The 57671-nt window shown below is 43.9% G+C and carries 60 protein-coding genes and 1 pseudogene (2 of these 61 only partly in view); 28 read left to right on the top strand and 33 right to left on the bottom strand.

Going from position 1 to position 57671, the window contains the following annotated elements:
• Positions 1-562 carry the beginning of an AMP-dependent synthetase/ligase gene (locus NIES1031_RS01345; protein ID WP_218596632.1) on the bottom strand. The gene continues 1379 nt to the left of window position 1, outside the view, so 562 of the gene's 1941 nt are visible here — the first part of the coding sequence; its start codon is at positions 560-562; its stop codon lies beyond the left edge, outside the window.
• A 512-nt stretch (positions 563-1074) separates the two neighbouring features.
• On the opposite strand from NIES1031_RS01345, the gene NIES1031_RS24120 reads away from it, so the two are divergent.
• Complete coding sequence (locus NIES1031_RS24120; RefSeq protein ID WP_178378018.1) at positions 1075-1239, top strand: hypothetical protein; 165 nt, start codon at positions 1075-1077, stop codon at positions 1237-1239.
• 217 nt (positions 1240-1456) lie between these two features.
• Here the strand turns inward: NIES1031_RS24120 and recQ are convergent, their stop codons facing one another.
• Positions 1457-3265: a DNA helicase RecQ gene (gene recQ / locus NIES1031_RS01340; protein ID WP_073547739.1), complete on the bottom strand. Its 1809-nt coding sequence runs from the start codon at positions 3263-3265 to the stop codon at positions 1457-1459.
• A 145-nt stretch (positions 3266-3410) separates the two neighbouring features.
• On the opposite strand from recQ, the gene NIES1031_RS01335 reads away from it, so the two are divergent.
• The gene (locus NIES1031_RS01335) at positions 3411-3695 is read left to right on the top strand and encodes a DUF427 domain-containing protein (protein ID WP_073547738.1); all 285 of its coding nucleotides are present in this window, start codon (positions 3411-3413) and stop codon (positions 3693-3695) included.
• 166 nt (positions 3696-3861) lie between these two features.
• Here NIES1031_RS01335 and NIES1031_RS01330 read toward each other — a convergent pair whose 3' ends face one another.
• The gene (locus tag NIES1031_RS01330; RefSeq protein WP_073547737.1) at positions 3862-4983 is read right to left on the bottom strand and encodes a Gfo/Idh/MocA family protein; all 1122 of its coding nucleotides are present in this window, start codon (positions 4981-4983) and stop codon (positions 3862-3864) included.
• A 190-nt stretch (positions 4984-5173) separates the two neighbouring features.
• Positions 5174-5953: a response regulator transcription factor gene (locus tag NIES1031_RS01325; RefSeq protein ID WP_073547736.1), complete on the bottom strand. Its 780-nt coding sequence runs from the start codon at positions 5951-5953 to the stop codon at positions 5174-5176.
• Between the two features lie 561 nt (positions 5954-6514).
• Between NIES1031_RS01325 and NIES1031_RS01320 the strand changes: the two genes are divergently transcribed.
• Positions 6515-6763: a DUF6761 family protein gene (locus tag NIES1031_RS01320; RefSeq protein ID WP_015189607.1), complete on the top strand. Its 249-nt coding sequence runs from the start codon at positions 6515-6517 to the stop codon at positions 6761-6763.
• A 101-nt stretch (positions 6764-6864) separates the two neighbouring features.
• Here the strand turns inward: NIES1031_RS01320 and grxD are convergent, their stop codons facing one another.
• The 6 genes from grxD to grxC form a co-directional block, all read right to left on the bottom strand.
• Positions 6865-7188, bottom strand: a complete 324-nt coding sequence (gene grxD / locus NIES1031_RS01315; RefSeq protein WP_073547735.1) for a Grx4 family monothiol glutaredoxin — start codon at positions 7186-7188, stop codon at positions 6865-6867.
• Between the two features lie 67 nt (positions 7189-7255).
• A complete protein-coding gene (locus tag NIES1031_RS01310; RefSeq protein WP_015189605.1) occupies positions 7256-7507 on the bottom strand; it encodes a BolA family protein in 252 nt (83 codons plus the stop codon).
• A 62-nt stretch (positions 7508-7569) separates the two neighbouring features.
• On the bottom strand, positions 7570-8145 hold the full coding sequence (locus NIES1031_RS01305; RefSeq protein WP_218596631.1) for a hypothetical protein: 576 nt from the start codon (positions 8143-8145) through the stop codon (positions 7570-7572).
• Between the two features lie 473 nt (positions 8146-8618).
• Entirely contained in the window at positions 8619-9377 is a 759-nt protein-coding gene (locus NIES1031_RS01300; RefSeq protein ID WP_218596630.1) for a lysophospholipid acyltransferase family protein, read from the bottom strand.
• A gap of 280 nt (positions 9378-9657) precedes the next feature.
• Positions 9658-10185: a tRNA adenosine(34) deaminase TadA gene (gene tadA, locus NIES1031_RS01295; RefSeq protein WP_218596616.1), complete on the bottom strand. Its 528-nt coding sequence runs from the start codon at positions 10183-10185 to the stop codon at positions 9658-9660.
• Between the two features lie 3 nt (positions 10186-10188).
• The gene (gene grxC / locus NIES1031_RS01290; RefSeq protein ID WP_015189601.1) at positions 10189-10503 is read right to left on the bottom strand and encodes a glutaredoxin 3; all 315 of its coding nucleotides are present in this window, start codon (positions 10501-10503) and stop codon (positions 10189-10191) included.
• A gap of 331 nt (positions 10504-10834) precedes the next feature.
• Between grxC and glpX the strand changes: the two genes are divergently transcribed.
• From glpX to NIES1031_RS01275, 3 genes are all read left to right on the top strand, one after another.
• The gene (glpX, locus tag NIES1031_RS01285) at positions 10835-11872 is read left to right on the top strand and encodes a class II fructose-bisphosphatase (RefSeq protein ID WP_073547731.1); all 1038 of its coding nucleotides are present in this window, start codon (positions 10835-10837) and stop codon (positions 11870-11872) included.
• A gap of 273 nt (positions 11873-12145) precedes the next feature.
• On the top strand, positions 12146-13432 hold the full coding sequence (locus NIES1031_RS01280) for a glutamyl-tRNA reductase (protein WP_073547730.1): 1287 nt from the start codon (positions 12146-12148) through the stop codon (positions 13430-13432).
• A gap of 136 nt (positions 13433-13568) precedes the next feature.
• Positions 13569-16532 carry a UPF0182 family protein gene (locus tag NIES1031_RS01275; protein ID WP_073547729.1) on the top strand — a complete coding sequence of 988 codons (2964 nt, stop codon included), beginning with the start codon at positions 13569-13571 and terminating at the stop codon, positions 16530-16532.
• A 44-nt stretch (positions 16533-16576) separates the two neighbouring features.
• Here NIES1031_RS01275 and NIES1031_RS01270 read toward each other — a convergent pair whose 3' ends face one another.
• From NIES1031_RS01270 to NIES1031_RS01260, 3 genes are read right to left on the bottom strand one after another with little or no spacing between them, the layout of a single operon-like run.
• Entirely contained in the window at positions 16577-17311 is a 735-nt protein-coding gene (locus tag NIES1031_RS01270; RefSeq protein ID WP_073547728.1) for a carbonic anhydrase, read from the bottom strand.
• A gap of 6 nt (positions 17312-17317) precedes the next feature.
• Positions 17318-17626 (bottom strand): P-II family nitrogen regulator, encoded by a 309-nt coding sequence (locus NIES1031_RS01265; RefSeq protein ID WP_073547727.1) that lies wholly within the window; start codon positions 17624-17626, stop codon positions 17318-17320.
• 4 nt (positions 17627-17630) lie between these two features.
• Complete coding sequence (locus NIES1031_RS01260) at positions 17631-18599, bottom strand: sodium-dependent bicarbonate transport family permease (protein WP_073547726.1); 969 nt, start codon at positions 18597-18599, stop codon at positions 17631-17633.
• Between the two features lie 412 nt (positions 18600-19011).
• Here NIES1031_RS01260 and NIES1031_RS23115 point away from each other — a divergent pair.
• From NIES1031_RS23115 to NIES1031_RS01235, 4 genes and pseudogenes are all read left to right on the top strand, one after another.
• A pseudogene (locus NIES1031_RS23115) lies at positions 19012-19532 on the top strand (cytochrome P450).
• Positions 19533-19885: 353 nt separating this feature from the next.
• A complete protein-coding gene (locus NIES1031_RS01245) occupies positions 19886-20602 on the top strand; it encodes a biliverdin-producing heme oxygenase (protein ID WP_073547723.1) in 717 nt (238 codons plus the stop codon).
• A 117-nt stretch (positions 20603-20719) separates the two neighbouring features.
• Positions 20720-21769 (top strand): cobalamin biosynthesis protein CobW, encoded by a 1050-nt coding sequence (gene cobW, locus NIES1031_RS01240; RefSeq protein WP_073547722.1) that lies wholly within the window; start codon positions 20720-20722, stop codon positions 21767-21769.
• A 49-nt stretch (positions 21770-21818) separates the two neighbouring features.
• Positions 21819-22415, top strand: a complete 597-nt coding sequence (locus NIES1031_RS01235) for a chromophore lyase CpcT/CpeT (RefSeq protein WP_073547721.1) — start codon at positions 21819-21821, stop codon at positions 22413-22415.
• A 75-nt stretch (positions 22416-22490) separates the two neighbouring features.
• Here the strand turns inward: NIES1031_RS01235 and hemF are convergent, their stop codons facing one another.
• Positions 22491-23525, bottom strand: a complete 1035-nt coding sequence (gene hemF, locus NIES1031_RS01230; protein WP_073547720.1) for an oxygen-dependent coproporphyrinogen oxidase — start codon at positions 23523-23525, stop codon at positions 22491-22493.
• A 502-nt stretch (positions 23526-24027) separates the two neighbouring features.
• Here hemF and NIES1031_RS01225 point away from each other — a divergent pair.
• The 3 genes from NIES1031_RS01225 to rodA all read left to right on the top strand — a co-directional run bounded on the left by NIES1031_RS01225 (position 24028) and on the right by rodA (position 27197).
• Entirely contained in the window at positions 24028-24552 is a 525-nt protein-coding gene (locus NIES1031_RS01225) for a polyketide cyclase / dehydrase and lipid transport (RefSeq protein WP_073547719.1), read from the top strand.
• Between the two features lie 228 nt (positions 24553-24780).
• Positions 24781-25851: an Mrp/NBP35 family ATP-binding protein gene (locus NIES1031_RS01220; protein WP_073547718.1), complete on the top strand. Its 1071-nt coding sequence runs from the start codon at positions 24781-24783 to the stop codon at positions 25849-25851.
• A gap of 92 nt (positions 25852-25943) precedes the next feature.
• A complete protein-coding gene (rodA, locus tag NIES1031_RS01215; RefSeq protein ID WP_073547717.1) occupies positions 25944-27197 on the top strand; it encodes a rod shape-determining protein RodA in 1254 nt (417 codons plus the stop codon).
• A gap of 312 nt (positions 27198-27509) precedes the next feature.
• Here rodA and NIES1031_RS26565 read toward each other — a convergent pair whose 3' ends face one another.
• Positions 27510-27716, bottom strand: coding sequence for a helix-turn-helix domain-containing protein (locus tag NIES1031_RS26565; RefSeq protein ID WP_073547716.1), 207 nt, complete (start codon positions 27714-27716; stop codon positions 27510-27512).
• 492 nt (positions 27717-28208) lie between these two features.
• On the opposite strand from NIES1031_RS26565, the gene NIES1031_RS25355 reads away from it, so the two are divergent.
• The 4 genes from NIES1031_RS25355 to NIES1031_RS25340 all read left to right on the top strand — a co-directional run bounded on the left by NIES1031_RS25355 (position 28209) and on the right by NIES1031_RS25340 (position 29440).
• Positions 28209-28433 (top strand): hypothetical protein, encoded by a 225-nt coding sequence (locus NIES1031_RS25355; protein WP_236738673.1) that lies wholly within the window; start codon positions 28209-28211, stop codon positions 28431-28433.
• Between the two features lie 98 nt (positions 28434-28531).
• A complete protein-coding gene (locus tag NIES1031_RS25350; protein WP_236738672.1) occupies positions 28532-28807 on the top strand; it encodes a hypothetical protein in 276 nt (91 codons plus the stop codon).
• Positions 28804-29025 (top strand): hypothetical protein, encoded by a 222-nt coding sequence (locus NIES1031_RS25345; protein WP_236738671.1) that lies wholly within the window; start codon positions 28804-28806, stop codon positions 29023-29025. Before NIES1031_RS25350 ends, NIES1031_RS25345 begins: the two co-directional genes overlap by 4 nt.
• Before the next feature lie 25 nt (positions 29026-29050).
• A complete protein-coding gene (locus tag NIES1031_RS25340; RefSeq protein ID WP_236738670.1) occupies positions 29051-29440 on the top strand; it encodes a hypothetical protein in 390 nt (129 codons plus the stop codon).
• A 19-nt stretch (positions 29441-29459) separates the two neighbouring features.
• Here NIES1031_RS25340 and NIES1031_RS01200 read toward each other — a convergent pair whose 3' ends face one another.
• From NIES1031_RS01200 to NIES1031_RS01180, 5 genes are all read right to left on the bottom strand, one after another.
• The gene (locus NIES1031_RS01200; protein ID WP_073547831.1) at positions 29460-30800 is read right to left on the bottom strand and encodes a TldD/PmbA family protein; all 1341 of its coding nucleotides are present in this window, start codon (positions 30798-30800) and stop codon (positions 29460-29462) included.
• 7 nt (positions 30801-30807) lie between these two features.
• Positions 30808-32292 (bottom strand): TldD/PmbA family protein, encoded by a 1485-nt coding sequence (locus NIES1031_RS01195; protein WP_407919476.1) that lies wholly within the window; start codon positions 32290-32292, stop codon positions 30808-30810.
• 221 nt (positions 32293-32513) lie between these two features.
• Entirely contained in the window at positions 32514-32966 is a 453-nt protein-coding gene (locus tag NIES1031_RS01190; RefSeq protein ID WP_073547714.1) for an SRPBCC family protein, read from the bottom strand.
• Between the two features lie 43 nt (positions 32967-33009).
• Positions 33010-33342 carry a 2Fe-2S iron-sulfur cluster-binding protein gene (locus tag NIES1031_RS01185; protein ID WP_073547713.1) on the bottom strand — a complete coding sequence of 111 codons (333 nt, stop codon included), beginning with the start codon at positions 33340-33342 and terminating at the stop codon, positions 33010-33012.
• Between the two features lie 57 nt (positions 33343-33399).
• Positions 33400-34404 (bottom strand): metal ABC transporter solute-binding protein, Zn/Mn family, encoded by a 1005-nt coding sequence (locus tag NIES1031_RS01180; protein ID WP_073547712.1) that lies wholly within the window; start codon positions 34402-34404, stop codon positions 33400-33402.
• A 46-nt stretch (positions 34405-34450) separates the two neighbouring features.
• On the opposite strand from NIES1031_RS01180, the gene NIES1031_RS01175 reads away from it, so the two are divergent.
• The 3 genes from NIES1031_RS01175 (at position 34451) to NIES1031_RS01165 (ending at position 36680) form a co-directional block, all read left to right on the top strand.
• The gene (locus NIES1031_RS01175; protein WP_073547711.1) at positions 34451-35182 is read left to right on the top strand and encodes a metal ABC transporter ATP-binding protein; all 732 of its coding nucleotides are present in this window, start codon (positions 34451-34453) and stop codon (positions 35180-35182) included.
• Positions 35183-35213: 31 nt separating this feature from the next.
• Positions 35214-36047, top strand: a complete 834-nt coding sequence (locus tag NIES1031_RS01170) for a metal ABC transporter permease (protein WP_073547710.1) — start codon at positions 35214-35216, stop codon at positions 36045-36047.
• 210 nt (positions 36048-36257) lie between these two features.
• Positions 36258-36680 (top strand): tetratricopeptide repeat protein, encoded by a 423-nt coding sequence (locus NIES1031_RS01165; protein ID WP_178378017.1) that lies wholly within the window; start codon positions 36258-36260, stop codon positions 36678-36680.
• A gap of 221 nt (positions 36681-36901) precedes the next feature.
• Here NIES1031_RS01165 and NIES1031_RS01160 read toward each other — a convergent pair whose 3' ends face one another.
• The gene (locus NIES1031_RS01160; protein WP_073547708.1) at positions 36902-37156 is read right to left on the bottom strand and encodes a hypothetical protein; all 255 of its coding nucleotides are present in this window, start codon (positions 37154-37156) and stop codon (positions 36902-36904) included.
• Between the two features lie 333 nt (positions 37157-37489).
• Between NIES1031_RS01160 and NIES1031_RS01155 the strand changes: the two genes are divergently transcribed.
• Complete coding sequence (locus NIES1031_RS01155) at positions 37490-37708, top strand: hypothetical protein (RefSeq protein WP_015189707.1); 219 nt, start codon at positions 37490-37492, stop codon at positions 37706-37708.
• Positions 37709-37720: 12 nt separating this feature from the next.
• Here the strand turns inward: NIES1031_RS01155 and NIES1031_RS01150 are convergent, their stop codons facing one another.
• From NIES1031_RS01150 to NIES1031_RS01120, 7 genes are all read right to left on the bottom strand, one after another.
• A complete protein-coding gene (locus NIES1031_RS01150) occupies positions 37721-38317 on the bottom strand; it encodes a hypothetical protein (RefSeq protein ID WP_073547707.1) in 597 nt (198 codons plus the stop codon).
• A gap of 21 nt (positions 38318-38338) precedes the next feature.
• On the bottom strand, positions 38339-39487 hold the full coding sequence (gene ribD / locus NIES1031_RS01145) for a bifunctional diaminohydroxyphosphoribosylaminopyrimidine deaminase/5-amino-6-(5-phosphoribosylamino)uracil reductase RibD (RefSeq protein ID WP_073547706.1): 1149 nt from the start codon (positions 39485-39487) through the stop codon (positions 38339-38341).
• 245 nt (positions 39488-39732) lie between these two features.
• A complete protein-coding gene (mreD, locus tag NIES1031_RS01140) occupies positions 39733-40296 on the bottom strand; it encodes a rod shape-determining protein MreD (RefSeq protein WP_178378016.1) in 564 nt (187 codons plus the stop codon).
• A 113-nt stretch (positions 40297-40409) separates the two neighbouring features.
• Positions 40410-41162, bottom strand: a complete 753-nt coding sequence (gene mreC, locus NIES1031_RS01135; protein WP_073547704.1) for a rod shape-determining protein MreC — start codon at positions 41160-41162, stop codon at positions 40410-40412.
• Positions 41163-41410: 248 nt separating this feature from the next.
• Positions 41411-42415 carry a rod shape-determining protein gene (locus NIES1031_RS01130; protein WP_041918661.1) on the bottom strand — a complete coding sequence of 335 codons (1005 nt, stop codon included), beginning with the start codon at positions 42413-42415 and terminating at the stop codon, positions 41411-41413.
• A 254-nt stretch (positions 42416-42669) separates the two neighbouring features.
• On the bottom strand, positions 42670-44559 hold the full coding sequence (locus tag NIES1031_RS01125; protein WP_073547703.1) for an ABC transporter ATP-binding protein: 1890 nt from the start codon (positions 44557-44559) through the stop codon (positions 42670-42672).
• A 71-nt stretch (positions 44560-44630) separates the two neighbouring features.
• The gene (locus NIES1031_RS01120; RefSeq protein WP_073547830.1) at positions 44631-45881 is read right to left on the bottom strand and encodes a bifunctional folylpolyglutamate synthase/dihydrofolate synthase; all 1251 of its coding nucleotides are present in this window, start codon (positions 45879-45881) and stop codon (positions 44631-44633) included.
• Between the two features lie 219 nt (positions 45882-46100).
• Between NIES1031_RS01120 and psaC the strand changes: the two genes are divergently transcribed.
• The 4 genes from psaC (at position 46101) to NIES1031_RS01105 (ending at position 49897) form a co-directional block, all read left to right on the top strand.
• Positions 46101-46349, top strand: a complete 249-nt coding sequence (gene psaC, locus NIES1031_RS01115) for a photosystem I iron-sulfur center protein PsaC (protein WP_015189585.1) — start codon at positions 46101-46103, stop codon at positions 46347-46349.
• Between the two features lie 253 nt (positions 46350-46602).
• Entirely contained in the window at positions 46603-48498 is a 1896-nt protein-coding gene (gene glmS / locus NIES1031_RS01110; RefSeq protein WP_073547702.1) for a glutamine--fructose-6-phosphate transaminase (isomerizing), read from the top strand.
• 78 nt (positions 48499-48576) lie between these two features.
• The gene (locus tag NIES1031_RS25895) at positions 48577-48699 is read left to right on the top strand and encodes a hypothetical protein (protein WP_269085983.1); all 123 of its coding nucleotides are present in this window, start codon (positions 48577-48579) and stop codon (positions 48697-48699) included.
• A gap of 31 nt (positions 48700-48730) precedes the next feature.
• Complete coding sequence (locus NIES1031_RS01105; RefSeq protein ID WP_073547701.1) at positions 48731-49897, top strand: pyridoxal phosphate-dependent aminotransferase; 1167 nt, start codon at positions 48731-48733, stop codon at positions 49895-49897.
• Here the strand turns inward: NIES1031_RS01105 and NIES1031_RS01100 are convergent.
• Complete coding sequence (locus tag NIES1031_RS01100) at positions 49891-50574, bottom strand: SDR family oxidoreductase (RefSeq protein WP_073547700.1); 684 nt, start codon at positions 50572-50574, stop codon at positions 49891-49893. The genes NIES1031_RS01105 and NIES1031_RS01100 overlap by 7 nt on opposite strands.
• A gap of 111 nt (positions 50575-50685) precedes the next feature.
• Here NIES1031_RS01100 and NIES1031_RS01095 point away from each other — a divergent pair, with 111 nt between their 5' ends.
• Positions 50686-52119, top strand: a complete 1434-nt coding sequence (locus NIES1031_RS01095) for a bifunctional orotidine-5'-phosphate decarboxylase/orotate phosphoribosyltransferase (RefSeq protein ID WP_073547699.1) — start codon at positions 50686-50688, stop codon at positions 52117-52119.
• Between the two features lie 70 nt (positions 52120-52189).
• Here NIES1031_RS01095 and NIES1031_RS01090 read toward each other — a convergent pair whose 3' ends face one another.
• The 3 genes from NIES1031_RS01090 to ptsP form a co-directional block, all read right to left on the bottom strand.
• Complete coding sequence (locus tag NIES1031_RS01090; RefSeq protein WP_073547698.1) at positions 52190-52912, bottom strand: Crp/Fnr family transcriptional regulator; 723 nt, start codon at positions 52910-52912, stop codon at positions 52190-52192.
• An 83-nt stretch (positions 52913-52995) separates the two neighbouring features.
• Positions 52996-53130, bottom strand: coding sequence for a hypothetical protein (locus NIES1031_RS25890; RefSeq protein ID WP_269085982.1), 135 nt, complete (start codon positions 53128-53130; stop codon positions 52996-52998).
• Entirely contained in the window at positions 53127-55676 is a 2550-nt protein-coding gene (gene ptsP / locus NIES1031_RS01085) for a phosphoenolpyruvate--protein phosphotransferase (RefSeq protein ID WP_073547829.1), read from the bottom strand. The genes NIES1031_RS25890 and ptsP overlap by 4 nt, the downstream gene beginning before the upstream one ends.
• Before the next feature lie 208 nt (positions 55677-55884).
• Between ptsP and NIES1031_RS01080 the strand changes: the two genes are divergently transcribed.
• Both NIES1031_RS01080 and NIES1031_RS01075 read left to right on the top strand, forming a co-directional pair.
• The gene (locus NIES1031_RS01080) at positions 55885-56457 is read left to right on the top strand and encodes a GNAT family N-acetyltransferase (protein ID WP_073547697.1); all 573 of its coding nucleotides are present in this window, start codon (positions 55885-55887) and stop codon (positions 56455-56457) included.
• Between the two features lie 68 nt (positions 56458-56525).
• Entirely contained in the window at positions 56526-56885 is a 360-nt protein-coding gene (locus NIES1031_RS01075; RefSeq protein WP_015189576.1) for a DUF6464 family protein, read from the top strand.
• Here NIES1031_RS01075 and fmt read toward each other — a convergent pair.
• Positions 56864-57671, bottom strand: partial view of a methionyl-tRNA formyltransferase gene (gene fmt, locus NIES1031_RS01070; RefSeq protein ID WP_073547696.1) — the 3' portion only. 203 nt of this gene lie beyond the right edge of the window; only the last 808 of its 1011 coding nucleotides appear in the window; the start codon falls outside the window, past its right edge; it ends in the stop codon at positions 56864-56866. The two genes, NIES1031_RS01075 and fmt, sit on opposite strands and share 22 nt — an antisense overlap.

Raw genomic sequence — 57671 nt, 5'->3', positions numbered from 1 at the left:
ACGGTTGATTTTCGCCTAATGTCATTAACTGCGAAAAATTCAGCACTTTTAATTTTGATGCATCCGCTTCTGGAATTTCGTCTGAGAGTAAGACCGCAAACGAAATTGGTAATGAATCTAAATCTGCCAGCAGTTTTTGTAGCGTTTGTTGATTCTCGACGACTAAAGCAATACTGCCACTATTTTCTAAAATAAATAATAACTCTTGCCGCTCTGCTTGCGAACTGCGCACGACATTCGCCGCCCCAGCTGCAATAATTCCCTGATCCGCAATTAACCAGCGCGGGCTATTATCCGAGATCAGTGCGATGCGCGGTGGGATATCACCGTTTTTTACTTCTATCTCTAAAGCTTGTAAAGCAGCGGCAAACTGTTGGATTTGTTGATATAACTGCGTATAGTTAATAACGGTTTCTGGCGTAGCGTGGGGATCTCGCAGCGCGATCGTCTTGCCAAATCGCTGATGCGCTAATTGCCAGATTTCCGGCAAAGACTGTACCGATGAGTAATTTATTAACTGCTTGAGATTAAAGCGTTCTTGTTCGGTGAAATTATAAGACATATTAGGCGCAGGGCGGTTTACTAACATATATTAATCGCCAAATCAACCAGCTACTTTTACAAATTACCCTGCAATTGGCACAAATTAGCGAAATTGTAAGACACTATTACATCTGTAATGTAGTAATCCTCAGTTGGCTGTCAGATGCTGTAGAACTTGGTAATCGGTAGTAAGACTGTAGTAGCCGATTGTGATGCGATCGCGCTCATTTTTTAGTGTTCATTTTCCTTCCGTCTAACATAATAAGTTTGATAACAATTTAGTAAAGTAAATTAACAAGCATTTTTTCAATGTTTGCGGGGAAAGCTTCTATACTATCAATTTCGTGCTTTTTTTGTCCCGAAAAGACTTATTAATAAATCTTAAATTCAGATTAGCTTATACAAACTACAAGGAATTCAAAACAGAAAACGGATTGCAGTTTTGAAGTTTTGCTTCAAACTAAATACATAACGAATTGATACGTATGTCTTTGCAATTCCAGATAGTTTTTATAGGAGAGGACAAGAAATATGAACTTTGTAGATTGTGCATTGCTAACATTATTTAATGCTGGAGTCTGTCTGACTCTTCCCAAGTTGTTATCAATAGCCACAACTCCTAAAACACGTACTCAATCGCCTCAGAAATTAGCTGTTCAAGAAGTCGCAGTGAGTGTTCCAGTTTTTCCGAACTAGCACGATTCGTTCATACTAGTCACCCTTCGCCTATACTCACCACTTTGAAATTATCAATAGACCTCCTGCATGAAAAGAATTGCGAATAAATTCGCTACTAGATAAATAAAGTCTAAATTTATAGTGTGCGTAGCCACACTTCGTTTATTAGCCTCGACTTCGGTCGAAAGGCATCTATGATTTATACGAGAGGTTTGATAAGCAACCAAATTTAATATCACACCTCTTCGCAATAAGCTTGAATTTCGGCTAAAAATTGCGCGCCGTAACGTGCGAGTTTGTGACTACCCACACCAGAAAGTCGGGAAAACGCAGCTAAACTTTTAGGTTGCTGTGTTGCCATCAACCGAAGTGTAGAATCGGCAAAGATTACATACGGGGGAACTCCTTGTTCGTCAGCGAGTTGTTTACGCAACTTACGCAACCGTTGAAATAGCAACTCAACTTCAGCAGCAGCGCGAGTGTCTTCGTCAGAAATCCGAGTCGGCGCCGCACTTACAGCAATCAATACCGATCGCTGTCGTCGCATCACTTCCCAGCTTAAAGCATTTAGTTTGAGTACCGAGTAACCATCGGTGGTTTGTGCAAGTAACCCTTGATGAAGAAGCGATCGCCCCAGCATTCGCCAGTCATCAATACTCCGATCTTTACCAATGCCATAAGTCGAAAGATTTTGGTGTCCATTTTGCAAAATTTTCTGATTTTTTGCGCCGCGTAACACATCAATAATGTAAGTCATACCAAATCTTTCTTTGCACCGCGCCACACACGAAAGAAACTTCATCGCTTCCATCGTCCAATCTTGCATTGGTTTAGGGTGACAGCAGTTGTCGCAGTTATCGCACTTTCCTGAAAATCGTTCGCCAAAATAGCTTAATTGAATTGTCCGTCGGCAATCTATTCCTTCAGCGTAGTCAATCACTTGACGCAGCTGTTGTTTGGCAATGCGTTGTTCTTGCGGATCGGGTTTTTGGGCAATCAGGTATTCGATTGTTTTAATATCACCGTAGTTAAGAAACAGCGTACACCTTGCGGGTTCGCCATCACGCCCTGCGCGCCCTGATTCTTGATAGTAGCTTTCTAAATTACGCGGTAAGTCGTAGTGAATGACAAATCGCACATCAGGTTTATTGATTCCCATACCAAACGCGATCGTTGCTACCATAACTTGTACGTCATCGCGAATAAAGCTTGTTTGATTTGCAGTGCGATCGCGATCGCTCAACCCTGCATGATAGGGTAACGCGGCAATACCATCATTTTTTAGTTTAAAAGCAATTTCATCAACGCGGCGACGACTTAAACAATAAATAATTCCTGCACCTGATTGTTGACGAATAAGTTGTAGCAATTGCTGATAGCTTTGTTTCTGCTTCGGCTGAACTTCGTAGAACAGATTTTGACGGTTGAAACTGGCAATATGAATGCTTGGTTCAACTAAACCCAACTGTTGAATAATATCTTGGCGCACGCGTTCAGTCGCGGTTGCTGTCAGTGCGATTGTAGGTACGCCAGAAAAGCGGTGACGCAGTTTTTGGAGTTGTCGATATTCAGGGCGAAAGTCGTGTCCCCACTCAGAAACGCAATGTGCTTCATCAATTGCAAACGCAGAGATACCCATTTGGTGACACACCAAATCGAGAAACGGCAGAAATTTTTCACTTAATAAGCGTTCGGGTGCGATGTATAGAAGTTTGACTTTACCACTAAGAATAGCTTGTTCGCGAGTCCGCACTTGATACGCACTGAGACTACTATTAATAAATGTTGCGCCAATACCATTATCTTGCAGTGCTTCTACTTGATCTTGCATCAACGCAATGAGTGGCGACACAACCACCGTTAAGCCTTTTTTTAAGAGTGCTGGTAGTTGAAAACACAACGATTTACCGCCGCCAGTCGGCATCACAACGAGTAAATCTCGATTTTGCAGCGCTTGTTCTACAATATATCGTTGTCCTGGGCGAAAGCTGTCATAGCCAAAATAATGTTTTAATGCACTTTCTAGGGATGATAATTGTGGCATGGGCGGACGTATCAAGGCTGCGAAGTCAATAGGTAACTGGTGATTGGTAGCAATTAGGCGTTAGCCCCTGTCTAGCTAATTCGATTACCAATTTCATTTTCGCCGCATAATAATGGTTAGATCCATAATTTAATCAAAGAATCATATGCCGAAAGCAATCTGGAATGGAGCTATTTTAGCCGAAAGCGATCGCACCGAAGTTGTCGAAGGCAATCACTACTTTCCGCCTGACAGCATCAATAAAGAGTATTTCAAAGACTCTTCCACGCACACGACTTGTCCTTGGAAAGGTTTAGCAAGTTACTACAACATCGAAGTTGATGGGCAAGTGAATAAAGATGCTGCGTGGTATTATCCTGACGCGAAGGAGAAAGCCAAGAATATTGAAGGTTACATCGCGTTTTGGCGTGGCGTAAAGGTTGAATCGTAAGTTTGATTAATATAGCAAAGGTCAGGGGTTATACACTTCACTTTGAAGTTACTACAAATAGGTAGCTTCAAAAGCGTCAGGTGCAGAGGAGAAATGATTTGTATAGCAGTCTCTTTGGGGTGGTTAAAACATTGAAGGTACGAATAACCATTACCCTAACTCATTTTCAATCCTGATCTCTGACCTCTGCTCTATTTGTCAAATCAGGAACATCTACCCAAACACCACGCTCATTTGATGTATGACTGAGATCCATCAGTAGCTGTGAGTAAACGCCTTCTCTTAGAGATGGTGTCAAAGACTTACCTGCATCGATTCCTTGCACCCAGCGATCCACAACGCGAATAAACGGCGCAATCCTACCATCAGCATAAGTTCGCGGGAAATCTAAACGCTGCGGAATTTCGACTTCGGTTAATGGTTCACCAGCACTTGCAGCCCAGAGACGAAAACCATGCACGTAATCTTTTTGATTGTCACTGCCTAAAACTAAAGTACCGCGATCGCCATAAACTTCGATCCAGTGTCCTCGCCCTTGAAATGTACTTGCACTAATACAGACGTTACACAAAGTCCCATCAGCTAACTCTAAGAGCAACATACACGTATCATCGGCATCAACAGGTTTCATTTCGCCTGTATCAGCGTCTGGACGCATCGCAATTGCAGTATCTAAGCGGGCAAATAACCGCCTTACAGAACCAAATAGCCAATTAATGTAATCAAACGCGTGCGAAGCTAATGCACCTAAAGCACCGCCGCCTTTGGCTTTTTGCGAATACCAATTCCAAGGACGCGCAGCATCCGCACGGCTAGAAACCAGCCAATCAATTTTTATTAAACGTTTTTGCCCGACATAGCCTTCACTGAGAAGTTCCGCAAAACGTTGCCATGCAGGAACAAACCGAAATTCAAAATCAAGCGCGGTGACGACGTTGTTAGCTTGCGCGAGTTGATATAACTCTTGTGCTTCTGTTACACAAAGCGTTGTCGGTTTTTCGAGTAAGAGATGCTTTCTTGCTTGTAAGACTGGTTTTGCCATTTCGTAGTGCAGAAACGGTGGTGTGGCAATACTCACAGCTTGTACTTCTGGTAGCGAAACAACTTCTGCAATTGTTTGACAAGCATGGGGAATGTGATGCGCTTGGGCAATTTCTTGGGCGCGATCGCGATCTCTGTGATAGACAGCAACGACTTGCGTACGATGATGTGCTTGAAATCCAGGTAGATGAACTTTTTGACCGAAACCAGTTCCAACAAGTGCTACACCAATAATTTGTTGAGCCACAGACGTTTATTGAATAATAACGGCATAAATTACATCATAAAATATGACTTACGTCATCTTAGCGTTTTCATCAGAACCAAGACTTGGGGGGCTTCCCCCAAACCCCCTCCAAAAAAAGCGGCTACTCATGCACATCTGTGATTGTTCTGGCTAGCTGTTGCGTAAGTTCTGATAAACTTATTCAGTGTTTTTAAAACTGGCTGCTGAGCGCTGAATGTTGCGAATTCGCGTGTTCTGTAGATTGTCTGCAATGCACGACTTCTGGTGCGTGATTCACATTGCTATTCAACAGTTCCATATTAAATCGATAGCCTACGTTTCGCACCGTTTGAATCAAGCTTGGTTGTCGCGGATCGCGTTCGACTTTCTTGCGCAGTGATAACACGTGAGTATCGATTGTACGTGGATTATCGATCGCTTCAGGCCAAGCACGACGCAGCAATTCTAGCCGACTTAAGGGAATTCCCCCAGCTTGTGCCAAGACATACAGTAAACTAAATTCTTGCGGCGTTAAATCAATGAATTCTCCGTGAAAACAGACGCGTCGCTGCACTAAGTCAATTTGTAATGCGCCGTAATCTAAATACGCGGGTGCTACTGGCGTACGTTTGCGGCGAATTAAAGCTTCAACTCGTGCGAGGAACTCTTGCATCCCAAAAGGTTTTGTTAGGTAGTCGTCTGCACCTGACTTTAAACCAGTGACAATATCTGTTTCTGAGTTGCGGGTCGATAGCATTAAAATTAGGGGCTGTTGCTGTCGTTGCAACCAGCGACAAAATTCCATACTTTCGCCATCTTTCAGTTCAGCATCAAGAATCACTAGCGTTGGTTGTCGTACCAAAAAGACTTCTTGCGCTTGATAAAGACTCGCTGCTTGATGTACTCGATAACCAACTTGTTGCAAATGCCAACTAAGTAGCGATCGCAGATGCGGATTGCCCTCAACAATTTCAATACAAACCGAACCCACTGTGGCAAGTTTCCTTTGCGTTCGTGTGTTTCCAAAACTACCAAAGCCAGCACTCTGGTTTTGTAACTATTGCTACGATGGGCACAATTATAGTTCCCTGGTTGCATTAGCTACTTGATTTACTGGGTCAATAGTTAGATAAGAACACTAAAGTTTCATTTTGTTATTTCTCATTCTAAATCTTTCGGGTACGCCGCGTATTGTTACCTACCTATGGAATCTTCGGCACAAACGGACCCTACGACAAATCTAAGTCATATATTACTTGCGTTAATTTTAAAATTTTAGTAAGCGAAATAACTCAGTAGATACATGACATTGAGGACTTTTCTGCGTAAGCTCAAAATAGATTAAAGTGCGAGCGCACAAACTAACTACTCATCTCACTACGGAGGCTGAAATAATAGCACAAATACTATACACTTAGACAGATTAACGCCCTTCTTATTGAGTTGAGATAGAACGAAAGAAGCATGACCAGAACTAAACTAGATAATAGATAGATTTTTTAATTCTGATAGTTTTACATTTACTTGCTATTTAACTTTTGATACTGCAACCATGCTTCAAGATCCTCTCACAATTCGCTTTTACCAAAAACTCACCGACGCCCTCGTCGAAATGTGGAATCGCGGTTATCGCGCTGATGATTTACGATTGTACCTTGATGGCTACTTAGCAGCTTTACGTCACAGTAGTGCTATTGAACCTTACTTAATTCATCGAATGGAAGAGGAAGCTGTTCGCTTTCTTTACGACCCGTTTAACTTTGAATTATCGCAACCTGAGCCAGAATCAGACTATTATTAGCAACATATTCAATTTATCAAGCTAGTTGCTGTTCAGCTAAAAACAAAAATCCCCTCATCTGCATAACAGTAATCGAGGGGAACACGATTATAAATTAGTGTTTATGAAGCAAGTGCGACCTCGACCATCTGCTGTAATTCGCCTTTTTGGTACATTTCAATCAAGATATCTGAGCCACCAACAAATTCACCATTAATATAAACTTGTGGAATTGTGGGCCAATTTGAGTACTCTTTAATTCCTTGACGAATTTCAGGATCTGCTAATACATCGACAGTTTCAAAAGGGACACCTAAAACATTGAGGATTTGAACTACATTATTAGAAAAACCGCATTGGGGCATCAACTTTGTCCCCTTCATAAACACCATAATTTTATTCTGTTTGATCAGATCGTCAATACGTGCTTGTACTTCTGGAGTCATAATTTTTCCTACTCATGCTAAGGTTTACCATGCTGCTAGGGTTCACAAGTTACCCTACCGATACAACTCAACCAACTGCCTGCCAAGCTTGAGGAGTGTAAGTTTTTAGTGCTAGGGCATGAATAGCTTCTGAGGACATAGCTTGCCGTAAAGCGCCATATACCAATTGATGTTGTTGTACTAGTCCCTTATTCTCAAATTGAGACGAAACCACCGTCACTTGATAGTGATCGCCACCGCCTGTCAAGTCTTGCACCTGAACCTGGGCATCTGGAATTTGCGACCTAATCATTTCCTCAACCTGTTGGGGGCTTATCATTGCAATCTCTATAAAGACTACTCAATCTTTATTTAATTTAACTGTTTCGCTGCGAAAGTAGATTAACGTTGATTGCTTTGTGAAGTATTTGGCGGAGTCGTTGTTGCACCAGTTCTAGGAAAAGGTGTGTCTACAAATCCTAGCTCAAACAACTGTTGATAAGCTTTCTTGCCTAAGTCGCGGGTAGGATTCTGGCTGCGAATAATCTGTACTAACAGCGGTACTGCTAATTCAGAGCGATTTTGCGCGCGATGAACAAGTGCTAGCTGATAAGTCGCATCATCACGCATCTGAGCAGTTTCTAAAGCTTTTTTACGTTGACTATCCGCAACACGGTTGTCAATTCCAGAGAAACTAGCGGCAAGTTCCTGGTAAAAATTAGACATTTGGTTAAAAACTTCGCGTGCCTCCTGCAATTTTTGCGTTGCTAGCGTATAGTTTTGAGATGCTACCGCATTGCTAGCTTCAGTCATTAGGCGCTGCCCTGCTGCCGTACTCAATAATGTATTGTTTTGCGGTGTAGGACGCAGTACATTTGGATTACTTGGGTCGAGTGGCTGTGCTTGATTAGGGGTGTTCGGCAGATTCGGGGTAGGTGTTTGAGCATTTCCTGGTGGTAAAAAGCTAAAAGCTGCCATAACCGGAAGAAAAGTCAGGCAGGTGTGGCGGAAGAAACGAACAGTTATAGCAGAAATCATGGAGTTATTAGTTACGTTTGAGAAAACACAAAAGTAGTTCAAACTTCGGGTATCTTAACTCCGATTGAGTCTTTCACCAAACCAGCGGCAGTTCCCAAAGTTCCTTGGCTTAGACTTAACCTACACCAAATTGGTTCCCTTTAGCTGTCTGGCAAAATCAAGGCTTAGAAAGTAGGTTGGGAGCTTTCTAGCGCAGGGGAGAGCGTACAATGAGAGCTTGTCGTAACTTTTTTAGTTTAAAGAAGACTTGAAAGCTTTTACATAAATGCGATCGCACGTAGCGCCCAAAGAGAGCGCATATCAATTCGCTACTACCTTTATCCCCAAAAACTCAATATCTTGGTATGCTGCCGTGCATACTGTGTTTGGTAGCCCCAAAGCGCATTTTTAATATAAATTAATTCATAATTTTTCTAAAAACTAGCGATCGAATCATCAGAAAGCGAATCGTTGCTTTTGACTTCTGATGCTTGTACAGTCGGTAATTCTGCCTCGTGAGCGTTCAGAGCATTAAGTGCGGCTTCTAAGTCTGTTGTCAGCGCTTTAGCATTTTGTTTGATTGAGCCTGTGTTGTAATCTGCAACTGAGATCGGAGAACCGATGCGAATCTTCACTTCGCAGCCCCAGTGAGGGTAAGGTTGACTGTAAGACAGATTGATCGGGACGATTTTGATTCCTAATCCAGGCTGACTCGATTCTGCACTCAAAGCAATACGTGCTAACCCTGGCTTAAGAGGGTGAACCGTACCATCACGGAAAATATTGCCCTCTGGAAAAATCACCATCATTTCTCCTGCTTGCAGTAGCTCGACTCCATGACGTAGCGTCGAAATCGCCGGATGCTTCGTATCGATCGCAAATCCTCCCAAACGACAGATAAACCACCCTTGGACTCCTCGCACTTCATCGGCGGATACCATAAAGCGTAAGTCTCTTCCCGTGACCATTCTGCCTGTCGCGTAAGGGACAAGTAGAGCATCCCAACGCGAGCGGTGTGTAGGCGCAAGAATGACGGGTCCTGTGGTAGGTAAGTTTTCCTGTCCGATGACTTCAAGCTTGCTAAAGAAAAACGGTAAGACAACATAACTACCCAATGGGTAGACAAGCTGAGCCAACCAAGGTGAAACACGAGATGTATTAGGAGAAGTAGGAGGAGCCACCTTGGTTTTCATGCGTGTTTCCAATGAACCTACAATAACAAACGGAGGAGAGTCGAGTTGAATCATAACGGTGGCTAGTAAAGGCAAGCAACAATCGTGGCAAAAACATTTCTTCTTCCACCGTAATTTTTCTATCGCCAAATGTCTTGTGTTTCCAGGACACTTTTAGTAGCGTCATGAGGAGCGAAGGGAGAGTGACGAGTGATTAGTTTTGAGTTTTAGAAAGCGCAGTGTGTCGGATGATATTATGCGTGAGTTTTGAATTAAATAAATGTTTTTGACTCTACCAGACTCATAACTCTTCATCTCTGTTGGCTTTTCCGTGCTGTTTAAGCTGTCGCTGCCTGGCAAACCATGCTTGGAGTTGGGCGCGACAAGCTGATTCGAGAATACCGCCAATGACTGTAACGCGGTGATACGAGCAAGCACTATCGGGAATATTAGCCACTGTACGAATTGCCCCAGTTTTGGGATCGTCTGCGCCATAAACTAATAACTTCAGTCGAGCTTGGATAATTGCGCCTGCGCACATTGGGCAGGGTTCTAAGGTGACATAAAGCGTGCAGTTGCTGAGATACCAATTTTGTAAGACTTGACCAGCTTGGCGTAAAGCCAGAATTTCTGCATGGGCTGTAGGGTCTTTGTCTCTTTCTCGGCGATTTTCTGCACTCGCAATAATATTGCCTTGAGAGTCAACAATTACCGCGCCTACAGGAACTTCATTCGCTGCACCTGCTGCTTGCGCAAGCGCGATCGCGCTATTCATCCATTGGCGATGTCTTAGATATTCTGGATGGTCAATGACTGGCGTTGAGTTCACGATTTAAACTGCTGCTGGTTGAGCCAACAACGCGTCTAACTGTCCTTGCGCGTTTAGCTGATACAAGTCATCACACCCGCCGACGTGCTGATTGTTAATAAAAATTTGCGGCACTGTGCGTCGCCCATTTGCGCGTTGTGCCATCTGATTTCTAGCAGCTGTATCGCCATCAATCTTATATTCTGTAAAATTGACACCTTTCCACCACAACAGCAGTTTGGCACGAATGCAATACGGACAGGTTTGCCAAGTGTAAATTTCTACATTGGCTTTAACTCGCTCAGGATGGCGATTGAGAAGTGAATTGAGGTCAAACATAACTAGAGGTCAGGGGTCAGAGAGATAACAAAATGAAAAAGAAAAAGCTGAAAGGTTATTATTTTTCAGATATTTATGCTAACTACTAGCTTAGATCAACTTAGAAAGCAGCACAAAGCGAAGATTTACAGTAAAATTTGCAACTGAAAAATTAATAGAAAAACACCCTTGCCCCTAGCCTCTCGCTTTGCGCTCCTCTTAGAAAGCAGCAAAACTTAACACCAACTCTGCTAACACCTCTCGGCATAGGTATCCTCCCTTTGGTAGACTTGAGAACTGGAATCGCTCGAAAAAACAGTAGTTGTAGCCAGCAGTTGGGAGGAAAAAGTTAGTGGAAAACACTTTAGGGTTAGAAATTATTGAAGTTGTCGAACAAGCTGCGATCGCCAGTGCGCGCTGGATGGGCAAAGGCGAAAAAAACACGGCTGACCAAGTTGCTGTCGAAGCAATGCGCGAGCGAATGAACAAGATCTATATGCGGGGTCGCATCGTTATCGGTGAAGGCGAGCGCGATGATGCTCCGATGCTTTACATTGGGGAAGAAGTCGGCATTTGTACCCGTGAAGATGCCAAAGACTACTGCAACCCAGATGAGTTAGTCGAAATCGATATCGCAGTTGACCCTTGCGAAGGTACAAACTTAGTTGCCTATGGACAAAACGGCTCGATGGCGGTACTTGCGATCTCCGAAAAAGGTGGCTTGTTTGCTGCGCCTGACTTTTACATGAAAAAACTGGCTGCGCCACCTTTAGCGCGCGGTCATGTTGATATCAATAAATCGGCTACCGAAAACCTGAAGATTCTTTCTGAATGCTTAAATCGTGCGATTGAAGAATTAGTCGTGGTTGTTATGGATCGCCCCCGCCACAAAGAGTTGATTCAAGAAATTCGTCAAGCGGGTGCTAGAGTACGCCTAATCAGCGATGGTGACGTTTCGGCGGCAATTTCTTGTGCCTTTTCAGGAACAAACGTTCATGCGTTGATGGGAATTGGTGCGGCTCCCGAAGGCGTGATTTCGGCTGCTGCTTTGCGGTGTTTGGGTGGACACTTCCAAGGTCAACTGATCTACGATCCAGAAGTAGTGAAAACAGGTTTGATCGGTGAAAGCAAAGAAAATAACATAGCACGACTTAAGGAAATGGGCATCAATAACCCAGATAAAGTTTACAATGCTGATGAGCTAGCTTCTGGTAACACTGTACTGTTTGCGGCTTGTGGCATTACTCCAGGAACTTTAATGGAAGGTGTCCGGTTCTTCAAGGGAGGCGCGAGAACTCAGAGTTTGGTCATCTCTAGCCAGTCTCGAACAGCGCGCTTTGTGGATACAATCCATATGTTTGAAGAACCAAAGGCGCTACAACTGCGATAAGCCGTAAAGTGTGAGGCAATGGGATACGTCCTAATCCCGTAAAATCTAAATTTATAACGGGATTGCCTCGTACTTGTATTAAATTTACCCTAACCCACCGCGGTCAATGCAGTTGGTTAAAAAGCAAATTCAATCCTTCGCTTGCGACATCGTTCATTAGCAAGCACCTAGTATCAAAGTATCAAAATTTTGTTTAGGAAATAGGAAAGCGGTAAACCCCGCCCCGTTTTCCTCCCTATCTCGCCAAGGTAGGGTATCCAGCGGGCAATAAGAATGAATATTGCGGTAGTGGGACTCAGTCATAAAACAGCCCCAGTCGAAGTTAGAGAAAAGCTAAGTATTCCCGAATCACAAACCGAAAGCGCGATCGCGCATCTCTTGACATACCCTCATATTGAAGAAGTTGCGATTCTCAGCACGTGCAACCGCCTGGAAATTTATATTGTCGCGCGGGAAACACAGCAGGGTATTCAAGAAGTTGCCCAATTTTTGGCAGATCATAGTAAATTACCTGCGTCAAGCTTGCGGCAACATTTATTTATCTTTCTCCATGAAGATGCCGTCATGCACTTGATGCGCGTCGCTGCCGGATTGGATAGCTTGGTGCTAGGCGAAGGCCAAATCTTAGCACAAGTGAAGCAAACGCACAAGCTAGGACAGCAATACAACGGCATTAAATTAATTCTTAACAAACTATTTAAACAAGCCCTCACGGCTGGGAAACGCGTCCGGACAGAAACAAGTATTGGAACAGGCGCAGTGTCAATTAGTTCGGCTGCGGTCGAATTAGCACAGCTAAAAGTTCAAAATCTCGCTGCTTGTCGGGTGATGATTATTGGCGCGGGTAAGATGTCGCGCTTACTCGTACAGCATCTCATCGCCAAAGGCGCAGCCCAAATTTGTATTATCAATCGCTCGCGACAACGCGCCGAAGAGTTAGCAAATCAGTTTCGCCAAATTGACTTGCAGTTACACTCGATGTCCGAAATGATGTCAGTGATGGCAATGTCAGACTTGGTATTTACAAGTACCGCAGCGACAGAACCCCTGTTAGATCGCGCCAAGCTAGAAGCGGCGTTAGAGCCAAGTCGCTCCTTAATGTTATTTGATATTTCGGTTCCGCGTAACGTTCATGCGGATGTGAATGAATTATCCTTTGTGCAAGCCTTTAACGTCGACGACCTAAAAGCCGTTGTCGCGCAAAATCATGAAAGCCGCCGTCGCATGGCAATGGAAGCCGAAAAGCTTTTAGAAGAAGAAGTGACTGCATTTGAGGTGTGGTGGCGATCGCTCGATACTGTCACGACAATTAGCTGTTTGCGCGACAAAGTAGAAACAATTCGCGAACAAGAATTAGAAAAAGCGTTATCGCGGCTTGGTTCAGAGTTTGCCGAAAAACATCAAGAAGTGATCGAAGCATTAACACGAGGAATTGTGAACAAAATCCTTCACGATCCGATGGTACAACTGCGATCGCAGCAAGATATCGAAGCCCGCAAGCGCTGTATGCAAACGCTGCAAATGTTGTTTAATCTAGATGTAGAAGAACAATTTAGCTAGGGGTCAGAGGTCAGAGGTCGGGGGTCAGAGTTTAATCGAGTTTCACGAATTTGCAATTGAAGCATAGCTTACTCAAAAACCTGAGTAAACATTTGTTATTCCCTAGCCTCTAGCCTCTGATACCCGATCTCTAACTATGTCTAAAACTTTCGGAAACCGCATTTTTTCGCCACTGGCAATCTTAATAGGCGTGTGGATAGTTATTGAACTAGTCACGCGGTTTATTGGTGAGTGGCTGTGGTTTCAGGAAGTTGGTTATTTATCCGTTTTTCTCATCCGGTTGCGGACGCAGATAGGATTGTGGGCGCTTGTCTTTTTTCCTTCGGTGGCGTTTTTGTTTGGCAATTTAGCGATCGCGCAACGTCTTAAGTCTTCCAAGTACGAAATTACTCAAACAACGAGGAGAGATCGTGACCCAACACCAAAAAGCTTCGGGTTGCGCTGGCTACTCACTCTTATCCTGTTGTTGTGCGTGTTAGTGGGATTTATATTGGGGTACTACTTGTATGAAGTATTGAGTATTTGGCAGCCTCAATTGCGCTTTCCACCCGCTTTGCAGTTACAGTCATGGTTACCTGTTGTTCGTTTTTTCCAACAAATTGGGCAAGCACTGCCATTTCCTATTCCCTATTGGCAAGTTGTTGTCATTGTAGGATTGACCCTGGCTTTGGGTTTAGGAGGTTTGAGTACAGCAATTTTAGCAGGCCCGTATTTTTGGTTAAGAGCGATCGCCCTTGCCATGAGTCTGAGTATTGCCCTAGTCGCCGCGCAGCGTTGGGATACAGTTTTGAAATACTTTTATCCCACCAGTTTTAATGGAGTCGATCCGGTATTCGAGCGCGATATTAGCTTTTATGTGTTTTCGCTACCAGTCTGGGAACTTGTGCGATTTTGGATTTTAGGATTGTCGCTGTATGGTTTAGTTGCAGTTACGTTAACTTATCTACTTGCTGGCAATACGCTGAGTCAAGGTAAATTCCCTGGATTTACCCTAGCGCAAATTCGCCATTTAGACATTCTAGGAAGTTTAGTTTGTGCAGCGATCGCACTGCATTATTGGTTAGGACGCTACGGATTACTTTACTCTACCCGTGGTACTACCTATGGTGCTAGCTTTACAGACGTCACTGTTGATTACCCAGTTTACACTGCGCTCAGCCTAGGCTCGGCCGCAATTTCACTCATCTTAGTTTGGCAAGCCGTTTTCTCCACCGATAGGCGTTCTCCTTGGCGTCCTTTGCGCCTTGGTGGTTCGTTTATTGCTGGCGCGATTTTGTACGTCACCGTGATTGCGATCGCCACCTACACCGTCCCCACAATCGTACAACGGCTGGTCGTTGAACCCAACGAACTCGCCCGCGAAACTCCCTTTATTCAGCGCAGTATTGCTTATACGCGTCAAGCTTTTGATTTAACCCGAATTGAGGCAGAAACCTTTAATCCTCAACCGACGCTAACCGCTGCTGACTTACAAGAAAACGATCTGACAATTCGCAATATCCGCTTGTGGGATACGCGCCCCTTGCTGGAAACAAATCGTCAATTACAGCAAATTCGCACGTATTACAGCTTTCCGAATGCAGATATTGACCGTTATACGCTCCTGAGTGCGGTTCCTGGGGAAACAACCGAGCGACGCCAAACGATCATTGCTGCGCGCGAACTCGACTATACCGCGATTCCCCAACAAGCACAAACCTGGGTCAACCAACACCTCGTCTACACCCACGGATACGGCTTCACTCTAAGTCCAGTTAATACCGTAGCGCCTGGAGGCTTGCCCGACTACTTTATTCAAAATATTGGTGTTGATACGGGCACTGGTGAAAATGGTGCTTTAGAAATCGCCAATGAACAAATTCGCGCGAGTATTCCCATCGGACAGCCACGCATCTATTACGGGGAAATTACGAACAATTACATCATGACGGGTACGCGCGTCCAAGAATTAGATTATCCTAGTGGCAATGAAAACGTCTACACTACGTATGACGGTCGCGGAGGAATCGGGATCGGTGCATTTTGGCGGCGGCTATTATTTGCGCAATATCTCAAAGATTGGCAGATGCTGCTAACGCAGGATTTTACACCGCAAACAAGGTTGCTATTTCGACGTAATATTAGACACCGAGTGCAAGCGATCGCCCCGTTTTTGCGTTACGACAGAGATCCCTATTTAGTTGCAGCCGATGGTGGTAATACGACACGACAAGGTGAGAATACTTATTTGTATTGGATTATAGATGCATATACAACAAGCGATCGCTATCCGTATTCTGATCCTGGTACTGATAACTTTAACTACATTCGCAACTCGGTTAAAGTTGTGATTGATGCTTATAACGGCTCAGTAGATTTCTACATTGCCGATCCTACCGATCCTGTCATTAACACAATATCCGCGATTTTTCCTGGGTTATTAAAACCACTTGAGGCAATGCCAGCGGCTTTACGCAGTCATATTCGTTACCCCATTGATCTTTTTAGTACGCAGTCTGAGCATTTATTAACGTATCACATGACCGATACGCAAGTCTTTTATAACCGCGAAGATTTGTGGCGAATTCCCACAGAAATTTATGGAACCGAACCGCAACCAGTCCAACCGTATTTTTTAATTACGCGCATTCCCACCGAAGAAACCGAGGAATTTATTCTGCTCATACCGTTTAACCCCGTATTACGTCCTAACTTAATCGGTTGGCTAGCCGCGCGTTCCGATGGCGAACAGTACGGTAGGTTGTTGTTGTATGAGTTTCCGAAACAACTTTTAGTTTTTGGACCTGAGCAAGTTGAAGCAAGGATTAACCAAGATCCTGTGATTTCACAGCAAATCTCATTATGGAATCGTCAAGGTTCGCGCGTGATTCAAGGAAATCTATTAGTTATTCCAATTGAGGACTCTTTGTTGTACGTAGAACCGCTTTATTTAGAAGCTGAACAAAATAGTTTACCGACGTTTGTCCGAGTGATTGTTGCTTACGAAAACCGCATTGTCATGGCAGAAACACTGCAACAAGCACTCGATGCCATTTTCCAACCAGAAATCACACCTGCAACACCTATTATTCGTCCGGTAGATCCGGTAGAAGAGAATTAAGTGAACTGTAGCAGAGGTCAGGGGGAGATCAGGCAGAGAACGAGTTATGAGTTATGACCATATTGACTATTATTATTATCGGTAATGATAACTTTTCCCGTATCTAAATCGTAGCGACCGCCGACGATTTTCAATTTGCCTGATCGCAGCCGTTCGCTTAAGAGTGGCGATCTCTTGAGTGTTTCAATCTGATATTGCACATTCGCAACCACAGCATTATCAACCGCATCGCCTGGTTGTTCCTTAACTTGGTCTACTGCTGGCAAAATTGCCTTGACAAAGCTACCAATCTCACCAGGTAACACTTGATTTTTCACCGCAGCAGTAACCGCACCACAGCGCTCGTGACCTAATACCATCAATACAGGAGTACCTAACAAGACAACTGCATACTCAATACTACCGATCGCCTCAGGCGTGGCAATATTTCCTGCAATGCGGACATCAAAAATATCGCCAATGCCTTGATCGAAAATAATCTCGGCAGGTACGCGCGAATCAGCACAACTCAAAATCGTTGCAAAAGGGTGTTGGGCTTGTGCAACTTCCTGCAATCGGGCTAGTGATTGATCCGGATATTCTGGGTGGTGTTCGGCAAAGCGCAAATTTCCCGCAATTAGCTTTTGTAAAGCGGCATCGGGATCAAGTGATTGCAGAATTGGTTCCGCAGCTTGCGCGGGTTTAATGTGCCAGAAGATATCATTCGCCGTTACGAGTAAACCAACTGTTCCTAATCGCAAGAAGTCACGGCGTTGGATAGAATGCTTTATTGATTTCATGTTTTCTTACATCGAGGCAACACATTTTACCGAGCGAATTTCCATCGCATCGGTGATGTAGCAGGTTCCCCCAAATTTATTGAGTACAGGTCTAATATTTTCAACGACGGGTTTGAGCAGTTCCGGCTTACAAAATGCAATGATGTACACGTTGTCAAGCATCGTCATGTCGAGGTCTTCGCCTTCGCGCAATCCTTTTCCGGCAACATTGCGAATCACAGCATGACCGTGAACGCCTGCTTTATCTAAACCTGCTAAAATTTTGCCAAGCTCAAACGAGTTCGCAATAATTTCGATTCTTTTGACAAGGTGCATATAATCATCTCCACAATAATTCAATTCCGTATAGATAAAGCGGAATGCCAACGATGATATTGAACGGGAATGTGACGGCTAAAGCAGTAGAAACATAAAGGCTGGGATTGGCTTCGGGAACCGTTAGTCGCATCGCTGCTGGAACCGCAATATAAGAAGCACTAGCACACAGCACCGCAAATAAGAGTGCATCGCCTTGAGGCATCCCAATAAACTTAGCGATTGATAAACCAATACCGGCGTTGAGTATTGGAATCAAGATGGCAAATGAGATGAGGAAAACTCCCGTTTTTTGCAAGTCCTTAATTCGGCGCGCCGCAACGAGTCCCATATCTAGCAAAAAGAAGGCGAGAACACCATAGAACATTCCTTGAGTAAAAGGTTCCATCACCTGCCAACCATGTTCCCCTGTCAAGATCCCAATCAGCAGACTACCAACGAGGAGAAAGACGGAACTATTGAGGAACGCTTCTTGTAACACTTCTGACCAAGCAAAGTCACGGTCGCTATCCGTTGTGAAGAGATTGACCAAGATTAGACCAATAATGATCGCTGGAGATTCCATCAGTGCCAGGGCAGCAACCATGTAACCATCAAAATCAATGCCGAGTTCTGTGAGAAATGCACTGGCAGTAATGAACGTCACTGCACTAATTGAGCCATACGTAGCGGCGATCGCTGCCGCGTCATAATTATCCAGCTTCAACTTTAGAATAAAAAACGTATAAATTGGCACAAAACACGCCATCAACATTGCCGCCAACAGCGTCAGAACAACCGCTTGCGTAATCCCACTTTTCGCTAGTTCTACGCCTCCCTTGAATCCGATCGCCAGCAGCAGATAAAGCGAGAGGAGTTTGGGAACAGGAGGAGGAATTTCTAAATCCGACTTAACGAGAACAGCGGTCATTCCCAAGAAGAAAAATAGGACAGGTGGATTCAGGATGTTGGATACGATCAAGCTACCATCCATCTCCATTCCTCCTCATGCCGATCAAATCGAAAATTAAAAAAACTTTGCATTACAAAAGGCTTACGCGACCATTGATTCATGATGTAGCGCGTACAGTTACCTTGTGTCAATCAAGTGAGGAAACATTGCTAGAAATATCAGCATGAGATAGCTTGTGCTTGAAGTATAAAAATTGAACTCTGTTTAGCTACGACATCGGCTTGCTGGCAAAAGTTTTGACTCAAGAATTGTTCATTTAGAGCCACTTCAGCAAACACCAGCAAAATCCCTAAAAAAGGAAGTTGCGATTGATTATATATTTAGTAAACGTCATCAGCGTAGAGGATATCGACGACGAAGGTTACAGATAGTCGTGTTCTCAAAGTACCTAGTCCTCAGCCATCCAAATTCTTGGGACTCGCAACACCCATAAATGGCGGCTGACCTTTTTGATGAATTAGCAGATAAGCTCAAGGGTGAAGCACCGACGGTTGAACAATTGCAGCAGTTACCGTTATTAGAGCGTGTTATTAAAGAAAGTATGCGGGTCCTGCCACCTGTACCTTGGAATAAACGCGTTACTTCAACAACCGAGTTAGGCGGCTATACCTTGCCCGCGGGGACTGAGGTATTTGTGAGCCAGAGGAGTTTAATCCCGATCGCTTGCAAAAAATCACTCCTACTTCGTTTGAATACAATCCCTTTGGTACTGGAACGCGTACCTGTATTGGCGCGGCGTTTGCGATGATGGAAATCAAAATTTTGCTAGCAATGCTTTTACAGCGATTTCGCCTACAATGTCTTTCTCAGACAAAAATTGACCGCACGGGGCTGATTGTCATGGCACCCAAATACCAAATGCCGATGATTACCCACAAGCAAGACGGCTGTGTTACTCAGGCAATAGCATCTATCCATGGTAACGTGCGAGACATGGTGCAACCGCCTAGTTAGCTACAAGGCTATTAGTTAAAAAACTTCGTAAAGTTCGGGGGTTTATAAAAAATCGTAATATCTTAGTTGAGTACTATTGTTAATCTTTTATTGTTGCTTGTCAAAACCTTGTATTTCCTACGTTTCAGGTTAGATCCCTTAAGTAAAAGTAGCGCTCTAATTGCGAAGTGTTCATGACTCAGTGCCGGAAATACACTACAACTTCAATCGCTACGCAGCCATTTCCGGCAGCAACTTCAGAATTTTTAACACAAATGTTAAGCAAATCGTTTTACTGTAACGATTTAGTGGCTCTAATTTGCCGTTTGTAGATTGACACTTCAGCAGTAAAAATTAATATTGGGAATTTAAGCATGAGCAGTAATTTAGCAACAAAATTGCGTGAGGGTACAAAAAAAGCCCATACGATGGCTGAAAACGTTGGTTTTGTCAAGTGCTTTTTAAAAGGAGTCGTCGAAAAAAATTCGTATCGTAAGCTAGTCGGCAATTTCTACTTTGTCTACTCCGCGATGGAAGAAGAAATGGAACGGCATCAGCAGCACCCAATCGTATCAAAAATTTATTTTAAACAACTTAACCGACAACGCAGCTTAGAACAAGACTTGAGCTACTACTATGGTTCTAACTGGAGAGAGCAAGTTGAACTGACTCCTGTCGGCAAAACTTACGTTAACCGCATCCGCGAAATATCTAACACCGCACCAGAACTCTTAATCGCGCACTCGTACACGCGTTATATTGGCGATCTCTCTGGCGGACAAATTCTGAAAAACATTGCCCAACGCGCAATGAACTTATCCGAAGGACAAGGAGTCGCTTTCTACGAATTTAAAGATATTCCTGACGAAAAAGCTTTCAAAGCCACTTACCGTCATGCATTGAACGAACTACCCATCGATGAAGCAACTGCCGATCGCATTGTTGATGAAGCCAATGCGGCTTTTGGATTGAATATGAAGCTGTTTAATGAGTTAGAAGGTAACTTGATCAAAGCAATTGGTCAAATGCTATTCAATACCTTGACACGTCGTCGCACGCGTGGTAGCACTGAATTGGCAACTGCTGAGTAAATGAGATAATAAATCATAGCTGAATAAGCTTTAGGGGCAGTACCCTTGAGATGACTTGGATGTTCGCATTCAGGAGATCGCAAGCAGATTGCCCCACTGTTGTCTCTCAAAACAGATATGGCATTTAAAAAAATTCCGGTTACGATCGTCACTGGCTTTCTTGGTAGCGGTAAAACGACACTCATTCGCAACTTATTACAAAACAACCAAGGTAGACGCATCGCAGTTCTCGTCAACGAATTTGGCGAATTAGGAATTGATGGTGAGTTACTCAAATCTTGTCAAATCTGTCCCGAAGATGGTGACGGTACAGATAATATCGTTGAACTCACGAATGGTTGCTTGTGCTGTACGGTGCAAGAAGAGTTTTTACCGACGATGCAGCAGCTATTACAGCGGCGTGACAGCATTGACTGTATATTGATCGAAACTTCGGGTTTAGCCCTACCCAAGCCCCTTGTAAAAGCCTTTCGTTGGCACGAAATTCGTAACGCTGCGACTGTCGATGCCGTTATTACAGTAGTCGATTGCGCCGCCGTCGCCGCCGGAACTTTTGCCAGCGATCCTGAAGCTGTTGAACGCGATCGCCAAGCCGATCCCAACTTAGAACACGAAACACCCTTACAAGAATTATTTGAAGATCAACTCGCGTGTGCGGATTTAGTCGTTTTAAACAAAACAGATTTAGTCGATAGCGCAACTCAGGCAGAAATTATTAACTTAGTACAACAGGAATTACCAAGAGTCGTCAAAATCGTTGCATCCACAAACGGACAACTCGACACTGATATTCTCCTCGGAGTCAATGCTGCTGTAGAAGACGACTTAGCCGCACGTCCTAGCCACCATGATACTGAAGAAGACCACGACCACGACGACGAAATTACCTCGGCACATTTAGTTCTCAACCGTAGCTTCGATCCGCAAAAACTCCAAAAGCAACTGCAAACCTTAGCGCAAGAACAAGAAATTTATCGCATTAAAGGCTTTGTCGCTGTACCAAATAAGCCAATGCGTCTCGTATTACAAGGAGTCGGCGGACGCTTTGAACAATTTTATGACCGGATGTGGCAACCAGAAGAACCGCAGCAAACCAAATTAGTTTTTATTGGGCGTAATCTCGAACCATCGGTAATCGCGTCGCAGTTAAATGTGGTTAGTGGTTAGGAGTTAGTGGTTCACTATTGACTACTGCCCAATCACCTTATCCAGAATTATGACTTTATCATCGCAGCTAAAGGCGCTAGCGCAGTATCTAACTGGCGAATTTACGAATCAAGAACAAGCGATCGCTGAACCTGCTTGGTACGTTCACCTGCGTCTTTGGCATCAACCCGTAGCGGTATTTACCGAAGATAGTTATACGCTGTTTGCCGAACAAGCAAATATTGTCAAACTCGATCAACCGTATCGACAGCGCCTGATCCGCCTCCAACAGCGCCCTGACGACGTTGCACTGCAAGTACAGTATTATATGCCTAAAAACCCTACTACGCTGCGTGGTGCGGGTGCTAACCCCGATATTCTCAAAATGCTGACACCCGAAGACTTTGAGTTACTTCCAGGCTGTCTTCTTGATGTCACCGTCAACCGACTCGAACGCGATTATCATTTTAAAGCTACTTTACCAAGCGATCGCCGCTGCTGTTTTTCCTACGCGGGCAACACTGTACAAGTCTCCATCGGCTTTGAAGCCTCTCCAGAAGAATTTTTAAGCTACGACAAAGGAATCGACTCCACAACAGGTAAAGCCACCTGGGGAGCGATTCTCGGTCCCTATCGTTTTCGGAAACTTAACAGAAATCAGGGTTAATACAGGGGTTCTTCAAAATTCAACACACGTAATGCCGCAATCGTAAAAATTTCTTCCCCAGCTTCTCTTGCGGGATCATCCCTGATTTTTCCAATTTGCCCAATCTTGAGGCTTTAGGAATATTTCATACAACTCCGCTTCGGGCGTATTCGGTTCGGGTTCGTAGCAGTATTCCCAACGTACCAAAGGCGGTAGCGACATTAAAATTGACTCGGTGCGTCCGTTCGTTTGTAGACCGAAAATCGTGCCTCGGTCGTAAACTAAATTAAACTCTACATACCGACCGCGACGATATAGCTGAAAATGACGTTCGCGATCACCATACTCTATGTCTTTCCGGCGCTTGACAATTGGTGCATATGCTGGTACGAAAGCATCACCGCAATCACGTACAAAAGTAAACAAATCTTCCCAATTGCGTTGTGGTAAATCGCCTAGCAAGTTACTATATGCTGCTGCTGCACCATCGGGCAAAGGACCGCGATACAACTGTCCTTGACCATCTTGGTAGTCAAAAAATATACCACCGACGCCACGAGTTTCTTGACGGTGCTTGAGGTAAAAATATTCGTCACACCAGCGCTTAAAGGTTGGATAATATTCTTTGTGATGTGCATCGCAGGCTTGCTTGAGTGTGGTATGAAAATGTGCTGCATCTTCTGCAAACGGGTAGTAAGGTGTTAAGTCTGCACCACCGCCAAACCACCAAACTGGACCTGCTTCAAAGTAACGATAGTTTAAGTGAACTGTTGGAATATAAGGATTGCGCGGATGCAAAACTAACGAAGTTCCTGTTGCAAACCATTGATGTCCAGATGCTTCGGGACGCTGTGCCAAAATCGAGGGGGGTAAATGCGTTCCCCAAACCTCAGAAAAATTAACTCCGCCTTGTTCAAAAACTGCGCCATCGCGCATCACACGCGATCGCCCGCCGCCACCTTCTTCGCGTTCCCAAGCATCTTGGCGAAACTTACCGACACCGTCGAGTTGCTCTAATTCCTGACAGATTTTATCTTGCAGATTCTGCATCAGCTGCTTAACTCGAACTTTAGCATCTTCTGGTGGTGGAGATTGGGAGGAGGTTATCTGAGGATTTAAAGCAGTCGTCATAAGTCAACTTAAATTTCTTAAAAGCAATATTTCCAGACTTGTGTCAGGCTGAGTCAATAAAAGTGTTTGCTATTACATTGCTCAACTGTGGCACAAATAACAATTGTGCCTTGTTCTGTACCTTCAATTTTAAAATGCAACAATTCTTTCCAGATTCTGATTGTGATGTTAGTTTACTAGCTGTTGTCGCCTATAGTAATGATTACCTACAACGCATTGCCTACATTCTGACGACACTTAATTGACTCGTTGTGACTTTCATCAATTTCTATCATTTGAGGGAAGACAAAAACTGAATATTATCTGAGAGTTTGACAAATAAATTGCGCGAAGAATGTAGTAACAATCCTTAAAGATAGCAGGAATTGAAATTTTGCAACAAACGTACTAGATTTTAGCGAAGTAGGCTAAAAAAATAGGCTACATTGAGCGCTCAAAATCGGTAGCGATCGCCAACAAACAAATTCAGTTTTGGCACGCTACAGACAGGAGGATTAGAAAGATGCTAGGCTGCTTGTCCAAAATTATTCACCATAGAGGTCGCCGGTTTCAGTGTTCTTTAGTACGAACATATCGAGAAATCAGTTCAGCCTCGGTGGATGAACTTTGGCAAAAAGTCGTCAATTTGGCAGATGTCTCTTGGCATCCTTTGCTTACTAGCACCAATGTTCCGAACGGATTAATACCCAAACCAGGTTTAATTTTCCAAGCAGTGACGCGCTTAGGTCCAATTCCGATTCGGATTTTTGTCGAACGCGTGCATCCTGGAGAAATGATGAGCGTGCGCGTGTTATCAATTCCAGGGATAGAAGAACGCGTCATTTACCGTGTAGAGTCAACGGTGTGCGGTACCTGTGTTTCCTACTCAGTAACATTAAATGGGTGGTTGTCACCTTTGATCTGGTCTTTAATTCGACCTCGTGCAGCAAAAGTTGCAGCGGCTTTAGCAGCAGCGGCGGAACAAGCAGCAAACACTGCACTCTCAACCGAACCGAAGCCTCTAAATGACAGATGTTTTGATTTTTAAGCTAACGCAAATGTGCTTGCTAAGCCAAAAAAACATAAGCTCTATCAAAGCTAAGTATCAATAAATTAAATCATCTATCCTAAATCCTCACAACGTGCCTTATCTATCGGTTGTCGTCTCTCGCTTCTTGTCTCTAGTCGCTCACTCAGGACAGCACTTGCCCGTTAAGATTTAGGCAGGGGCAATTTTTTTTGCCACAGTTGCGCCTTGCTTGAGAGTGAACCAACCATGTCAGAAATACTCAACTCCAGTTCTGTTTTAGAAGTTTTGCGCCCCGTACAAGATCCCGAACTTCGCAAAAGCTTGGTGGAACTGAACATGATTCGCAACGTCAAGATTGACGATGGCAAGGTCAGCTTCACCTTAGTGTTAACGACTCCAGCTTGTCCGTTGCGAGAATTTATCGTAGAAGACTGTCAGAAAGCTGTGAAGCAGTTACCAGGTATAACCGATGTTTCTGTTGATGTAACCGCCGAAACGCCACAACAAAAAAGCCTACCTGACCGTGCTGGAATTGCTGGTGTCAAAAATATTTTGGCAGTGTCTAGTGGTAAAGGAGGAGTCGGAAAAAGTACTGTTGCTGTGAATGTCGCAGTTGCACTTGCCCAAACAGGAGCAAAAGTTGGGTTACTCGATGCCGATATTTACGGACCGAATGCACCAACGATGCTAGGACTTGGGGACAGTCAAGTCATGGTACGGCAAGGTAAACAAGGTGAAGTACTAGAACCGGCGTTCAATCATGGCGTGAAATTGGTATCGATGGGATTTTTGATTGATCGCGATCAACCTGTAATTTGGCGCGGACCCATGCTGAATGGTATTATTCGCCAATTTTTGTATCAAGTTGAGTGGGGAAATTTAGATTATCTCATTGTTGATATGCCTCCAGGGACAGGCGATGCACAATTAACGCTGACGCAAGCAGTTCCTATGGCGGGTGCAGTCATTGTCACGACACCACAAACTGTAGCGCTACTTGATGCGCGTAAAGGCTTGCGGATGTTTCAGCAAATGCAAGTTCCTGTATTGGGCATTGTCGAAAATATGAGTTACTTCATCCCTCCAGATATGCCAGATAAGCAGTATGACATTTTTGGTTCGGGTGGTGGCGAAAAAACTGCTGCGGAACTTGGCGTACCGTTACTCGGATGCGTACCGCTAGAAATAACCTTACGTCAAGGTGGCGATCGCGGCGTTCCAATTGTGGTTGCAGACCCTGATTCCGCCTCTGCCAAAGCCTTAAAAGCGATCGCCCTCAGTATTGCTGGTAAAGTCTCTGTCGCAGCTTTAACTTAGAAATAAGGGAACGTGAGTCAGAAGTTAGCACGCCTACCCGCTCAACTTACTCAAGTTTCTATCTTTTAAACCCTGACCTGTGTCCTCTTCTAATGTTGCGAATCTTATCATCCCTACGCTGGAAATATCTACTAGCACCATGGCAACAAGTCGATTGGATATTACTGATTGCCGTTGCCGGTTTAACTGTGTTTGGTGGAATCATGATTCGCAGCGCTGAATTGAATCAGGGATTGACCGATTGGTGGCAGCACTGGCTTATTGGTGGTATTGGTCTTGTGCTAGCATTATTCATCGCGCGTTGTCGCTACGAAAACTTGCTTCAATGGCACTGGGTCATTTATACACTGACGAATATCTCGCTCCTAATTGTCATTTTCATCGGTACAACCGCTAAAGGTGCGCAGCGTTGGATCGGTATTGGTGGCTTTAATGTCCAGCCGTCAGAATTCGCTAAAATTGGCGTCGTTATCACCTTAGCCGCACTTTTGCACTCACGCACCGCCGCAACCATTCCATCCGTCATCCGAGCTTTAGCTGTGACTGCGGTTCCTTGGTTGTTGGTATTCATTCAACCTGATTTAGGCACATCGCTTGTTTTCGGTGCAATTACACTGGGAATGCTTTATTGGGGAAATGCCAACCCTGGTTGGTTAATTTTACTTGTTTCTCCAATTATTGCTGTCATTTTATTTAACATTTATCTACCTGCATGGTTCGCCTGGACTGCAACAATGAGTTTTATTGCGTGGCGAACTTTACCCTGGCGATGGTTAGGGGCGTTGGGTGCGATCGCCGTTAATTTTGCGGCGGGTCAATTAGGTTTCATTCTTTGGGGATTGTTGCAAGACTACCAAAAAAATCGCTTGATTTTGTTCCTCAATCCAGAAAAAGATCCGCTTGGCGGCGGCTACCATCTCATTCAATCGCGAATTGCGATCGGCGCAGGTGAATTGTGGGGACAAGGTTTATATCAAGGAACGCAAACGCAGCTTAACTTCGTCCCAGAACAACACACCGATTTTATTTTCTCGGCGATTGGCGAAGAACTCGGCTTTGTCGGTGGTTTAGCGGTGTTGTTTGTCTTTTGGTTGATTTGTTTGCGCTTAGTCGTTATTGCACAAACTGCTAAAGACAACTTTGGCTCTTTATTGGCGATTGGTGTGTTATCGATGATCGTTTTTCAGGCGATCGTTAATATTGCGATGACGATTGGTCTTGCACCTGTCACCGGAATTCCTCTACCGTGGTTGAGTTATGGACGATCTGCATTACTTACTAACTTCATTGCGATCGGCATTGTCGAATCTGTCGCCAACTATCGCCAAAAACGACTTAAATATTAATTGCGTAATAATGGCTAGACAAGTTATCTAAATTAAGGCTGGTAATTGGTAATGGATAATAGCTATTATCGCTGTGTGTCAAGAATTCTGGCACTACCAACATATACTTTCGCTGCGAGAATTCCCTGATTTCGAACCCCTGATACCGTTTCACCAAATAAAAACGACAAATCATTTCTCCTTCTGGAGTGCGCCCGTAGAATCCAGCAACGTCGATTGCTTTTTGCCAGTCTTGGTATTTGCGTGCGATCGCTTGGGGATGATTTTCAGGACTAATCGCTTGTTTTACTTGATGATATGTAGAATCATCTACTATCTTAATATCTTAAATTTTTCTGCTTTTCGTCTTAAAACCGACTTAAAATTACTCTTGGTTACTTTCTCTCCTAGTGCTGTTGAAAGTAGCTGCCACAATTGAAAGCCAACGAACTTTATGTAATCAGGTTCATAATTAGTTCTTTCTGCCATCTCTGCATAGGTTAATTTTTGCCATGTCAGGCGGAGTCTAAGTTCCTGCACGTCAGTCAGTCTTTACTGTTGCAAAAGTTTATCCAATAAGCGTGGTGCTTCTTCTGCGTCCATCCGCGATCGCTCCCTGATTCCTCAATTTTTTAGACAGTAGGGGTAAGTTGGGGAAAATATGCATCTAAATATTTTTCAGTATAAATACTGAAAAATTCACCATAAATGTAGCATTTAAAACATTACTTCATAAGCGATCATTCCGAATTAACCCATGTCAGAATTTTGAACCAGCACAATCGTTGTAAGAGTTAGCAATTTATTAACTAGAGGCAAGATTGTTGCTACAAGACGATACTTTTATCCTATTCAAAGTTATTTAAAATACCGATAACTTGCTTGGCTTTGATAACTTGAGACACTTGAACGTCAATTGATATCACTTGCGTTACCGATTAAAAATTGCATTCTCTAGTTCCTAAATTCTTGATAACCGTTGAACGATTCCTCTCCAACATAATATTACCCTGTGCGTACCTTTACCATTGTTTGGTTTGGTCAACTTGTCTTTACCATCGGCAGTTATATGACCGAGTTTGCCCTGATAATTTGGGCTGGGAAACTGACAAGTTCAGCGACAGCATTGGCACTTGTCGGCTTTTTTCGCAATTACCACGCATTCAGATTACTCTGTTTGCAGGCATCATTGTCGATTGCTTCAATCGTAAGCGGTTGATGCTCTTAGGAGATGCAATTGCTACTGTATCTTACTGATAACTTACAAATATGGCATCTTTACTTAACAAGTGCGGTTAATGGTAGTTTTGGGCAAATGTCAGCAGCTTGCCTACTCAACCTCGATTGCAATAATTGTGCCACAACAGCACTATATCCGCGCTATGGGTTTGATCGTACACTATGGTTCTGCGAGCTTTGCTCCGGCGTTGGCTGGTAGTCTTTATCCTGTAGTTGGACTGTTATGTATTCTCTTAATTGATTTAACAACTTTTACCGTAGCGATCGCCACATTGGTTGCTGTTAATATCCCCCAGCCATCGCGTCCTGATGCCAATCAGCAAGTTTTAGAGACTCTGACTTTTGGACGGCGCTTTATCTGGAATCACCGAGGTTTAGTGCTTTATTGGTGACAACTGCCCTATTTTGGTTTGCGCATGACCTTGGAGGAGCCTTTTACGACCCGATGATTCTCGCACGTACCGATAGTAGTGCTCAAGTTTTAGGCAGTGTTGCGGCATCTGCTGGGGTTGGAGGCGTCACAGGTGCATTTATTATCAGTGTTTGGGGTGATCCTCAGCGGCGTATTGATGGCATGCTGCTAGGATTTATTGGGGCAGGGTTAGAGTAAAACTGTCTTTGGCTTAGGGCGTACAATGTTTGTGTGGATTCCTGCACAATTTTGCTCCTCGTTAAATTTCCCACTGCTGAGTAGTGATGAAACGGCACTTTGGATGGCAAACGTGGCTCCAGAGATACAAGGGCGGGTATTTGCCGCGAATGCTTTAATTTTACAAATTGTGTCGGCGATCGCAATTTTTATTGCTGATCCTTTAGCAGAGCGAGTATTTGAACCCGCCATGTCACATAGAGGAATAGCAACTATCCTAGGTGGTATCTTTAGCAGTAGTTCTGGTTCTGGGATGGCAGTTTTGTATGTTATCACCGCCATCTGTTTATTACTAGTTGGCTGTGGCGGCTTCGCCTACCGAGAATTGCGAGATTTAGAAGATATAGAACCAAATTGCACTACTGATACTAAATAGACTGAAAACAGGTATTACTTTACTCACCAGTAATTGAAAGATTATCAACCCAAATTTTTGGACAAACTCCTGTTGGTGTTAATTCAGGTTCTTGCTCGACAAAAACGATTGACTGCAATAATTCTAGAAAATCTCCTGCTACCGTTGCAGACTCAATACTTGTTTTTTTACCGTTGTTGACTATCCAACCGTCAAACGGAAGAGAAAAAGAACCTTGTAACGCTTTAACACCTGCATGAAGCGCTTGCACGTCATCAATAAAAATGATATTTTCCGCACTATCTAAACTATATTCTTGCGATGCATTTTCCCCAGGAAATACGTGATAAAAATGCGAACTTACACTAACTTTTGCACCAATATTTGCATGACCTGTAGGTTGAGTATTAAACCGTTTTGCTGTACCTGCACTATGGATAAAATTGCTTAAAACTCCATTAGTAATTAAGGCAATTCGTCGCGTTGGTGTTCCTTCACCATCAAAAGTTTCTGCGGCAATATTCTCAGGATGCAACGCATCATCACACACTGAAAGTAAAGGTGAAGCAATTTGTTTGCCTAAAGATTCTGGTGTAGAAAGACTTTGCTTATCTAAGATATTTTGGGCATTAAAAAGATTAGAAAAAGCACCTAATAAACTTAAAAAAGCTTCTGGTGAGAAAACAACGCGATATTTGCCTGATTTAATTTTTTCGTAATCCAAATGGCTAATTGTCTTCTCTGCTGCTTCTTGTACGCAACCTTGTAAATCAATTTGTTCTAAACTACGATTAATCCGAAAAGCGCCAGCACTACGAGGTTTTTTGCCTTCTTGTTCGGTCTTGGTGTAAAGATAAATTGATGTATAGGAACGCGCTTCATTACGCATTGCGCCGTTACTATTCAGGTAGAAGCGGCTAAAATCTCTTTGAGATAAGCCGTTATACGGTACGCCTTTGATTGCAGGATGCGCTTGTAAGAGTTTTTTTTCAGCTTCAATCAAAGTGTCAATGAGTTGTGAAACTGGTGCTTGGGGGGCTGTTGCTTCGGTATCGGCTTTCAGTTCAGCAGTAGCTTCAGGGCTAAAGTCAGGGACATTTTCTTTGACTCCAAAGAAACTTGCTTCATAAGCTGTTTTTAAAGCTAAATCAATACCATCACGATCAACATCAGTAGTGCTGGTTACTCCAACGGTATTATCTTTATTCCAGACGCGTACAATGACACTGGAACGATTCGAGGCTTTGACTTGTTTGGGTTCACCGCTATCAACTTGAACGCTGGTTTCGTCAACGGATGAACCATAAATATCAAATTTTTTTATCCCCAGGCGTTCTGCACTTGCTTGCGTATATCCTGCAAGTTCATCAATATTAGGCATAATCAATCTATCTTCCACCGACAGTAATCGAATCAACTTTGATGTGGGGTTGACCTACGGTAACGTAAACACTACCGCTAACCGAACCGCAGAATCCTGCTGCGAGTCCTAAGTCTTGCGAACACATCGAAATTTTGTTCATAATCTCTTGCGCGTCACCAATTAAGGTAGCGCCTTTGAGGGGTTTGGTAATTTTGCCGTTTTCAATCAGGTAAGCTTCATCGACAGCGAAGTTAAATTGTCCTGTAGGACCAACGCTACCACCGCCCATTTTCTTGCAGTATATCCCTTTGTCGATCGAGGCAAATAAGTCTTCGTTGGTGTAGTTTCCTGGTGCGATGTACGTGTTACGCATCCTTGATGCAGCTGCATATGTGTAGTTTTGGCGGCGTCCGCTACCAGTGCGAGGGTGTCCGGTACGCATTGAACCGGTGCGATCGCTGATAAAATTCTTCAAAATGCCGTTTTCGATCAACAATGTTCTTTGCGCTGGCATTCCTTCATCGTCCATGTCAATCGTCCCAAAGGCATCTTGAGAAAGCCCTTCATCCCAAGCTGTCAGGCTTTCATGGGCAATTTTTTCGCCTTTCTTATCTGCAAATGGAGTTGTTTTCCGCTCAATTTGGGTGGTTTCTAGTAAGTGTCCGCAAGCTTCGTGGAAGATCACGCCCCCAAACTCGTTTGCCATGATGATGGGGTAATTACCGGATTCTACATAGTCGGCGTAAAGCATTTTTCCAGCCGATTCGGCGACTTCTTCAGCATCAGTTTGATAGTTCCAACTTCTTAAGAAGTCGGGTTCGCTGGTGCTTCCAACGCGCTTACTAATCGATGAACGATTTGCCCCATCGGCACACAAAAGGTTATAACCTACAGATTGTGTCAGGCGGATGTCTCTAGCGAAAGTTCCATCACTCGCTGCAACTAAAACTTCTTGCCAATCACGGAAATACACTGCACGTCTTGATTGTACGTGAGTTGCTTTTTGTTTTAACTGCGCATTAGCGTCGAGGAGGATTTCACCCATTTCGCGCATGGAACTGCATCCTGCAAGCCAAGACTCTTTACCTTTTTTGGTGGCGTAGTCGCGCAAAAGTTCTAGGTTAATTTCTGGAACATAACCGTTAGGTGCAGGAAGTTGTAATCCTAAGATCGATAAGCCTTTTTCTAAAGCGGCTTTGAGTCCTGTAAATGATAAATCGTTGGTGCTGACGTAGCAATCGGCTTTACCGCGAAAAACTCGGACGCCTGCACCTGTCGATAGTCGTGGAGAAATGCTGGTAATCGTGTCGTCTTCGGCTAGACAGTTGATATAGTTGACTCGCTCTAAGAAAAATTCAACAAAATCAGCCCCTGCTGCACGCCCTAAGCCTAAAAGAGTCGATAATGGTGCTTCCCAAGTTTCATCGAAGCGATCGCGTGTTGAGCTATATTGCAGGTTTGGTAGTTCCCTGGTTAGCAGTAAGGTACTGGGATGCATGGAGAGCGTCATCGGTGCAGCGTCCTTCAATGGGTTGATTGACTATTCTCAAGTCTAGCAAATTCTTTTTTTGTTCTGATTTAGTTTGATTTAGTTTGAGTGTAGAGTTTCTTACTTGATGGAAACAAAGTTTATACTTTTACGAACCACAGAGGCACAGAGAATGCTGAGTAAAGAAAATTGAGGTTTTGTTTTTATTGTTTTTATTTGCTCATACTTAACTACTAATAAGTTTAATGATGAACTCGACATTCTCGTTGTGTAACTTCGTGGCGATAGCGAAATACTTGATCGAGTTGCATCATCACTAACCAACTAGCAAAGAAATCTGTTAAAAATCCACCAGGTAAGCTAAAATCGATATCATCAGTTAGCAAAGTTTTATGAGCTTCTGCTGTAAACTGATGACGATGTTTCCAATATTTAAGTGGTCCTTCACGCTGTTCGTCTGTAAAGAAATGGTATCTACTGTATTCAGTGTGAATCGTTACCCATCGTAGGGGAATAAGACCCAAAAATATATTGAATTCGGTTGTTGCTCCTACATCTAATCCTTCTTCGTGACTTATTACTTGAATTGGTTGCCAAGGCGGAGTAAGAAGATTGAGTATATCAGGACGCTCGTAAAAATTCCAAACGACTTCTACAGGTGTATCAATCAGTGAAGAATATTTAAATCTAACCATTAATTATTAGTTGAAAGTTTTCTTATATTACTGCTACTCCTAATTATCCGCTTTGCTTAGTAGAATAATACAAAGAAGAATGGTATAAAACTTTTTCTTGATGCGTTTGTAAAGTACAATCTGAGAGTGGATAGGCTACGCAAGTAAGCGTGTAGCCTGCTGCAATTTCTGCGGGTTGTAAAAATCTCTGTTCGCTTTGATCGACTTCTCCACTAATGATTTTGGCAACACAGGCGGAACAGTTTCCTTGATGACAACCCGCAGGTAAACGAATCCCCGCTTCTTCTGCTATATCAAGAATATATTGATCTTCAGGAACCAAAATCGTGCAGTCAAGTGCCATATCAGGATTTACTAATCGCACTTGATAGATCATTGTGAGAATATTAGGAGTGAGTTAATAAGAGTTACCATACCACGTTCCCAACTCAAATTAATTTAAGCTAGCTACTTGGGGCGGAGTATAGTGACCTCCTAGCCCTTCGACAATAGTACGAGTATTGGCAATGAGCTTGTTTTGGTAGGTATCCGCATCGGTTCCTGGTTCTCCTAAGCCATCGGCAAAAAGCTTACGTTCAGACACTTGTACATTAGCTTCTCTAGCAACAGTTTGAATTAACCTCGGATTGATCGTTGCTTCTGCAAAGATTGTGGGTACGCTTGATTGTCGAATATCTTTGACAAGTTCACTGACTCTAGCAGCCGTAGGCGCTTCTTCTGTACTAATACCTCTAAGTGTTCCTTCTATGGGAATACCATATGCTTGAGCAAAGTAATTCATGGCATCGTGAGTAGTTACTAACTTACGATTCTGGGGCGGAATTGTCGCAATTTGTGATTTAATCCATGCATCGATTTGAGCGAGTTCGCTCGTAATGAGTTGGACGTTACTGTTGTAGAGTGAGGCGTGATTTGGTGCGACTTGCTCTAGGTTATCGCGAATAGTTTCTACCATGCGGATACCATTTTGAGCGCTGTGCCATACATGAGGATCGGGTGCAGTTTCCTCCGACACATGTGAGTGGTCGTGGTCGTGGCTGTGCGGTTCTGCCATAATTGGTTGTAAAACCGCAACTTCGTGTACGGCAACTTTAGGTGCAGGATTACTCGTCGCTTCAATTAATTTGATTAAAGCTGGTTCAAAATCGTAACCACCATATAAAATTAAATCGGCTTGGTCGATCGCTTTGCGGTCTTCAGGTGTAGGTTGATACAAATGGGGGTCTTCTCCTGCTGCAACTAGACACGTTAAATCAATGGTTTCAGCCGCAACCTGTTGTGTCATATCACATAACACGCTTGTGGTGGCAATTACCGATGGGCGATCGCCTGCGGGTTGTGATGTTGTCTCTTGTCCTGTCGGAGTAGGAGTTGAATTACAGCCGATTAACCCCAACGTTATCGTTAGGACAATTTGCTTATAACGTTTGTGTAACATTTTGGACTGAGGTTGTTTTGATTATCATTATCATTCTAAGAGAGCCATGTTAGAGGTTCAGCACTTAGCTGTCAACTACCAAGGAATTTCTGCTGTTGAGGATGTAAGCTTTTGCTTAGAACCAGGGCAAATTGTTGGCGTGATTGGTCCAAATGGAGCAGGAAAAAGTACACTTGTCAAGGGTATTTTGGGTTTAGTCCCAACGGCGAGTGGTAAAGTGAGGTACAGGGCGCGATCGCTCAAACAGCAATTACACTCAGTTGCCTATGTACCGCAAAGATCCGCGATTGACTGGGACTACCCAATTACTGTAGAACGTGTTGTTTTGATGGGACGCACCGTGCATACGGGTTGGTTGCGCGAACATAGCCGTCAAGCGAAAGAAGTTGTTGCGGCGGCGATGGAACGTGTTGGAATTTATGATTTACGACGGCGGGTGATTGGAGAATTGTCGGGAGGACAGCAACAGCGCGTATTCTTAGCGCGTACACTAGCGCAAGAGGCGGAATTGTTCTTTTTTGACGAACCTTTTGTAGGAGTTGATAAAAAGACAGAATCAATTATGTTTGAGGTTTTTGAGGAACTAAAAGACCAAGGAAAAATTTTGTTACTGATTACGCACGATTTGGGTGGTACATTAACGCAGTGTGATCGCCTATTACTTTTGAATCGCAAAATCATCGCGAATGGTTCGTTGAGAGAAGTTTTTACCGCAGAAAATATACAACGCACGTACGGCGATGGCTTGCTACTTTTAAGCAAGCAGTTTTTTGCCTAAACAGTACTCTTTATTGACTATTGAATACTCTATGAATTGGTTAACTGAACCGCTCAGTTTTGAATTTATGCGTCAAGCGATCGCAACTGCGGTTTTACTCGGAATCTTGTGTGCGGTTGTGGGAACCTATTTAATTTTACAACGGATGGGCTTATTAGGCGATGTCATTGCTCATGCGGTGTTACCAGGACTTGCGATCGCGTTTTTCTTTGGTATGGATATCTTTCTAGGAGCCTTTGTTTCTGGTACATTCAGCACCTTTGTTATTGCTTGGATTCAGTCACAATCTCGTGTCAAAGTTGATGTGGCAATGGCATTAGTTTTCTCAGGTTTCTTAGCATTAGGAATTACATTAATTACTGTTTTGAGAAGTAAAATAGACCTACATCAATTTCTGTTTGGCGACATTTTAGGCGTCACTAATTCAGATGTGTGGCGCACTTTATTTATTACAGTTATTGTCCTCCTCTTAGTCAAAGTTTTTTATAAGGAATTGCTGTTTTATACCTTCGATCCTTTAGGAGCGCAAGCAATGGGATTACCCGTAAATTTAATTCATTTTGGGCTAACTGCCGTAATTACTTTAACAATTATTGCTAGTATGCAAGCGGTGGGAGTTGTGCTTGTTGTATCTCTCTTAATTGGTCCTGGAACTACAGCTTACTTACTTGTGAAAGAACTCCATCAAATGATGATATTAGGTGCGGGGTTCGGGATTGTCAGTAGTGTTAGTGGTATGTATCTTAGCTACTATTTAAATATTCCTTCGGGTGCAGCGATTGTCCTAGTAGTTTCTGGATTATTTCTGCTGGCTTTATTATTCAGTCCTCGTCAAGGAATTTTAACGCGGGCAAGAGTTCATTAATTCTATACTTATCCTGTGTTTGCTTTTGCCTTGCTGCTGTCACAGGCACTGGATATAACCGATACAGTTTGCTAGGCGATCGCCACTTTCAATATATTGTTGAAATATTTACAATAGTTACCGTAATTTCAACAGCACGATCAGGTACTAAGTAGACTACCTTGAGGTTGTGGGCTTACCTGATGTGATGTACTTACTATGGCTGTAATAATGACTAGCTTCGACAAAACAGCAGATCCAACGAATATTTACCAAATTTGGTTTGCTAGAGGTGCAGCTTTAGCTAACTCAGGTCACTATCGAGAAGCGCTAGCTAACCTAGACAAAGCTGTGACGATTCGAGAAGACGATCCGAGTAGTTGGGTATTACGCGCAGTAGTACTGGTACATTTAGAACGCTACTCTGAAGCTTTAAGCAGTTGTGAAAAAGCTTTAGAACTAGACTCTAAGCATCAAGAAGCATGGCTGATTCGCGGTGCGGCGTTGCATTATCTAGGTCGCTATCAACAGTCATACACGAGTTACAACAAAGCACTAGGGATAAATCGTCAATCGTGGTGGCAAAGAATCACGCAGACATGGTACAAGCTACGTGGCATTCAAGACCCTGACAAGATGAATAAGGTAGCTTAAATCTGCTTTTTTAATTGCAATTTATCTGAGCCAAGATAGCTAACGACAGCTATCCTGGCGGTAAAATGTAGATGTGATGCGGTTCTTCGATCAGCTACGGCTGAATTCAATTTATTAGCTATAAGTACCAATTGCTAACCGCTTTCACAGAATCTTAGCTTGGTAGCGTTTTTCTTGGCGCTAAACTCTTTTTTGTCAAACTCACGTTGATTTAACACACACTAATCTTGAGAAGGCTGCGCGTTCGATAGACCGACTTCCGCAGCAGAACGGCTCAGCATCGACTGTTGTAACTGTTCTTCTTGCTGGCGCTGTTCAATCATTAATTCTCTAGCTTCTTCTGCGGTATGACTACCAGGTGGTGTATTAACTTCTGCCTCAGAACGGCTTAACATTGATTGTTGTAAATGTTCCTCTTGCTGGCGTTGTTGTACCATTGCTTCGCGAGCTTCTTGTTCGATATTTTCAGTACTCATACTGAAACTCCCTCGATTGACTTCACCTTAAGTTTAAGAAATTTGGGGAAGCTTGGAGCAGTCTGTTGGTTTTTGTTAAGCAAGCAGGTATAGCGAGAAATTGCTTGTTTCAAGCGCAAGTGAGGGCTATTAGGCGGTCATTATTCGCCACTAGCGTACGGCATTTAACGAAAACCGCGAGACTAAAATAAGCGATTTTGTCAAGTTATCGATCGCTTTGTTAAGTAATTTGTAACTCTTGTGTCGTGTTGTGTGGTCTTGTGCAAAATAGTAGTTTCGTTGGGTATTCTCGTAAAAGATAAAGGAAATCTTAATTTTTTCAGCAGAGGTTTTATGACTCCCACAGTCCTGCGTCAGCTTTGGTCTGTAGTTGAAACAACACAGTCAAACACTCTGTTAAAACTCGATGATGCACATCTAGTGCAGTGGTTACTCAAGCAAACCAAGTTGAAAACGTCGCTAAATCAAAGCGAACTTGATATTCTCAGCGACTATATTCGCTCGCGGTTAAACTTAATTCGCGATTTGGCAGAAAATCGGCAAGCTTCTTGATCGACAAAACTGCTACTGCTCTGATGTTGGTTCCAGGGGAGGAAACGCGGCAGGTAATGGTTGTGTTTGACTTGAAGAAGCAAAGGTACGAGAAACTAGGGCATAACCAAGATAAGCCGGTAAGGTCATGGCTACCAAAACAGCGATCGCCGCAAACCAGTTTAATGGTTGCCAAGATGGACCGTAATGGCTGCGATATGGTTCGTGCTTGAGATATTCTGATTTGACAATTTCGCGTAAAGCAATTGGTCGCTTGAATCGAATTCGGCGATCATCAAGTTTTTCTAACATAATCCAACCTGATTCTGCTTCTTCTTGACACAACTTTTGCAGAACCTGTGAATCGCGAAATACGTTGCGGTTAGCGCGGACAATTTTAAATTCCCAACCGACGAGACGCGGATCTTTAAGCGATTGCTTCGCAGCGCCATTTTGTTGTGATTGTGGCTCGATGAGTGTATTTTCTTTAGTTTCGTATTGCGTCAAGATTTCCTCCTCTTCTTCTTGATGAGCTAGTATACGTTGCTGCCAGTGCATCCAGCCACCAAGCACCACCGCCTGAAAACCTAGACTACCGACGAACAAACTACAAACTACAATTTCGAGCATATTGAATGTCTATTATTGCAATTAATGAGAATTCTGCACCAAAAAACTGCTGTCTTGCGGTAAATAACCTTCTACCAAGCAGTCTGACCCTATAGTTTGCCAGCGCACTCGTTCGAGCGCAAGTGCTTGATTCATATTTGTTAAACCCAAGTCGCCGATGGGTGATGGTGCGCCGCTGCCACCAATAATTTTAGGCGCGATGAAGGCGAGAATTTTTTGCACTGATCCTTCGGCGATCGCGCGTGCTGCTAACCTGCCGCCGCATTCCCACAATACCGCTGAAAAACCGCGTGCGTATAAGTTTGCCATTGCCTGAGTTGGTGTCAGCGATGGCAATTCTACCACCTCGACATTTTTTTGGCGTAGGAACTGTTGGAATTGAGGATTAGCGTTTATTTCTGTCAACACGAGCGTTGGAAATTCTGCGGTTTGCCATAAATAGGCTTCGGTAGGTAAGTCAAGTGTGCGACTCATCACCACCCGTAGGGGGTTGTGTGCCTCTGCCTGACGACTAGTTAACCTGGGATTATCGTTTCTGACTGTATTCCCGCCGACAATTACTGCATCACACGCCGCGCGTAGTTGATGAACGAGATTTCGCGCGCTTTGGTTACTAACCCACGCACTATGACCGCTGCTCGTCGCAATTTTGCCATCTAAGGTCATTGCATACTTTAAAATACCAAACGGTCGTTGATGCAGAATGCGATGTACAAAGCCTTCGTTGAGTTGACGGCAATTGTCTTCTTCTACACCGACAACAACTTTAATTCCTGCACTGCGTAACCGCGCAATGCCACGGCCAGCAACGAGTGGATTCGGATCAACCATGCCCACAACGACTTTCGCAACTCCGGCGGCGATTAACGCTTCAGAACACGGGGGAGTACGTCCGTAGTGATTGCAAGGTTCTAAATTGACGTATACCGTAGCGCCACGCGCGCGATCGCCTGCGGCACGCAAAGCAAAAACTTCTGCATGAGGTTGACCAGCACCAGGATGAAACCCTTCCCCAACAATTTCTCCAGCTTGGACAATGACAGATCCTACCAACGGATTCGGTGCGGTGCGACCTAAAGCGCGGCGCGCCAGTTGCAAACACCGCTGCATCATTGCCCGATCAAAGTCGGTGACTTCGGTTTCCTCTGGTTGTAAATCCGCCTGTACCATTTTTGATTCTTAATTGTAGAGCGTGGAAATAACAACGAGCAGGGGTCAGAGGTCAGGACGAGAAGAGTTACTCGTTAAAAGTGTTGAGGTGAGAAGTTCTTTAATTCAAAACTCAAAACTGATAATAATGCCTCTGCACGCGATCACGCGAATAATTTAAAACTCATAACTCAAAACTTTTGTAATGTCCTAACCATTTTGACCATTGTTATCACAGCAGCGGGTAGAGAGAAATAATTATTGAGTTAGTCTTTCATTTTTTCCCACCAACGATTTAGGGGGTAGTATACCACTGGTGCCCACAAGCTACTCACAATTGCAGAAGCTAAAGCAACACGTTGGTAGTACGTCCAAACTTCGGCGAAATTGTTAATACTAGCAGTGTATTTGCCCGCGATCGCTGCACTCCAGAAACTAAATTGCGCTGCTGTAATCACTTCGGCTAAAACTGCCATACCAAAGACAATCAAAGCAACCGAAATAAAGTCTTCCTGAAGATAGCGCTGCTTGCGTAGGCGAGCGGTGATAATTCCTACTACAGCTAAACTCAGCGCGTGTGAGGGCAAAGGTGATGTCATACCATCTTGGAGTAAACCGAGGATGATTCCGGCGATCGCCCCTTGAACAACGGTTCGCTTCACACTCCAAGCAACAACCCAGATCAGTAACCAGTTGGGCGCAGTTCCTGCTAGTTCTATTCCTGGTAAGCGCATTGGTAGCAGTAATAAGCATAAAAAAACTGAGCCAACTGTAACAAGCCAATTTACTATTTGGCGTTGATGCAAACGAGCTCGTGAAATACGGTTCAAAGTTTTTATTCTCCTTGTGGTACTTTAGGAGAGGTCAGGGGTCGGGGATCGGAGGTCAGGGAAAGAGGTGAGTAGGGGAAGAATACTATGATGAACTTCTCTTTCACTCGCCACTATTTCGTTGAGACAACGACCCATTCTATGTAAGACATGGGTGCAGATAAGGCAATTACGGCTTCTGGGGCTGGACTTTTTTGAAGGTTAATCGACTCAACGCGTCCTACAGGTATACCAGCAGGGAAAATTTGGCTATAAGGCGATGTGACTACCATATCTCCTAGACGCACATCGGGAACTTTATCAAAAAACTGCATTACAGCATAATTTGCCGATTGTCCGCGTAAAAATCCCATAAAGCGGCTGCGACTAATCGTTACACCTAATTGACTGCTAGGATCGCTAATTAATAAAACACGACTCGTGTGCGGCGCGACACTTGTGACTCTGCCGACTAGTCCACCTGGGGCAGTCACAATATTACCAACTTGGATTCCCGCTTGGCTACCGCGTCCTAGGGTGATTTGTTGCCACCATTGATCTGCACTGCGACCGATAACAGGGGCGGCGATCGCTGCTTGTGACGAACCTATCTTTTTATAAGACTTATTGACATATCCTAATAACTCCTCAAGCTGTTGATTTTGAGTTTCCAGTTCAGTGACGCGTGTTTCTAGTTCTTGAATTCTGGCATCGTGTAGGTGTAGAACTTGACTTGGATTCGATTGAAAGGGACGCGTTAGCATCTGGTAAACTTCAAGCACAATTGCTCCCTGAGTATGGCGGATTGCCCAGGCAGTAACGAAAGACAGACTTACCAGCACTAGTGTTAGAGCATAGCGCTCCCACCAGCGACGAATGATATACATAGTTTTGCAGTCAGCTTTTAGCTTCTCATTCAGTTGTAGGAGGAAACGTTTTCAGTTATATCCTCTCAGGATGATTACTGTGTATGTAGAGAAGAGGTCAGGGTTATAGGAACATTCCAACTCCTAATCTCTAACATTTCTTCTTATGCATATTGCACAAATCAACAAAGTATGGTAACGAATTTTGCCAAAGTTTTATATCAGGGAAATTCCCTGATCTGTGACTTTCAACTTTTGATCCCTTTAATTTAAATCGTACGCGATCGCGCACTAAATACAGGTTCCATTTGTTTAAATTTCTCTAAAACTCGACCTGTTCCCAACACAACGCAACTTAGGGGATCAGCTGCAATATGAGTCGCAATCCCTGTTTCGTGGCTAATTAATGTATCAAGTCCTTTGAGTAACGCACCACCACCTGCAAGGACAATTCCGCGATCGACAATATCGGCGGCGAGTTCGGGCGGTGTGCGTTCGAGTGTTCGTTTTACTGCCTCAATAATCGTAGACAACGGTTCGATCATGCTTTCGCGAATTTCTGGTTCTTTGATCGTCACAGTGCGCGGTAAACCGGAGAGTAAGTGCAATCCGCGTACTTCCATGACGTTTTCTTCATCATTACGTGTCGGATATGCCGAACCGATACGAATTTTGATTTCCTCGGCGGTTCGTTCGCCAATAACCAAGTTGTAAATTTTCTTCATGTACTGCACGATCGCTTCATTGAGTTCATCGCCAGCCACGCGTACCGATTCACTCACAACTGTGCCAAAAAGACTCAGTACAGCGACTTCTGTTGTCCCGCCACCAATATCGATAATCATATTTCCAACGGCTTCGGTGACAGGAATTCCCGCACCAATCGCAGCGGCTACAGGCTCTTCAATCAAAAATACATCTCTTGCACCCGCTTGCGTTGCCGCATCCATCAGCGCGCGTCGTTCCACACCTGTCACACCTGTAGGAATACCAATTACCATGCGTGGAGAGACAATGCGACCTTCGTGTACGCGTTGGATAAAATGCTTGAGCATGAGTTCAGCGGTATCAAAATCGGCAATGACTCCGTCACGTAAAGGGCGCGTCACAATGACGTTTCCAGGCGTGCGTCCCATCATGCGTTTGGCTTCTTCGCCTACTGCTGGCGGCATTTTGCCATTTTTATCGATCGCAATCACCGAAGGTTCTTGTAGGACAATGCCTTTACCAGAAACATATACCAGGGTATTGGCAGTACCAAGGTCAATACCCATATCTTTTGATAACGAAAACCGATTAAAGAAACCTAAAAAAGCCACGCCTTTCACTCCCCAACGTGCAATAAATTCTTGTCCAGCCGAAGTTAAGATGTCTAGTCGTGCAGGATTGTATTACGTCTAATGTTCTGCGTCTAGTCAAAACGAATTCTTTTTTATCTTTAATTGTAAGTAGTAGGCTATCACTGCTTGCTTGGTCACTGGTAATTGGTGATTGGTAATTGGAAAAATCGTTTATCAGCAATGACCCATTACCCATTACCTATTACCTGATTTAACGCAGGGCGCGTGCGAATTTGATCGCGAGTTCCTGTCGGAATTGAGGCAATCAGCGATCGCGTATATTCTTCTTTCGGATCGCGGTAAATTTCTTCTGCTGCGCCTTGTTCGACGATTTGTCCGCGATTCATGACTAAGATGCGATCGCTCATAAACTTAACAACACTTAAGTCGTGCGAAATAAAAATATAGGTAAGATTAAACTCGGCTTGCAATTCTTTCAACAAATTCAAAACTTGTGCTTGTACCGAGACATCGAGTGATGACACCGATTCATCACAAATAATAAACTTAGGATTGAGCGCGAGTGCTCTAGCAATACAAATGCGTTGACGTTGACCGCCAGAAAATTGATGCGGATAGCGATTCATTTGTTTCGGGTCGATGCCTACGCGTTCTAATAAATAAGCGGCGCGATCGCGGCGTTGACGATGCGATTGACTTGCGGCATGAATGACGAGTGGTTCCATCACTGTATCACCGATTTTCATGCGCGGATCGAGGGAACTAAAGGGATTTTGAAAAATAATTTGCATCTCGCGCCGGAGTTGTTGCAAAGGACGTCCCTTAAGATTTGTTACATCGCGTCCTTCAAAATAGACTTGTCCGCCAATCGGTTCAACAAGTCGTAATAAAGTACGACCTAATGTCGTTTTACCACAACCTGACTCGCCTACTAGTCCTAACGTTTCACCAGGGTAAACTTCAAAAGAAACGCCATTAACGACGAGAAAGTAGCGTTTGGTTCGACCAAATGCGTTACGGATCGGAAAGCCCACTTGTAAATTGCGGACTTGGAGAAGTGGCGATTGTTGTTGTAAGTTTGTTAAGCGTTGCGCTAAGGCTTCTTCACTGACTTGTGGTGGATAAGTCGGTTCTTTGGCTTGAATTTCGACTTCGCCTGTGCGCGTTAACCCGACACTCATAAAGTCTGAGACTGTTAAAAGATACTGCGATCGCTTTTCTAAACTCGGACGACACGCGAGTAAACCTTTAGTATAGGGGTGTTGCGGATGCGTAAAAATTTGTTCAGCAGAACCACATTCAACGATTTTGCCTCGGTACATTACAGCAACTGAGTCGGCAATTTCGGCGATAATTCCCAAATCGTGCGTAATGAACATCATCGACATCTGACGGCGATCGCGCAATTCGCGCAGCAAGTCTAAAATTGTTGCTTGTACAGTGACATCTAATGCAGTTGTTGGTTCGTCGGCGATTAGTAATGCGGGGTCGCACGAAATCGCCATTGCGATCATGACGCGCTGTAGTTGACCGCCAGAAAGTTCGTGGGGATAGCGATCAAGAATTGCTTGCTTTTGCTGCTGAATAAAAAACTCGCGCTGACGCGGATCAATTTGCTGACCTTGTTTTGTCTCGGCGTACTGTTGGCGTAAATCATCATCACTCGGTAGTAATTTGACTTCTTGCAACCGCGCGATCGCTTGTCTTCTTGCTTCTTTTTGCGAGATATTTTGATGCTGCCGAATTGCTTCTATTAACTGAAATCCAATTGTATAAACTGGGTTAAGCGAACTCATCGGCTCTTGAAAAATCATCGCGATTTGTCCGCCTCGGTATTTTTGCATTCGTTCGGGCGGCAGTTCAAGTAAATTAACGGGTTCACTACCGTGATTGCGATCGCGAAACCAAACTTCACCATCTGTAATCACCCCTGGCGACGGAATCAACCCCATAACCGCTAAAGAAGTAACGGATTTACCCGATCCTGACTCGCCGACAATTCCTAGCGTTTGACCGCGTTGCACCTGAAACGAAATTCCGTCAACAGCCTTAACTTGCTTGTCATCACCCAAAAATTCAATATGCAAATTCCGCACGTCTAAGACATCATGACTCATAAAATTTACTATGGAAGATTAACTAAAAATTAACTGGATTTTAACAGGGGTGAGTGGTTAGTGATTAGTGGCTAGTGGAAGCGTGAACTGAGAAAATGACCGACAAGATACAGCGAACCACATAGCACAATGAGGTTATCGGATGTGGCGATTGCAGATGTCAGTGCAGTTTCTACATTTAAATAAGTAGAACACTCAGATAATTGAGGACAGATTTTTTGTGCAAGTCGTGCCAATTGTTCAGGGTCAGCCGAACTATGATCGGGGACAGGAACTAAAAATAAACGGTCATGCGATCGCAACAATGCCTTAAAGATATCGCCATGATCCTTTGTTGAAAGCATTCCCATCACCCACGTTACTGAAGCAACATCGAGAGTATCGACAAATTGACGTAACACTTGCGCCGCAGCCGGATTATGCGCCCCATCAATTAGTAACTCACGACCTTGCCAAGCGTACCACTGTACCCGTCCCAACCACTGCGTTTTTGCCATTCCTTCCACAATTGCTGCTAGCGATATCTTCCATCCTTTTTTTTGCAAGATTTGTATAGCAGCGATCGCCAACGCCGAATTGACCAACTGAAACTCTCCCAACAACGGCAAAGGATACTTAATACCCTCATACTCCGCCCATCTCTGCATTTTTGTCGTTTGTATCTCCAAAGCCTTCTTTACGCACACAGCCGCACACCCCAACTCCTTAACCCGCTGTTGCACCACCGCTTTCGCCTCTGGTGGTAAAGGTCCCACAACCGCCGCACACCCAGGCTTCAAAATTCCCGCCTTTTCCCGCGCAATATCTGCTAAGGTCGGTCCTAGCTGTTGCCAATGTTCGCGGCTAATCGAAGTAATAATACTAACAAGTGGCATCGAACAAACATTCGTTGCATCTAAGCGTCCTCCCAATCCCACCTCTACCACGGCGATATCTACTTGCTGTTCGGCAAAATACAACCAAGCCGCCGCCGTAAAAACTTCAAACTGCGTAGGCAATTCTTGCTGTGAAGGAATCACATTTTGCACGTGCAGCAACAATTTTGCTAACTCTTCGCGCGTAATTGGCTTTTCATTAATACAAATTCGTTCAGTCCAATCAACGAGATGCGGAGATGTATAACGCCCCACGCGATAACCCGCCTGAGTCAACACCGAAGACAAGTAAGCACACACCGAACCTTTACCATTCGTTCCAGCAACATGAATGATTTGTACTCGCTGCTGCGGATTACCGAGATTTGCTAATAATTGCTCGATGCGTTCCAATCCCAGGTGAACGCCAAAGCGCTGAAAAGGTTGCAAAAGAGAATCAAGATCCACTGTCATCAACTACTAGCTTTTAACTTCATTTAAACAGGACTTACGCAACAGTTACCCCAAATGAGCGCTGCTGAGTGACATGGTATGACCCCTGACCCTTTTCTATTACAGAATTTAAAGTTCTGTAGCCTTTTGCTGAAAGCGACTTCCTCTGTGCGGTAAACTATGCGTTGATTATGAGTTTGTCAGAAAAAACGACTCGTTTGGAGCCTTTATTCAATGTCTCATAGCGTCAAAATTTACGATACCTGCATTGGCTGCACTCAATGCGTTCGTGCCTGCCCAACAGACGTGTTGGAAATGGTTCCCTGGGACGGCTGCAAAGCTGGTCAGATTGCTGCATCGCCGCGAACTGAAGATTGTGTAGGTTGCAAGCGGTGTGAAACTGCGTGTCCTACTGACTTCTTAAGCATTCGAGTTTATCTCAGTAATGCTGAAACGACACGGAGTATGGGTCTCGCCTATTGAGAAGTTCCCTTGAATTTCACTGTGGACGAAATCAAATTCCATAGTAAACATCGCAATACACATAATTCAATTCAAGTCAAAGGTAGGGGAAATTTGATTCCCCTTTTTCTTTCTCAAGGTAGAATCAACCACAATACTTCTGTGGTAGGGGTAAAAATTCTATTTATTTAATGAAGAATTCAATTCTTGACGATTTAAAAATCGTTATGTACTTTTGAGAGGCAGAGCATTTAAAGAAGAGTGGTGTTGTAGAATGTGCGGAATTGTTGGTTATATTGGCACTCAAGCAGCTACAGAAATTTTACTTGCTGGGCTAGAAAAACTAGAGTATCGGGGCTACGATTCCGCAGGAATTGCCACAGTCTTTGAAGGTGAAATTCATTGTGTCCGCGCTAAAGGCAAACTCCACAACCTGCGCGAAAAGTTAGAACAAATCGAGAACCCTGCACAAATTGGCATTGGACACACGCGTTGGGCAACGCATGGAAAACCAGAAGAATACAATGCCCATCCGCACATGGATGTGGCAAGGCGTGTAGCAGTTGTGCAAAATGGTATCATCGAAAACTACCGCGAGTTACGCGAAGAACTTAAAGAACTAGGACATGAGTTTCGCTCAGAAACTGATACTGAAGTTATACCGCACCTCATTGCACAATTTCTCAAAGACAATCAATCCTCGCAAAATCCCCACACTTCACCGCTGCTAGAAGCCGTTAGACAAACGGTAAACAAACTTGAAGGAGCGTTTGCGATCGCCGTCATTTCTGCTGACTACCCTGATGAACTCATCATCGCCCGTCAACAAGCACCACTGGCAATTGGCTTTGGGCAAGGAGAATTTTTCTGCGCCTCGGATACTCCCGCTTTAGTACCGCATACGCGTGCAGTATTGACACTAGAAAATGGAGAAGTGGCGAAGTTAACACCTTTGGGTGTAGAAGTGTATAATTTTTCAGGCGATCGCCTGAAAAAACACCCTCGTACGCTTAACTGGAATCCAGTCATGGTAGAAAAACAAGGATTCCGACACTTCATGCTCAAGGAAATCTACGAGCAACCGGGAGTTGTCAGAACATTTATCGAAGCTTACCTCAAACACGATTGGAATCCAGACACGAGTGAAACACCAATCAAACTCAATCTACCAGAACAACTATACGCCAACCTAGAGCAAGTTCAAATCGTTGCTTGTGGTACAAGTTGGCACGCGAGTTTAATTGGGAAGTACTTACTCGAACAACTAGCAGAAATTCCCACAACGGTGCAATATTCCTCAGAATTTCGCTACGCGCCACCACCTTTAACCGCCAATACACTCATGATGGGCGTTACCCAATCGGGAGAAACCGCTGATACTCTCGCCGCATTGGCGATGGAAAAAGAACGCCGTAAAGATGCACCGCCAGAGTACCAAGTTAGATTATTAGGAATTACTAACCGCCTCGATAGTTCGATTGCAACAATCGTGCCGCACTTGATTGATACGCACGCAGGAATAGAAATCGGTGTAGCAGCAACGAAGAGTTTTATTTCTCAATTGTTGGCGTTTTACTGCTTAGCGTTAGATTTGGGCTTTCGCCGCAAAACACTATCGCCACAGCGTTTGCAAGAAATTCTGGCAGGGATACGTCAATTACCCGCGCAAATTGAATTAATCTTAGAAAGCCAAGAACGTTATATTCAAGAGTTGACGCATCAGTTTAACGACACGCAAGACTTTATTTTTATTGGACGCGGTATTAATTTCCCGATCGCTTTGGAAGCTGCGCTGAAGTTAAAAGAAATCAGCTACATTCATGCGGAAGGTTATCCGGCTGGAGAACTTAAACACGGTCCGATCGCGTTACTCGATGCTAAAGTGCCTGTAGTGGCGATCGCAATGCCTGGTAGTGTTTACGAGAAGGTTTTATCTAATGCGCAAGAAGCCAAAGCGCGTGACTCGCGTCTAGTTGGGGTAACTTCAATGGACGATTCCGAAGCAGCGGAAACCTTTGATGACTTGATTCCTGTCCCAGCGGTGGAAGAATTACTGTCACCAATTATTAGCGTAATTCCTTTACAACTCTTGGCATATCATATTGCGGCGCGTCGCGGCTTAGACGTCGATCAGCCACGAAATTTAGCAAAATCAGTAACTGTGGAATAGACTTGCAAGAAATGCGATCGCACTCAAGCTGAAACTGAAACCACGGGCGTGCGTAGCGTCATCTCTTAAAATGAGTTCATGAACGCTGACTTAATTCCTTTTCTTGTTGGTGCGAGTTTACTCGTTGCTTACCTCATCTTTTCGGCAAAGACAGAGATGGGAACGAAACTTTTCTGGAAAAAGAAACCGCCAACGCGCTAAATTTGGGAGATTGACGTACGAATCGCAGACAATGGAAACCGTAACAACGTCGCGGATGCAGGCGGTACAGTCGCCAGTGATTCCGATCGTGGGAGAACTGATTCGCAGTTTTCCTGGCACAATTTCTTTAGGGCAAGGTGTTGTATACTATCCACCACCACCGGAAGCGACAAATCTCACTCAATTCTTTGCCGATCCAGCGAATCATCAATACAAAGCTATTGAAGGTATTCCGTCTCTGATTGCAGTAATCAAAACAAAACTGCAAACTTTTAATGATATTGCGCTTGACAAGCGATGCATTATGGTAACGGCTGGTAGCAATATGGGATTTCTGAATGCGCTGCTAGCCATTACTTCAGTGGGTGATGAAGTAATTCTCCAGACACCTTACTATTTCAATCATGAAATGGCAGTCCAAATTGCAGGGTGTCATCCGGTATTTGTAGCGACTGATGAAAATTACCAATTACGCCCCGAAGCGATTGCCGAAGCAATTACACAAAAAACCAAAGCTGTGGTGACAATTTCACCGAATAACCCGACTGGTGCAGTTTATTCAGAAGCAGCATTACGGGAAGTTAATCAACTGTGTCGCGATCGCGGAATTTATCACATCAGTGACGAAGCTTACGAATACTTTACCTACGATGGCGTCAAACACGTTTCACCTGGGGCGTTTTCTCAGAGTCATACACACACAATATCGCTATACAGTCTTTCTAAAGCCTATGGATTTGCGAGTTGGCGCATTGGTTACATGGTGATTCCCGAACACTTACTGGTTCCCATCAAAAAAGTTCAAGACACAAACTTGATTTGTCCGCCCGTCATTTCTCAATACGCCGCATTAGGTGCATTACAAACAGGATTTAATTATTGCCAAAGTCATATTCAAGTGATCGCCAATGTTCGTCAAGTTGTTGTACACTCACTGAACGCCCTGCAAGGCTTGTGTACAATTGCACCCGCGAATGGTGCTTTTTACTTTTTCCTCAAGGTACATGCGCAATTAGATCCCTTTGAATTAACCGAACGCCTCATCCGCGAACATCGAGTCGCAGTACTTCCAGGGACAGCATTTGGTATGGATCGCGGTTGTTACCTCCGCGTCGCCTATGGCGCATTACAAGAAGCAACAGCCAAAGAGGGTGTAGAACGATTAGTCAAAGGTTTACACGCGATTGTAGCTTATTGAGGAACTGTTAATGGCGAACCATTGTATCTTGAATTTAGTTGCAGTAGAAAAGGAACAGCTTGACGACTCCATTCTTGTAGAGGTGTGTAATCAGCTGCTTCTTCGCCAAAACAGATTTCTAGCATATCGGTGTGAATAATTCCTGGATTGAGGGGAATTGCTGCCATACCATCTGGTAATTCTTGCGCAAGCGATCGCGTCAAGCCTTCAATCGCCCACTTAGAAGCACAATAAGGTGCAACTTCTGGTGAAGTCGAACGTCCCCAACCCGAACTAAAATTGACAATGATGCCTTGCTTTCTTTGGATCATTGCAGGAACAAAGTGGCGAATGACATTAGTTACGCCAATAATATTCACATTGATAACGCGCGCAAATTCCTCCGCAGTTACTTTCCATAAAGGCGCTAATTGATTGATAACGCCTGCATTGTTCAGCAATAAATCGGGTGGTTTGTAGTTTGCGAGTACGTGTTTTGCCCAATCTGCTACTTGTTGATCTACCGCCACATCAACGACGGTAAAACTATGCGGTGAACCGAATTGCTGACGCAGTTTTTCTATTGCTGTTTGCGATCGCGCACAACCAATAACAGTATGCCCTGCTTTGATAAACGCCTCGGTCATTGCCAATCCCAGACCGCGACTCACTCCTGTAATGACAATTAGCTGTTTCATGATGCAATTTTACAGCTTGCGGATAGAAAATCCAAGCTCTGCTTGACACGTGTATGATGTGAGGGGTGAGGAGTGAAGCGATGATACCCTAGCTGACTAATCGAGATAGTTATGACGTTTTTTGACAAATTAAATACGGCGATCGCGCGGAATGATAGCTTGCTGTTTGTCGGACTCGATCCTAATCCTGAAATGATGCCGCAGCATAAAACGGGAGATTTGATCGAAGACTTGTGGACATGGCTGCAATTTCTCATTTCTGAAACCGCTAATTTAGTTTGTGCGTATAAACCGACACTTGGTTTTTACGAAGCTTTAGGTAGTCGAGGATTAGAACTGCTTGAACGTACTTTAGCCGCAATTCCCGACGATATTCCAATTATTTTAGATGCCAAGCATAGCGACTTAAATACGAGTACAACCTTTGCGCGCACGATTTTTCAAAACTGGCAAGTTGATGCAGTTACAATTAATGGCTACGCAGGACAAGATCATGCAGCGTTGTTTTTAGTTCATCCTGATAAAGCCGTATTTGTTTTATGCTGTACTTCTAATCCTGGAGCGATCGCTTTACAGCAATATCCGCAAAACTCATCACCCTTCTACTTACATTTAGCAAGAGAAGCAAAAACGTGGGGAACTCCCGAACAACTCGGATTTGAAGTCGGAACCACAAGTTCTGAAGTCTTGAGTCAGATACGTGCGATTGCGCCGGAAAGATTGATACTTACGCGTAGCATCTGGGCAGAAGGAGGTAATATTAATAAACTTTTAACTGCGGGTTTAAATGCAAATGGTAGCGGTTTACTTATTCCTGTTCCTCAAGATATTTTAAGTCAAGATAATCCCGCTAAAGAAATTTATTCGCTACGTCAAGAAATTAATCAAATTCGCTTAGAAAACAGCCAGGAAGATTCAAATTGTTCTGTTTGGTTGCCAGATGTTTGCCTACTTGATAAACAGCCACATTTTGATCTTATTTTGCAACTGTATGATATTGAATGTATTTTATTTGGTAATTTTGTGCAAGCTTCAGGAGCAACATTTTCTTACTATATAGACTTACGTAAAATTATTTCTAATCCCCAAATTTTTCATCAAATTCTTTTAGCCTATGCAGACATTTTAAAAAATCTAAACTTTGATCGTATCGCAGGCATTCCTTACGGTTCTTTGCCTACTGCTACAGGGTTAGCTTTGCATCTCAATCGCCCGATGATTTTTCCGCGCAAAGAAGTTAAAGCGCATGGTACGCGACGGCTCATTGAAGGATTATTTCATCCTGGCGAAACCGTTGTTGTCGTTGATGATATTTTAATTAGTGGAAAAAGCGCAATGGAAGGAGCCGCAAAACTTGAATCAGCGGGATTGAATGTAGAAGATATTGTTGTATTTATGGATCACGAACAAGGAGTCAAAGATCGGTTACGCCAGAATGGTTATCGCGCGCATTCAGTATTAACGCTTTCTGAAATTACAGAAACGTTGTATAAAGCTGGTAGAATTACTGAGGAGCAATTGAAGGCTTTTGAGGAAAGTTGTTAAGGATTATTAAGGTGTGATTTGAACAAATCGAACTTCAGCGTAGAGGACACAGAAAAGTAGAACAGATTACTTATTTAAGATATTTAGTTCCTAGCAAACGTGCAAATTCTTTTTTGACAACTTGGTAGCACTCGCAAGACGCTGACTCTAAAGCTTGGTGATCGAGAATCTTAATTTTGCCTCGGCTGTAAGTAATCATTCTTGCTTGACTTAACGCACTTGCTGCTTCTGTTACACCAGATCTGCGCGTACCAAGCATATAAGAAAGAAATTCTTGCGTTAGGGGTAATTCGTCTGATTGTACTCGGTCTTGAACTGTGAGTAACCAACGTGCAAGACGTTGTTCAATCGTGTGAAGGCGATTGCAAGCAGCAGAGTGTGAAGTATGTGTAAAAAGTGCTTGCATATAGCGCAATATAATGTTTTGTAATTTGCCACCTCGGTCAAATTCATTTTTGAGATATTCTGCTTTTAGTCGCAGCGCAGTTCCAGGAATTTGCACGATCGCTTGATTGGTTGTGGTATTTCCTCCCCAGCACACAGGTAATCCTACCAAACCTTCTCTACTAACTACACCAACTTCAACGACTGCACCATTTTCCATAATAGTGATTAAAGAAACCAGCGCTTGACTAGGGAAATAAACATATTCAATAAACTCTTCAAGTTCATAAAGTACCTGGTCGCGCTCAAGCGAGACAAGTTCCAAATGAGGGATTAAGCGTTGATATTCCTCACTCGGCAGAACTGCAAGCAATTGATTTTCGACTTGGATGGCGGTGTGGGATATCATAACAAGCCTCGTAATAATTTTACGTTTCCAACCGACCTCCGACCGTATATAAAGAAGCCCTTAAATTGTTATACTAGCAACCTCTACTTCGACAAAATCTCCCTATTTCTTTCCTCTGCATCTACGGACACTTTGACGCCAGTTGCTACAACAAGGGGCGACGAAGTCCGCGATCGCACCACCTTTGCACCTTTCGCCTCCTCTGTGGTTCGTTTCATCTTTGGGTTTTTCTCTCCACCTCCTCATTTGTGTAAAACGAACTCACCAACTCTCTAACTCGATTTGCTGAATCTAACTTCAAAGCCCTTTGCGCGATCGCTTCCGCTTCCACTGTACTCAACTCACTAACCGCCCGTTTCACCATCGGTATCGCTTGCGAATTGAGACTAAGTTCATCTAATCCCAAACCCACTAGAATTGGTGTCGCCAAAGTATCAGCGGCTAATTCTCCACACAAACCCACCCAAATCCCAGAAGAATGTGCAGCTTGCACCGTTTGCTCAATTGAGCGTAATATCGCAGGATGTAAAGCATCTGCCAGCATTGCAACTTGGGAATTCGTCCGATCCGCCGCCATGACATACTGACTTAAATCATTCGTACCGATACTGAAAAAGTCAATCTCGGTAGCTAACTGATCGGCGATCGCAACTGCGGACGGAGTCTCTACCATAATTCCTACTTGCATTGACTCATCAAAAGGAATATTTGCTTGTCGCAATTGAGTTTGCACTTGGGCTAAAATTGCCTTGGCGGCTTGTACTTCTTGCACAGTCGCAACCATCGGAAACATTATTTTAATTTGATGTCCGTGGCTAGCCCGCAAAATCGCGCGTAACTGCGTTTTAAAAATATCTTGATGTTCTAAACAAAACCGAATACCGCGTTTACCGAGAAAAGGGTTCGATTCTGCGCGTAATCCAAGATAATCTAGTGGTTTATCACCACCAATATCCAAAGTCCGCACGATTAAAGCGCGACGATCTAAAACTTCAGCGATCGCTTGATAAACTGCGAATTGTTCCTCTTCGGTAGGTGCAGTTGTGCGATTGAGATAGAGAAATTCAGTGCGGAGTAATCCGACACCGTCAGCACCATTTTTGATTGCTATTTTCGCCTCAGCGACACTACCAATATTCGCCGCGATTGTAACGCGCTTGCGATCGCGAGTAATTGCCGGTTGATGTGCGGTAACTTGCGCGTGTTGTCGCGCTTGTAATCCAGCGTTGCGCCTAGCTTGTAGTCTTGCGATTGTATCTGTATCAGGTTCTAGCCAAACTTTGCCACTTGCACCATCAATTGCGAGCAGTGTACCATTTGCTAGATGTAGAATTGCGGCAGGGACACCCACGACAGCGGGTATACCAAGACTACGCGCTAGAATTGCGGTGTGTGAAGTTGCGCTACCGCGCGTTGTACAGATTCCTAATACTTTTGTTGTGTCTAACTGCGCGGTGTCAGAAGGACTTAAATCAGTCGCGACGACGATACTCGGTTGCGTGAGTTCAATTGTTGGTGTTGTGATTCCACGCAGTGATCGCAATACCCTTTGTCCTACATCAGTAATATCATTCGCGCGTTCTTGCAAATACGCATCTTCTAAGGTATCAAAGTTATGTGCTAACTCATCAATTGTACTTTTCCATGCAAATTCTGCATTTTGGTGATGGCTAAAAATTCGCTGGTGTACAGGTTCGAGTAATGCAGGATCTTGTAGCACAAGTAAATGCGCGCTAAAAATTTCCGCTTTGTCGCCGAGTTGATTTGCACTTTGTAATGATTGCAGATCTTGGGTAGCAGTTTGAATTGCTGTCTGTATTCTTTGCCATTCGTTGGCTGTATCCTCAACGATGTATTCTTCGACTTGGACAGTTGTCGGACGATATTGAAAAATAGGTGCGATCGCAACTCCCGAAGACGCAGGAATTCCAAGGAGTTCTCCTTCTACAGTCTCACTGCTATCAATAACTGTCGGTATCAAATCGCTGTCATCTTCACCAAAGTTATTCGTAACTAATTCTTGCAACGCAGCTAAAGCCGCTTCTGCGTCAATCCCCGTCGCCGCGATCGCAATTTCATGTCCTTGACGCACTCCTAATGTCGCAACTTGATTGATACTATTTGCCTGAACAAAGTCTGTATTCCTTGTTACGTTTCTTACTCTAATCTGCGCTTGAAATTTGGCTGCTGTTGTCACAAACCGTGCTGCGGGACGTGCGTGTAAGCCTAATCGATTAGCGACTGTAAGTTGAATTTGGAGTGTGTAGGGGTTATCAGTGCGTGAATGTTCTTTCGCCTCTCTATCATTCACAAGTGGAGGATTTTGGGGACTTATCAGTGTATCACTAATAACATCAATTCCAAGTTGTGCGGCTTTAGCAGTTAACGCGCCCCGCGCTTCGGCGAGTACTTGTTCAATAGAATTCAGTTGTGCTGCTGAAATTGTTGCGGCGATCGCGCCTTCTACGAGTGGTGCTTCGCACAAATAAATCTTCTCGCACTGTTCCTCAGTTAAAAACTCCAACGCCATCTCTGCACTAAGTAAAGCACTTCCCAAATCCATTAAAACAACGACACCATCATCGCTGTAAACTGACTCGATCGCTTGATAAACTTGCATCGCATCTGTACCGAGTGGATTATCTGGATCGTCAATACCAGCAGCGACAGCTAACGCAACGTCACCACTAACCATTTGTGCTGCAAGTTCCCGCACTCCTGCTGCTAGCTGTTTACTATGAGAGACGATAACAATGCCTACCACCACATCACCATAGTGCGAAGCTTGTACTTAACTTATTGCCAGCACAATAAATATGAACTGCTGCTAGCGAAACTTTATTAAATCAATGCTACAGCAACTCTGTTCAAGCTCAAACTTCAACCTTGACACCCTTAACTATTTTGTACAATGTGCTGGATAGAGTCAATTTCCTCAAACACTAAGTATTACAGCCTTGATCGCTTTAAAAATGAAGATTTTTTTAGAAACTAAAAGATTAATTTTGCGACAATTCACCGAAGATGATGTAAATAATTTATTTGAACTCAATAGCGACCCGCAAGTTACTCGCTTGACACCTGACGCAGGTCAACTACCAGATTACACAACAATTCAAACGCGAACGTTACCACAATACCTTGCTTATTACCAACTATACGACAGTTACGGTTGCTGGGCTGCTGTTGAAAAATCAACTCAAGCATTCATTGGTTGGTTCTACTTGCGTCCAGCCGTACACGCAGCTTACTTCAATTCTGCATTCGCCGATCGCGATGATATAGAGCTAGGATATCGCTTGCGCCAAGCAGCTTGGGGAAAAGGTTATGCTACAGAAGGAGCTAAAGCACTCATCAACAAAGGCTTTTCTGAGTTAGGAATGCAGCGTGTTTTTACCGTTGCTTTGGCTGTGAATGCGCCTTCGATTCGAGTTATGGAAAAAATAGGCTTAAAACGCGAAAAAAGACTATTTGATGAATTCGGTAACGATCTGGCGATCCACGCCCTCAATAAAGCTGAGTTTGAATCCTTAAGCTTACTCTAAACTTGCCACGCAAGCTGTGCGATCGCGATACCATCCAAATGTAGTTAGCATTACATTGAGCGGAGATTATGGAGCCAGATTCACTACCGACGGAGATCATTCTGACGCACCCACGTCAATCTTTGGGTAGCGTTAAGTTAGATTGGACACCCCAGCCAGGAAATTATCTCGACCTTGAAGGTAAAACTTACGCTGTACTAGAGCGCCGCCATCGCTATCATTTAAGATCGGGGCGCTATCGCTTACATAAAGTTGCAATATACGTGCAGTCAGCGCCACGTCCGAGTGAAAAAAGTCTTGTGGCTGGACGTTGGGTCATTGGCGATGCTAGCTGTCGCTACAATGCGCATTCTGAATTAATTCGCTGTGCGGTTAATCCCGAAGGACCATGCGATCGCTGTCGGTTTTATGAACCTGTTGAAGCGTAACTCCTCAGTTTTTCTCCTACTGTTAGACGACTACCGTTAGCAAAATCCCATCCTGATTGCGGACGTTTTCCTGCAAGTTGTACCTGTTGTAATAGTAATAATCCTTCCCCTGTTTGGATAATTGGTCCTATTCCCTTGGCAATGCTGACGACTTCACCAGTCACCGCCGGAGTTGACAAAGAAGACAAAGTGTGCTCTAGAAAGCTAAATTCTGGTAGTAACGACCAATAAGCAGCGCCAAGGGGAACCGTCGCAATGATTTTTAACGACTCGTCGCGAAAGTGCGTAACGCAGTTGGGGAAAAAGCCGCGCACTTGGTTATGTAATGCGATCGCAGATTTTGACCAATCTAGAAGGTAATCGTGCTTTTTAATTAACGGTGCATAAGTCGCTTGCGAGTCATCTTGCAGAATCGGTTGAATTTCTTGGCGTTCCCACTTAAACAGCGTTTCTATCAATAAATCTGCGCCTATTTCGGCAAGTCGTTGCGCTAAATCTTGCGCATTATCAAGTAGTTGAATCGGTGTATAGGCTTTGAGTAGCATTGCACCCGTATCCATACCCGCATCCATTAACATTGTTGTAATACCCGTCTCGGCTTCGCCATGATAAAGACACCACTGAATTGGCGCAGCACCTCGATACTTCGGCAAAATTGAGCCATGCACGTTAATACAACCTCTACGTGGTATATCTAAAATTTCTTGCGAAAGAATTTGCCCATAGGCAACAACAACAAAAACATCAACTGATAATTTTTGTAACTGTGCTAAAACTTCAGCATCT

It is taken from the genome of Chroogloeocystis siderophila 5.2 s.c.1 (genome assembly GCF_001904655.1).
Classification (GTDB): Bacteria; Cyanobacteriota; Cyanobacteriia; order Cyanobacteriales; family Chroococcidiopsidaceae; genus Chroogloeocystis; species Chroogloeocystis siderophila.
The sequence above is the reverse complement of the archived record's forward strand: the minus strand, read 5'-3'. Positions and strand labels throughout refer to the sequence as shown.

Bases quoted from the DNA above. Each gene is read 5' to 3' on its own strand.
- NIES1031_RS24120 (WP_178378018.1), top strand. From the start codon at position 1,075: ATGAACTTTGTAGATTGTGCATTGCTAACATTATTTAATGCTGGAGTC.
- recQ (WP_073547739.1), bottom strand. From the start codon at position 3,265: ATGCCACAATTATCATCCCTAGAAAGTGCATTAAAACATTATTTTGGC.
- NIES1031_RS01335 (WP_073547738.1), top strand. From the start codon at position 3,411: ATGCCGAAAGCAATCTGGAATGGAGCTATTTTAGCCGAAAGCGATCGC.
- NIES1031_RS01320 (WP_015189607.1), top strand. From the start codon at position 6,515: ATGCTTCAAGATCCTCTCACAATTCGCTTTTACCAAAAACTCACCGAC.
- grxD (WP_073547735.1), bottom strand. From the start codon at position 7,188: ATGACTCCAGAAGTACAAGCACGTATTGACGATCTGATCAAACAGAAT.
- NIES1031_RS01310 (WP_015189605.1), bottom strand. From the start codon at position 7,507: ATGATAAGCCCCCAACAGGTTGAGGAAATGATTAGGTCGCAAATTCCA.
- NIES1031_RS01305 (WP_218596631.1), bottom strand. From the start codon at position 8,145: ATGGCAGCTTTTAGCTTTTTACCACCAGGAAATGCTCAAACACCTACC.
- NIES1031_RS01300 (WP_218596630.1), bottom strand. From the start codon at position 9,377: ATGAAAACCAAGGTGGCTCCTCCTACTTCTCCTAATACATCTCGTGTT.
- grxC (WP_015189601.1), bottom strand. From the start codon at position 10,503: ATGTTTGACCTCAATTCACTTCTCAATCGCCATCCTGAGCGAGTTAAA.
- NIES1031_RS01280 (WP_073547730.1), top strand. From the start codon at position 12,146: ATGAATATTGCGGTAGTGGGACTCAGTCATAAAACAGCCCCAGTCGAA.
- NIES1031_RS01275 (WP_073547729.1), top strand. From the start codon at position 13,569: ATGTCTAAAACTTTCGGAAACCGCATTTTTTCGCCACTGGCAATCTTA.
- NIES1031_RS01270 (WP_073547728.1), bottom strand. From the start codon at position 17,311: ATGAAATCAATAAAGCATTCTATCCAACGCCGTGACTTCTTGCGATTA.
- NIES1031_RS01265 (WP_073547727.1), bottom strand. From the start codon at position 17,626: ATGCACCTTGTCAAAAGAATCGAAATTATTGCGAACTCGTTTGAGCTT.
- NIES1031_RS01260 (WP_073547726.1), bottom strand. From the start codon at position 18,599: ATGGATGGTAGCTTGATCGTATCCAACATCCTGAATCCACCTGTCCTA.
- NIES1031_RS01245 (WP_073547723.1), top strand. From the start codon at position 19,886: ATGAGCAGTAATTTAGCAACAAAATTGCGTGAGGGTACAAAAAAAGCC.
- cobW (WP_073547722.1), top strand. From the start codon at position 20,720: ATGGCATTTAAAAAAATTCCGGTTACGATCGTCACTGGCTTTCTTGGT.
- NIES1031_RS01235 (WP_073547721.1), top strand. From the start codon at position 21,819: ATGACTTTATCATCGCAGCTAAAGGCGCTAGCGCAGTATCTAACTGGC.
- hemF (WP_073547720.1), bottom strand. From the start codon at position 23,525: ATGACGACTGCTTTAAATCCTCAGATAACCTCCTCCCAATCTCCACCA.
- NIES1031_RS01225 (WP_073547719.1), top strand. From the start codon at position 24,028: ATGCTAGGCTGCTTGTCCAAAATTATTCACCATAGAGGTCGCCGGTTT.
- NIES1031_RS01220 (WP_073547718.1), top strand. From the start codon at position 24,781: ATGTCAGAAATACTCAACTCCAGTTCTGTTTTAGAAGTTTTGCGCCCC.
- rodA (WP_073547717.1), top strand. From the start codon at position 25,944: ATGTTGCGAATCTTATCATCCCTACGCTGGAAATATCTACTAGCACCA.
- NIES1031_RS25340 (WP_236738670.1), top strand. From the start codon at position 29,051: ATGTTTGTGTGGATTCCTGCACAATTTTGCTCCTCGTTAAATTTCCCA.
- NIES1031_RS01200 (WP_073547831.1), bottom strand. From the start codon at position 30,800: ATGCCTAATATTGATGAACTTGCAGGATATACGCAAGCAAGTGCAGAA.
- NIES1031_RS01195 (WP_407919476.1), bottom strand. From the start codon at position 32,292: ATGACGCTCTCCATGCATCCCAGTACCTTACTGCTAACCAGGGAACTA.
- NIES1031_RS01190 (WP_073547714.1), bottom strand. From the start codon at position 32,966: ATGGTTAGATTTAAATATTCTTCACTGATTGATACACCTGTAGAAGTC.
- NIES1031_RS01185 (WP_073547713.1), bottom strand. From the start codon at position 33,342: ATGATCTATCAAGTGCGATTAGTAAATCCTGATATGGCACTTGACTGC.
- NIES1031_RS01180 (WP_073547712.1), bottom strand. From the start codon at position 34,404: ATGTTACACAAACGTTATAAGCAAATTGTCCTAACGATAACGTTGGGG.
- NIES1031_RS01175 (WP_073547711.1), top strand. From the start codon at position 34,451: ATGTTAGAGGTTCAGCACTTAGCTGTCAACTACCAAGGAATTTCTGCT.
- NIES1031_RS01170 (WP_073547710.1), top strand. From the start codon at position 35,214: ATGAATTGGTTAACTGAACCGCTCAGTTTTGAATTTATGCGTCAAGCG.
- NIES1031_RS01165 (WP_178378017.1), top strand. From the start codon at position 36,258: ATGACTAGCTTCGACAAAACAGCAGATCCAACGAATATTTACCAAATT.
- NIES1031_RS01160 (WP_073547708.1), bottom strand. From the start codon at position 37,156: ATGAGTACTGAAAATATCGAACAAGAAGCTCGCGAAGCAATGGTACAA.
- NIES1031_RS01155 (WP_015189707.1), top strand. From the start codon at position 37,490: ATGACTCCCACAGTCCTGCGTCAGCTTTGGTCTGTAGTTGAAACAACA.
- NIES1031_RS01150 (WP_073547707.1), bottom strand. From the start codon at position 38,317: ATGCTCGAAATTGTAGTTTGTAGTTTGTTCGTCGGTAGTCTAGGTTTT.
- ribD (WP_073547706.1), bottom strand. From the start codon at position 39,487: ATGGTACAGGCGGATTTACAACCAGAGGAAACCGAAGTCACCGACTTT.
- mreC (WP_073547704.1), bottom strand. From the start codon at position 41,162: ATGTATATCATTCGTCGCTGGTGGGAGCGCTATGCTCTAACACTAGTG.
- NIES1031_RS01130 (WP_041918661.1), bottom strand. From the start codon at position 42,415: ATGGGTATTGACCTTGGTACTGCCAATACCCTGGTATATGTTTCTGGT.
- NIES1031_RS01125 (WP_073547703.1), bottom strand. From the start codon at position 44,559: ATGAGTCATGATGTCTTAGACGTGCGGAATTTGCATATTGAATTTTTG.
- psaC (WP_015189585.1), top strand. From the start codon at position 46,101: ATGTCTCATAGCGTCAAAATTTACGATACCTGCATTGGCTGCACTCAA.
- glmS (WP_073547702.1), top strand. From the start codon at position 46,603: ATGTGCGGAATTGTTGGTTATATTGGCACTCAAGCAGCTACAGAAATT.
- NIES1031_RS25895 (WP_269085983.1), top strand. From the start codon at position 48,577: ATGAACGCTGACTTAATTCCTTTTCTTGTTGGTGCGAGTTTACTCGTT.
- NIES1031_RS01105 (WP_073547701.1), top strand. From the start codon at position 48,731: ATGGAAACCGTAACAACGTCGCGGATGCAGGCGGTACAGTCGCCAGTG.
- NIES1031_RS01100 (WP_073547700.1), bottom strand. From the start codon at position 50,574: ATGAAACAGCTAATTGTCATTACAGGAGTGAGTCGCGGTCTGGGATTG.
- NIES1031_RS01095 (WP_073547699.1), top strand. From the start codon at position 50,686: ATGACGTTTTTTGACAAATTAAATACGGCGATCGCGCGGAATGATAGC.
- NIES1031_RS01090 (WP_073547698.1), bottom strand. From the start codon at position 52,912: ATGATATCCCACACCGCCATCCAAGTCGAAAATCAATTGCTTGCAGTT.
- NIES1031_RS25890 (WP_269085982.1), bottom strand. From the start codon at position 53,130: ATGAAACGAACCACAGAGGAGGCGAAAGGTGCAAAGGTGGTGCGATCG.
- NIES1031_RS01080 (WP_073547697.1), top strand. From the start codon at position 55,885: ATGAAGATTTTTTTAGAAACTAAAAGATTAATTTTGCGACAATTCACC.
- NIES1031_RS01075 (WP_015189576.1), top strand. From the start codon at position 56,526: ATGGAGCCAGATTCACTACCGACGGAGATCATTCTGACGCACCCACGT.